General features: G+C 49.6%; 66 protein-coding genes (2 of these 66 cut by a window edge). 57 read left to right on the forward strand and 9 right to left on the reverse strand.

Going from position 1 to position 56,292, the window contains the following annotated elements; genetic code table 11:
• Positions 1-531: the 3' portion of a hypothetical protein gene (locus CXIVA_RS08935; protein ID WP_013977696.1), read on the forward strand. The gene continues 2,049 nt to the left of window position 1, outside the view; the window shows 531 of its 2,580 coding nt (coding positions 2,050-2,580); the start codon falls outside the window, past its left edge; the stop codon is at positions 529-531.
• 16 nt (positions 532-547) lie between these two features.
• On the opposite strand, the gene CXIVA_RS13485 is transcribed toward CXIVA_RS08935, so the two are convergent.
• Positions 548-1,624, reverse strand: a complete 1,077-nt coding sequence (locus CXIVA_RS13485) for an alpha/beta hydrolase-fold protein (RefSeq protein WP_013977697.1) — start codon at positions 1,622-1,624, stop codon at positions 548-550.
• Between the two features lie 204 nt (positions 1,625-1,828).
• Between CXIVA_RS13485 and CXIVA_RS08945 the strand changes: the two genes are divergently transcribed.
• Positions 1,829-2,212, forward strand: a complete 384-nt coding sequence (locus CXIVA_RS08945) for a hypothetical protein (RefSeq protein WP_013977698.1) — start codon at positions 1,829-1,831, stop codon at positions 2,210-2,212.
• Between the two features lie 4 nt (positions 2,213-2,216).
• Positions 2,217-2,648, forward strand: coding sequence for an Rrf2 family transcriptional regulator (locus CXIVA_RS08950; RefSeq protein WP_013977699.1), 432 nt, complete (start codon positions 2,217-2,219; stop codon positions 2,646-2,648).
• A 179-nt stretch (positions 2,649-2,827) separates the two neighbouring features.
• Here CXIVA_RS08950 and CXIVA_RS08955 read toward each other — a convergent pair whose 3' ends face one another.
• Positions 2,828-3,424: a cytidylate kinase-like family protein gene (locus tag CXIVA_RS08955; RefSeq protein WP_013977700.1), complete on the reverse strand. Its 597-nt coding sequence runs from the start codon at positions 3,422-3,424 to the stop codon at positions 2,828-2,830.
• A 384-nt stretch (positions 3,425-3,808) separates the two neighbouring features.
• On the opposite strand from CXIVA_RS08955, the gene CXIVA_RS08960 reads away from it, so the two are divergent.
• The 15 genes from CXIVA_RS08960 to CXIVA_RS09035 all read left to right on the forward strand — a co-directional run bounded on the left by CXIVA_RS08960 (position 3,809) and on the right by CXIVA_RS09035 (position 22,990).
• Positions 3,809-4,555 carry a DeoR/GlpR family DNA-binding transcription regulator gene (locus CXIVA_RS08960; protein ID WP_013977701.1) on the forward strand — a complete coding sequence of 249 codons (747 nt, stop codon included), beginning with the start codon at positions 3,809-3,811 and terminating at the stop codon, positions 4,553-4,555.
• Between the two features lie 3 nt (positions 4,556-4,558).
• On the forward strand, positions 4,559-5,470 hold the full coding sequence (pfkB, locus tag CXIVA_RS08965; protein WP_013977702.1) for a 1-phosphofructokinase: 912 nt from the start codon (positions 4,559-4,561) through the stop codon (positions 5,468-5,470).
• 55 nt (positions 5,471-5,525) lie between these two features.
• Entirely contained in the window at positions 5,526-7,505 is a 1,980-nt protein-coding gene (locus CXIVA_RS08970; RefSeq protein WP_013977703.1) for a fructose-specific PTS transporter subunit EIIC, read from the forward strand.
• Between the two features lie 132 nt (positions 7,506-7,637).
• Positions 7,638-7,904 (forward strand): HPr family phosphocarrier protein, encoded by a 267-nt coding sequence (locus CXIVA_RS08975; RefSeq protein WP_013977704.1) that lies wholly within the window; start codon positions 7,638-7,640, stop codon positions 7,902-7,904.
• A gap of 14 nt (positions 7,905-7,918) precedes the next feature.
• Positions 7,919-9,619, forward strand: a complete 1,701-nt coding sequence (ptsP, locus tag CXIVA_RS08980; RefSeq protein WP_013977705.1) for a phosphoenolpyruvate--protein phosphotransferase — start codon at positions 7,919-7,921, stop codon at positions 9,617-9,619.
• 185 nt (positions 9,620-9,804) lie between these two features.
• A complete protein-coding gene (locus tag CXIVA_RS08985; protein ID WP_013977706.1) occupies positions 9,805-10,737 on the forward strand; it encodes a magnesium transporter CorA family protein in 933 nt (310 codons plus the stop codon).
• A gap of 251 nt (positions 10,738-10,988) precedes the next feature.
• Complete coding sequence (locus tag CXIVA_RS08990; RefSeq protein WP_013977707.1) at positions 10,989-12,044, forward strand: zinc-binding alcohol dehydrogenase; 1,056 nt, start codon at positions 10,989-10,991, stop codon at positions 12,042-12,044.
• Between the two features lie 336 nt (positions 12,045-12,380).
• The gene (locus tag CXIVA_RS08995; protein ID WP_013977708.1) at positions 12,381-13,718 is read left to right on the forward strand and encodes an MFS transporter; all 1,338 of its coding nucleotides are present in this window, start codon (positions 12,381-12,383) and stop codon (positions 13,716-13,718) included.
• Between the two features lie 221 nt (positions 13,719-13,939).
• Positions 13,940-15,346, forward strand: a complete 1,407-nt coding sequence (locus CXIVA_RS09000; RefSeq protein WP_013977709.1) for a hypothetical protein — start codon at positions 13,940-13,942, stop codon at positions 15,344-15,346.
• Between the two features lie 156 nt (positions 15,347-15,502).
• A complete protein-coding gene (locus CXIVA_RS09005) occupies positions 15,503-15,913 on the forward strand; it encodes a VOC family protein (RefSeq protein ID WP_013977710.1) in 411 nt (136 codons plus the stop codon).
• 385 nt (positions 15,914-16,298) lie between these two features.
• Positions 16,299-17,033: a hypothetical protein gene (locus CXIVA_RS09010; RefSeq protein WP_013977711.1), complete on the forward strand. Its 735-nt coding sequence runs from the start codon at positions 16,299-16,301 to the stop codon at positions 17,031-17,033.
• A gap of 106 nt (positions 17,034-17,139) precedes the next feature.
• Positions 17,140-17,679 (forward strand): VanZ family protein, encoded by a 540-nt coding sequence (locus CXIVA_RS13490; RefSeq protein WP_148267809.1) that lies wholly within the window; start codon positions 17,140-17,142, stop codon positions 17,677-17,679.
• 372 nt (positions 17,680-18,051) lie between these two features.
• A complete protein-coding gene (locus CXIVA_RS09025) occupies positions 18,052-19,389 on the forward strand; it encodes an extracellular solute-binding protein (RefSeq protein WP_013977713.1) in 1,338 nt (445 codons plus the stop codon).
• Positions 19,390-19,393: 4 nt separating this feature from the next.
• A complete protein-coding gene (locus CXIVA_RS13495; protein ID WP_013977714.1) occupies positions 19,394-21,256 on the forward strand; it encodes a sensor histidine kinase in 1,863 nt (620 codons plus the stop codon).
• 129 nt (positions 21,257-21,385) lie between these two features.
• Positions 21,386-22,990 carry a response regulator gene (locus tag CXIVA_RS09035; protein ID WP_013977715.1) on the forward strand — a complete coding sequence of 535 codons (1,605 nt, stop codon included), beginning with the start codon at positions 21,386-21,388 and terminating at the stop codon, positions 22,988-22,990.
• A gap of 219 nt (positions 22,991-23,209) precedes the next feature.
• Here the strand turns inward: CXIVA_RS09035 and CXIVA_RS09040 are convergent, their stop codons facing one another.
• The gene (locus tag CXIVA_RS09040; RefSeq protein ID WP_013977716.1) at positions 23,210-24,097 is read right to left on the reverse strand and encodes a class I SAM-dependent methyltransferase; all 888 of its coding nucleotides are present in this window, start codon (positions 24,095-24,097) and stop codon (positions 23,210-23,212) included.
• 425 nt (positions 24,098-24,522) lie between these two features.
• On the opposite strand from CXIVA_RS09040, the gene rpsJ reads away from it, so the two are divergent.
• From rpsJ to CXIVA_RS09230, 39 genes are all read left to right on the forward strand, one after another.
• Positions 24,523-24,834, forward strand: coding sequence for a 30S ribosomal protein S10 (gene rpsJ, locus CXIVA_RS09045; RefSeq protein ID WP_013977717.1), 312 nt, complete (start codon positions 24,523-24,525; stop codon positions 24,832-24,834).
• Between the two features lie 169 nt (positions 24,835-25,003).
• Entirely contained in the window at positions 25,004-25,684 is a 681-nt protein-coding gene (gene rplC / locus CXIVA_RS09050) for a 50S ribosomal protein L3 (RefSeq protein ID WP_013977718.1), read from the forward strand.
• Positions 25,685-25,708: 24 nt separating this feature from the next.
• Positions 25,709-26,329: a 50S ribosomal protein L4 gene (gene rplD / locus CXIVA_RS09055; protein WP_013977719.1), complete on the forward strand. Its 621-nt coding sequence runs from the start codon at positions 25,709-25,711 to the stop codon at positions 26,327-26,329.
• The gene (gene rplW / locus CXIVA_RS09060) at positions 26,329-26,640 is read left to right on the forward strand and encodes a 50S ribosomal protein L23 (protein WP_013977720.1); all 312 of its coding nucleotides are present in this window, start codon (positions 26,329-26,331) and stop codon (positions 26,638-26,640) included. The genes rplD and rplW overlap by 1 nt, the downstream gene beginning before the upstream one ends.
• A gap of 68 nt (positions 26,641-26,708) precedes the next feature.
• Positions 26,709-27,554: a 50S ribosomal protein L2 gene (gene rplB / locus CXIVA_RS09065; RefSeq protein ID WP_013977721.1), complete on the forward strand. Its 846-nt coding sequence runs from the start codon at positions 26,709-26,711 to the stop codon at positions 27,552-27,554.
• An 11-nt stretch (positions 27,555-27,565) separates the two neighbouring features.
• Positions 27,566-27,847, forward strand: a complete 282-nt coding sequence (gene rpsS, locus CXIVA_RS09070) for a 30S ribosomal protein S19 (RefSeq protein WP_013977722.1) — start codon at positions 27,566-27,568, stop codon at positions 27,845-27,847.
• Between the two features lie 22 nt (positions 27,848-27,869).
• The gene (gene rplV, locus CXIVA_RS09075) at positions 27,870-28,256 is read left to right on the forward strand and encodes a 50S ribosomal protein L22 (protein ID WP_013977723.1); all 387 of its coding nucleotides are present in this window, start codon (positions 27,870-27,872) and stop codon (positions 28,254-28,256) included.
• A gap of 9 nt (positions 28,257-28,265) precedes the next feature.
• Positions 28,266-28,919, forward strand: a complete 654-nt coding sequence (gene rpsC, locus CXIVA_RS09080; RefSeq protein ID WP_013977724.1) for a 30S ribosomal protein S3 — start codon at positions 28,266-28,268, stop codon at positions 28,917-28,919.
• Positions 28,919-29,344 carry a 50S ribosomal protein L16 gene (gene rplP / locus CXIVA_RS09085; protein WP_013977725.1) on the forward strand — a complete coding sequence of 142 codons (426 nt, stop codon included), beginning with the start codon at positions 28,919-28,921 and terminating at the stop codon, positions 29,342-29,344. Before rpsC ends, rplP begins: the two co-directional genes overlap by 1 nt.
• Positions 29,345-29,346: 2 nt before the next feature.
• A complete protein-coding gene (rpmC, locus tag CXIVA_RS09090) occupies positions 29,347-29,547 on the forward strand; it encodes a 50S ribosomal protein L29 (protein ID WP_013977726.1) in 201 nt (66 codons plus the stop codon).
• A 30-nt stretch (positions 29,548-29,577) separates the two neighbouring features.
• On the forward strand, positions 29,578-29,835 hold the full coding sequence (gene rpsQ, locus CXIVA_RS09095; protein ID WP_013977727.1) for a 30S ribosomal protein S17: 258 nt from the start codon (positions 29,578-29,580) through the stop codon (positions 29,833-29,835).
• Positions 29,836-29,848: 13 nt separating this feature from the next.
• On the forward strand, positions 29,849-30,217 hold the full coding sequence (gene rplN, locus CXIVA_RS09100; protein ID WP_013977728.1) for a 50S ribosomal protein L14: 369 nt from the start codon (positions 29,849-29,851) through the stop codon (positions 30,215-30,217).
• Positions 30,218-30,227: 10 nt separating this feature from the next.
• The gene (gene rplX / locus CXIVA_RS09105) at positions 30,228-30,533 is read left to right on the forward strand and encodes a 50S ribosomal protein L24 (RefSeq protein WP_013977729.1); all 306 of its coding nucleotides are present in this window, start codon (positions 30,228-30,230) and stop codon (positions 30,531-30,533) included.
• Positions 30,534-30,555: 22 nt separating this feature from the next.
• Positions 30,556-31,095 (forward strand): 50S ribosomal protein L5, encoded by a 540-nt coding sequence (rplE, locus tag CXIVA_RS09110; RefSeq protein ID WP_013977730.1) that lies wholly within the window; start codon positions 30,556-30,558, stop codon positions 31,093-31,095.
• 15 nt (positions 31,096-31,110) lie between these two features.
• Positions 31,111-31,296, forward strand: coding sequence for a type Z 30S ribosomal protein S14 (locus tag CXIVA_RS09115; protein ID WP_013977731.1), 186 nt, complete (start codon positions 31,111-31,113; stop codon positions 31,294-31,296).
• 36 nt (positions 31,297-31,332) lie between these two features.
• Complete coding sequence (gene rpsH, locus CXIVA_RS09120; protein ID WP_013977732.1) at positions 31,333-31,734, forward strand: 30S ribosomal protein S8; 402 nt, start codon at positions 31,333-31,335, stop codon at positions 31,732-31,734.
• A gap of 19 nt (positions 31,735-31,753) precedes the next feature.
• Positions 31,754-32,290, forward strand: coding sequence for a 50S ribosomal protein L6 (gene rplF / locus CXIVA_RS09125; protein ID WP_013977733.1), 537 nt, complete (start codon positions 31,754-31,756; stop codon positions 32,288-32,290).
• Between the two features lie 19 nt (positions 32,291-32,309).
• Positions 32,310-32,678 (forward strand): 50S ribosomal protein L18, encoded by a 369-nt coding sequence (rplR, locus tag CXIVA_RS09130; RefSeq protein ID WP_013977734.1) that lies wholly within the window; start codon positions 32,310-32,312, stop codon positions 32,676-32,678.
• 17 nt (positions 32,679-32,695) lie between these two features.
• Entirely contained in the window at positions 32,696-33,205 is a 510-nt protein-coding gene (rpsE, locus tag CXIVA_RS09135; RefSeq protein WP_013977735.1) for a 30S ribosomal protein S5, read from the forward strand.
• Positions 33,206-33,219: 14 nt separating this feature from the next.
• Positions 33,220-33,402, forward strand: coding sequence for a 50S ribosomal protein L30 (rpmD, locus tag CXIVA_RS09140; RefSeq protein ID WP_013977736.1), 183 nt, complete (start codon positions 33,220-33,222; stop codon positions 33,400-33,402).
• Between the two features lie 18 nt (positions 33,403-33,420).
• Entirely contained in the window at positions 33,421-33,864 is a 444-nt protein-coding gene (gene rplO, locus CXIVA_RS09145) for a 50S ribosomal protein L15 (RefSeq protein WP_013977737.1), read from the forward strand.
• The gene (secY, locus tag CXIVA_RS09150) at positions 33,864-35,180 is read left to right on the forward strand and encodes a preprotein translocase subunit SecY (RefSeq protein ID WP_013977738.1); all 1,317 of its coding nucleotides are present in this window, start codon (positions 33,864-33,866) and stop codon (positions 35,178-35,180) included. Before rplO ends, secY begins: the two co-directional genes overlap by 1 nt.
• Before the next feature lie 57 nt (positions 35,181-35,237).
• On the forward strand, positions 35,238-35,882 hold the full coding sequence (locus CXIVA_RS09155; RefSeq protein WP_013977739.1) for an adenylate kinase: 645 nt from the start codon (positions 35,238-35,240) through the stop codon (positions 35,880-35,882).
• Between the two features lie 16 nt (positions 35,883-35,898).
• Positions 35,899-36,687: a type I methionyl aminopeptidase gene (gene map / locus CXIVA_RS09160; protein ID WP_013977740.1), complete on the forward strand. Its 789-nt coding sequence runs from the start codon at positions 35,899-35,901 to the stop codon at positions 36,685-36,687.
• Entirely contained in the window at positions 36,684-36,953 is a 270-nt protein-coding gene (locus tag CXIVA_RS09165) for a KOW domain-containing RNA-binding protein (RefSeq protein WP_013977741.1), read from the forward strand. Before map ends, CXIVA_RS09165 begins: the two co-directional genes overlap by 4 nt.
• Positions 36,954-36,977: 24 nt before the next feature.
• A complete protein-coding gene (infA, locus tag CXIVA_RS09170) occupies positions 36,978-37,196 on the forward strand; it encodes a translation initiation factor IF-1 (protein ID WP_013977742.1) in 219 nt (72 codons plus the stop codon).
• Positions 37,197-37,321: 125 nt separating this feature from the next.
• Positions 37,322-37,435 carry a 50S ribosomal protein L36 gene (rpmJ, locus tag CXIVA_RS13900; protein WP_083835008.1) on the forward strand — a complete coding sequence of 38 codons (114 nt, stop codon included), beginning with the start codon at positions 37,322-37,324 and terminating at the stop codon, positions 37,433-37,435.
• A gap of 261 nt (positions 37,436-37,696) precedes the next feature.
• Positions 37,697-38,065, forward strand: coding sequence for a 30S ribosomal protein S13 (gene rpsM / locus CXIVA_RS09175; protein ID WP_013977743.1), 369 nt, complete (start codon positions 37,697-37,699; stop codon positions 38,063-38,065).
• 44 nt (positions 38,066-38,109) lie between these two features.
• A complete protein-coding gene (rpsK, locus tag CXIVA_RS09180) occupies positions 38,110-38,505 on the forward strand; it encodes a 30S ribosomal protein S11 (RefSeq protein ID WP_013977744.1) in 396 nt (131 codons plus the stop codon).
• An 18-nt stretch (positions 38,506-38,523) separates the two neighbouring features.
• The gene (gene rpsD, locus CXIVA_RS09185) at positions 38,524-39,117 is read left to right on the forward strand and encodes a 30S ribosomal protein S4 (protein WP_013977745.1); all 594 of its coding nucleotides are present in this window, start codon (positions 38,524-38,526) and stop codon (positions 39,115-39,117) included.
• 39 nt (positions 39,118-39,156) lie between these two features.
• The gene (locus tag CXIVA_RS09190) at positions 39,157-40,119 is read left to right on the forward strand and encodes a DNA-directed RNA polymerase subunit alpha (protein WP_013977746.1); all 963 of its coding nucleotides are present in this window, start codon (positions 39,157-39,159) and stop codon (positions 40,117-40,119) included.
• Between the two features lie 214 nt (positions 40,120-40,333).
• Positions 40,334-40,858 carry a L17 family ribosomal protein gene (locus CXIVA_RS09195; RefSeq protein WP_013977747.1) on the forward strand — a complete coding sequence of 175 codons (525 nt, stop codon included), beginning with the start codon at positions 40,334-40,336 and terminating at the stop codon, positions 40,856-40,858.
• A gap of 144 nt (positions 40,859-41,002) precedes the next feature.
• Positions 41,003-43,381 carry an endonuclease MutS2 gene (locus CXIVA_RS09200; protein ID WP_013977748.1) on the forward strand — a complete coding sequence of 793 codons (2,379 nt, stop codon included), beginning with the start codon at positions 41,003-41,005 and terminating at the stop codon, positions 43,379-43,381.
• Between the two features lie 98 nt (positions 43,382-43,479).
• Positions 43,480-44,181 (forward strand): response regulator transcription factor, encoded by a 702-nt coding sequence (locus CXIVA_RS09205; RefSeq protein WP_013977749.1) that lies wholly within the window; start codon positions 43,480-43,482, stop codon positions 44,179-44,181.
• A 9-nt stretch (positions 44,182-44,190) separates the two neighbouring features.
• Positions 44,191-45,213 (forward strand): HAMP domain-containing sensor histidine kinase, encoded by a 1,023-nt coding sequence (locus tag CXIVA_RS09210; RefSeq protein ID WP_013977750.1) that lies wholly within the window; start codon positions 44,191-44,193, stop codon positions 45,211-45,213.
• Between the two features lie 40 nt (positions 45,214-45,253).
• Positions 45,254-46,750 carry a phosphoglucomutase gene (locus tag CXIVA_RS09215; protein ID WP_013977751.1) on the forward strand — a complete coding sequence of 499 codons (1,497 nt, stop codon included), beginning with the start codon at positions 45,254-45,256 and terminating at the stop codon, positions 46,748-46,750.
• 51 nt (positions 46,751-46,801) lie between these two features.
• Positions 46,802-47,746: an HD domain-containing protein gene (locus CXIVA_RS09220; protein WP_013977752.1), complete on the forward strand. Its 945-nt coding sequence runs from the start codon at positions 46,802-46,804 to the stop codon at positions 47,744-47,746.
• 9 nt (positions 47,747-47,755) lie between these two features.
• Positions 47,756-49,144 (forward strand): 23S rRNA (uracil(1939)-C(5))-methyltransferase RlmD, encoded by a 1,389-nt coding sequence (gene rlmD, locus CXIVA_RS09225; protein WP_013977753.1) that lies wholly within the window; start codon positions 47,756-47,758, stop codon positions 49,142-49,144.
• Between the two features lie 300 nt (positions 49,145-49,444).
• Positions 49,445-49,696: a hypothetical protein gene (locus tag CXIVA_RS09230; RefSeq protein ID WP_005330582.1), complete on the forward strand. Its 252-nt coding sequence runs from the start codon at positions 49,445-49,447 to the stop codon at positions 49,694-49,696.
• Between the two features lie 584 nt (positions 49,697-50,280).
• On the opposite strand, the gene CXIVA_RS09235 is transcribed toward CXIVA_RS09230, so the two are convergent.
• The 6 genes from CXIVA_RS09235 to CXIVA_RS09260 all read right to left on the reverse strand — a co-directional run.
• A complete protein-coding gene (locus CXIVA_RS09235) occupies positions 50,281-51,525 on the reverse strand; it encodes an IS256 family transposase (protein ID WP_013977754.1) in 1,245 nt (414 codons plus the stop codon).
• 117 nt (positions 51,526-51,642) lie between these two features.
• Positions 51,643-53,028, reverse strand: a complete 1,386-nt coding sequence (locus CXIVA_RS09240) for an IS3 family transposase (protein ID WP_347475625.1) — start codon at positions 53,026-53,028, stop codon at positions 51,643-51,645.
• Positions 53,029-53,132: 104 nt separating this feature from the next.
• Complete coding sequence (locus CXIVA_RS09245; RefSeq protein ID WP_013977757.1) at positions 53,133-54,173, reverse strand: hypothetical protein; 1,041 nt, start codon at positions 54,171-54,173, stop codon at positions 53,133-53,135.
• Between the two features lie 12 nt (positions 54,174-54,185).
• On the reverse strand, positions 54,186-55,367 hold the full coding sequence (locus tag CXIVA_RS09250; protein WP_013977758.1) for a hypothetical protein: 1,182 nt from the start codon (positions 55,365-55,367) through the stop codon (positions 54,186-54,188).
• Positions 55,351-55,812, reverse strand: coding sequence for a serpin family protein (locus tag CXIVA_RS09255; protein WP_013977759.1), 462 nt, complete (start codon positions 55,810-55,812; stop codon positions 55,351-55,353). The genes CXIVA_RS09250 and CXIVA_RS09255 overlap by 17 nt, the downstream gene beginning before the upstream one ends.
• A gap of 1 nt (position 55,813) precedes the next feature.
• A protein-coding gene (locus CXIVA_RS09260) for a hypothetical protein (RefSeq protein ID WP_013977760.1) crosses the window boundary here: on the reverse strand, positions 55,814-56,292 show its 3' end. The gene runs 1,048 nt beyond the window's last position; only the last 479 of its 1,527 coding nucleotides appear in the window; its start codon lies beyond the right edge, outside the window; its stop codon occupies positions 55,814-55,816.

A 56,292-nucleotide genomic window follows, 5' to 3' on the forward strand; every position in this document is an offset into this window, starting at 1 on the left:
TTTATCTTTAAGCCCGAGGCAGAACTGGCAGTTATCCCGAAACCGGACACCCCGTCAGACCAGCCGTCGGAACCTGAGCATAACACACCGGACACCCCGTCAGATCAGCCGTCGCAGCCTGGAAATAACACGCCGGACACCCCGTCGGATCAGCCATCGAAGCCTGAGAATAACACGCCGGGAACCCCGTCGGATCAGCCGTCGAAGCCTGAAAATAACACGCCGGGAACCCCGTCAGACAAACCGACAGTTCCGGATCACCCCACAGACTCGGAAACACCAAAGACTTCAGATTCCGGAAACGGGACCGGTGGGAAAACAACTGCCGGGACTCCGGTTCACCATTCCAGGGAGTCCCAAAAAGGAAACCGTGCTTCCGCAGCCCGGACAGCAACAGCCGTGAAGATCAGAAAAAGTGTGCAGACCGGCGACAGCAGCCACAGCGTATACTATGGGGCGCTGGAACTGATCAGCGTAGGACTGGCAGGAGCAGGAGCCGCCCTGCTGCTGCGGAGAAGAAAGCGCTCATAAGCATACGGACGGGAGCTCAGGGGCTGCCGGAAGTTTTTTCAGCCGGAAAGAACCGGATCAGTCCATTGTACAGATAGGGATAACTCTGGGAAAACCGGTGGTAATGTCCTTTCCATACATGAAACATCAGATTGCCCTTCCCGAAGCCCCGGTCTGTGTATCGAAACTGCTTTGTTTCCTGTTTCAGATACCGGACCTGGCTTTGGGTCGCCCGGTACATAAAGTCTTCCGAACCGGTGGCGGCAAAAATATAATAATCTTTCCTGGAATATTCCAGCCGTTCTGCAGCCTGTGCCATATGCCGGGCTGCAGTTTGGTACTGGGAAAGATCCGCGGCGGCGCTTGGGTAGGCAGGCATGCTCATGGGCAGAAAGTATTTAAAGTAGTTCAGATGGGCTTCAAACGCCTGCCAGGTTTCGAGGCCGCCCATGGAAAAGCCGGCCATTCCCCGGTGTTCGCGGGAAGCAGTCAGATCCTTCTTTTTCACAGACGCGGCATAGGTGGAATACTTACTTTCCGCGGCAGGGATCAGCTCGGTGCCGATCTCATGCTGCAGGCCTTCGATCGCATGGAAATAGTCTTTGTATTCCTCTGTAATATTCATGGCCACGACGATCAGCGGACGGATTTCCTTTTCTTTGATCATATGGTCTAACATGTATTTAAACGGCCGGGGAGACATGGGAGACCCCAGAAATGTCCGGTAACTGGCGCCGCGGCCATGGGCCAGGTAAAGAATATCGTAGCGTTTTTGGCTGGAGTAGCCTGCCGGCAGATATACCATGGCATGTTTGGTGACGGTGCGCTTTCCTTCGGAAATCATCCGGCTGCGGTAAGTCAGGACTTCCAGACGGCCGCCGTCTTTTACCGCTTGTTCATAGCCTTCCGGAACCGTGCGGATACCCGTCAGGGCGGAGGGTGAGGTATGCATGGAATCCCCGCTGTTTTCCTCCGGGCCGCTTGGCTTTGCTGCCGCGGAGGGGGCAGAAGAGACGGCTTTGGAAGAGGTACGGGCAGGTTCCCGGGTTGTGCCGCAGGCGCAGAGCATCAGTCCCAGAAGCGCGGCAGCCAGACAGGAAAAGATTCGTTTCATAAAAATAAAAAACTCCTTTTTGTAATGCTTTTTCGTATTTTAACATGTGTTTTTTGCACATGTAAGTCTTTTTTTGGTGACCATACGGAATTTTTTCCGCCTGATTTTCCGGTTTTTCCAATGAGAGCGGTGGGGACGGTTGAAAAAAAGTGGATGCATGATGTATAATTTCATTGACGAATCAGTAAACGAGGAGGGATCTGTATGGAAATTACAAAAACAGTGCAGGGAATTTCCATTACCTGCCAGGCAGTATTTGCGGGAGATGATCTGAATCTGACGATTTACGGGGGAGAGCGTCCCCATATTGGCTGTGTGGTTCTGAGCATCCCGCGGCCGAGCCTGACCGGAACAGGCACCGGCGTAACATCATCTGTGCTGAACCTCCCGGGACATAAAGAGGAGTCTGTGGCTCGGATGTTTGCCGAATATGCCGCGAAGAAATACGGACGGACGACTTGCTGCACCTGTGGAATTCACATGGATCAGGCAACGAAGGGACAGCTTAAGACCATTGAAGTGATCTGCGGAGATATCCTGAAAGAATTTGATCAGTGGCTTAAGGACAGCAAAGGAAAAGGAGTATAGAACATTGCTGATCACCAGAGAGACAGATTACGCGCTTCGTGTACTGCGCGTGCTAACAGACGGAGAGAGACATACGATGAAAGCGCTGTGCGAAACGGAGGAAATTCCTCAGCAGTTTGCCTACAAGATCATTCGGAAACTGGCAGACGCGGATATGATTTCCTGCACCAGAGGAGTCAACGGCGGCTGTCAGCTGAAAAATGACCTGGCAGAGTATACACTCTATGATCTGATCACAACGATTAACCCGGACCGCTACGTCAATGCGTGCATGGACCCCCATTACAGCTGCGACTGGCGGCAGAAGCATGACGGACACTGCGGACTGCACAACCGCCAGAAGGAAGTGCAGAATGAGATGGAGCATCTGCTTCGGGGGTACCGCCTGAGCGACATGATGCAGGAAGATATCCATGCCAGAGAATCCGGAAAATAATGCAGAAAGACCCGCGGCGGCGGTTTCGGCAGATGGTTCTGCCGAAACCGCTGCCCGCGGGTCCTTTTTTTGTACTCTGAAATATTCTTAGGAGGAAATCCCCGTCCGGTGGGGCAAGTCGTCCCTCCTGGCTTTTCATCCGCCTGGAAGAAATCCCCGGCCGGTGCGGGGTGCGTTCCTTATTCGGAGTCGCGTACAATCTGCTCAATCAGCCGCGCGGTTTCGTCGATGCCGAATTCCCCGCTGTTGATGGAAATATGATAATTTTCCGCGCGTCCCCATTTCTGTCCGGTGTAATAGCGATAGTGGGCGGCCCGTTTGCCGTCCTTTTCTTTAATGCGCCGGGCCGGTTTTTCCCTGGTTTCGCCAAAGCGCGCAACGATCCGTTTGCAGCGGTAGTCCAGATCCGCATGGATAAAAACTTTCAGGACATCCTCCCTGTCTTTCAGCAGGAAGTCTGCGCAGCGGCCGATGATCACACAGGGCCCCTGATCGGCGATTTCCCGTATGACTCGGCATTCCGCGGCCCAGAGGCGGTCCGGAATGGAAAGTCCCTGGGGATCCCGTCCCACAAAGTTATATACAAAACGGGAGCGGAGAGGCGCCTCTTCGTCTTCGTCATTTACGATTTCATAGGCGTAGCCGGATTCCTCGGAAATTTTTTCTACCAGTTCCTGGTCATAATACGGAATGCCCAGATCTTCCGCCACTTTCATACCGATGGTGTGGCCGCCGCTGCCGAACTGTCTGCTGATGGTAATAATATTTTTTTTCATAGAACGCTCCTCCTTCTGTTATGACATGATGTAAAACAGTGTGTTCTGTTTGTCTTTATTATATCTGAAAATTAAGCGAAAATATCTGGAAAAGTATTGGAAATTATATGCAAATCAGGAATAAGTGCATCTTTTTGGCGAACCGATGGTATTCCATAAGGGGTCACGGGTTACCAAATGGTAATAATGCACAAAAACCAAGCAGGTTTTTGTGTAATCATACAAAAAGCCGGCTGATTGCGCAAATTTGATTAAAAATGATTGAAAACCCTGGGTAATGCTGATATATTATGACTGAAATTGAAAGAATACGGGAATAAATGAAAAAGCGCTCGGATCACCCGATGACGGATGACAGGACTGGGCAGAAGGGAGCGATGAATTTTGCTGGCAGAAGAACGAATGAACGCGATCTGTGAGATTGTGAACCGGCAGGGAGCAGCGACTGTGACCGAGCTGGCGGAAGAACTTGACATTTCCGAATCCACCATCCGCAGAGACCTGATTGCGCTGGACGGCAGCAGCCGCCTGCGGAAAGTCAGGGGCGGCGCCACTTCCCTGCGGGATGAATTCATTGGTTTTGAAAAGGATATCGCCACCAAGTCGGAACAGAATATGCCGGAGAAGCGCCGGATCGGTGCTTACGCGGCAAGCCTGGTGTATAACGATGACTTTGTGTTTCTCGATGCGGGAACGACGACCCTGTGTATGGCAGAGGAACTGAGAGATTCCAAAGCCACATTTGTCACCAACGGCCTGCTGCAGGCGGAAGCGCTGAGCAGATTCGGATGCCGGGTGTATCTGCTGGGCGGGGAGCTGAAGGCCACGACAGGAGCCATAGTGGGGATGCAGGCAGTCCGGAGCCTGCAGCAGTATAACTTCACCAAATGCTTTCTGGGTGTGAACGGAATTACACGGAAGCAGGGGGTGACCACTGCGGACCCGGAAGAGGCCATGTTAAAGCGCACCGTATCGGAACAGTCCTTTGTCAGCTACGCGCTGGCAGACAGCACCAAGTTCAATACTGTATACGCGGTACAGATTGTACCGCTGAACAGAGTCTGCATCCTGACGGACCGCCTGACGGAGCCGTCACTCGCGGAACACACTATAATCAAGGAGGTACCGTAATCTATGATTTATACTGTAACACTGAATCCGGCGCTGGATTATGTGATCAGCCTGGAGGGAGCGCTGACACCGGGCAGCATTAACCGGACAGACACGGAAGCGATTGTCTTGGGCGGAAAGGGCATCAATGTTTCCACGATTCTCCATAATCTGGGGGAAGATACGAAAGCCCTCGGATTTGTGGCAGGGTTTACCGGGGACGCGCTGGAAAGCGGACTGGCTGCCAAGGGCATTTCCAGTGATTTTATACACCTGGAGCAGGGCATGACCAGGATCAATGTAAAGGTTAAGGCAGACCGGGAAACAGAGATCAACGGCAAGGGGCCTGAGATTCCGGAAGAGGCCCGGGCACAGCTGTTTGAAAAGTTAGAGAAACTGACCTCAGCGGACGTGCTGGTGCTGTCCGGCAGCATTCCGAAATCCATGCCTTCGGATATTTATGAACAGATTCTGGCGCATATCCGGGAGAATCAGGTGATGACAGTGGTGGACACTACCGGCGAGATGCTGATGAAGATCCTGAAATATCATCCGTTTCTGATCAAACCGAATCATATCGAGCTGGGGGAACTGTTCGGCGTGACCCTGAAGAGTGAAGAGGAAATCATTGCGTATGCAGGCAGACTGCAGCAGCTGGGCGCCCGGAATGTCCTGGTATCCATGGCGGGAGACGGCGCGATCCTGGTGGATGAGAACGGCGGTCACTGCCGGCAGGCGCCGTGCAGCGGTACCGTGCGCAATTCTGTGGGCGCCGGAGATTCCATGGTGGCCGGTTTCCTGAGCGGATATCTCAGAACCGGGGACTACCGCTATGCGCTGCAGCTGGGCACAGCAGCCGGCGGCGCCACCGCTTTTTCCGTGGGAATCGCGGAACAGGCGGATATTATGAAACTGCTGAAACAGATTCAGAACTGATTCACACACCGGTTTTGCCGGAGATGGATTACTGATAGAAAAGGAGGAGTTGTCGATGAAAATCAGAGACATCCTGAAGCCGGAGAGTATCCTGCTTCATACATCTGTCCGGGATAAGGCAGATGCGATTGATACGCTGGTGGATCTGCAGGAAAAAGGCGGACATCTGACCGATAAAGACAAATACCGGGAAGCGATTCTTGCCAGGGAAGCGCAGACCAGTACGGCGATTGAAATGGGAATTGCGGTTCCCCACGCCAAGACATCCGCGGTTACAAGCCCCGGACTGGCGGCCATGACACTGGATGAGGGGATTGATTACGAGTCCATGGACGGTCAGCCCTCGGATCTGTTCTTTATGATTGCCGCGCCGGAAGGCGGGGAAGAGCATCTGCAGATCCTGTCCCATATGATGGTCATGCTGATGGATCCTGACTTCTGTGGTAAATTAAGGGCTGCTCAGACCCCGGAAGAGTTCCTTTCCGTCATCAATGCCTTTGAAGCGGAAAAATACCCGGATGAGCCGGAAGAAGAGACAGGGGCTGACACGGCGGATGCTGCAGGAGAAGAGGAACGGATCCGGGTGCTGGCGGTAACCGCATGTCCCACCGGAATTGCCCATACCTATATGGCAGCGGAAGCCCTGGAAAAATCCGCGGAAGCCAAAGGAATTAAGATAAAAGTGGAAACCAACGGCAGCGACGGCGTCAAACACCAGCTGACCCCGGAGGAAATCGAAGCCTGTGACGGAATTATCGTGGCGGCAGACAAGAAGGTAAATACCGCCCGGTTTGACGGGAAGAAATGCATCATCACAAAGGTGGCAGACGGTATCCACAAACCGGACGAAATGATTGACCGGATTTTGGCCGGAGATGCGCCGGTGCACCACGAAGCCGGCGGCGCTTCAGCCGCAGAGCAGACGGAGGAAAAAGAAAGCGCGGGACGTCAGTTCTACAAGCATCTGATGAACGGTGTCTCCCATATGCTTCCTTTCGTTGTCGGCGGCGGTATCCTGATCGCGCTGTCCTTCCTTCTGGACAACCGTGCCATTGATCCGTCTCATTTCGGATCCAACCTGCCGATTGCCCATATGTTCAATGTTATCGGAAACGCGGCCTTCGGCCTGATGCTTCCGGTTCTGGCCGGATTCATCGCCATGTCCATCGCGGACCGTCCGGGTCTTGCCGTGGGTTTTGTGGGCGGTATGCTGGCAAAAGTGGGCAACAGTTTCTGGGATTTTGACGGAAAGGCAGGAATCAGCGCAGGATTTCTCGGCGCGATGGTAGCAGGTTTCTTGGCCGGTTATATTGTGCTTTTACTGAAGCGCTCCACCGCGAAAATGCCCCAGTCGATGCAGGGCCTGCGGCCGATTCTAATCTATCCCCTGGCCGGTATATTCATCATGGGTGTGGTGATGCTCCTGATCAATCCGGTGATGGGAGCGATCAATACAGGAATTTCCAACCTGTTAAATTCCATGAGCGGCGTATCCATTGTCCTTCTGGGCGCGGTGTGCGCGGCTATGATGGCCGTGGATATGGGCGGCCCGATCAACAAGGCGGCGTATCTGTTCGGTACGGGTATGCTGGCCAGCGGCAATTATAAAGTAATGGCAGCGGTAATGATCGGCGGTATGGTGCCTCCGATTGCAATTGCCCTGTGCGCAACCTTCTTCCCGAAGAAATTCACAAAAGGGGAGCGGCAGAGCGGAATTATCAATTATGTCATGGGACTTTGCTTTATTACAGAAGGCGCGATCCCGTTCGCGGCAGCAGATCCGGCCAGAGTGATTCCGGCCAGTGTGGCAGGCGCGGCGGTATCCGGCGGACTGGCTATGAAGTTCGGATGTACGCTGCAGGCTCCCCACGGCGGAATCTTCGTATTCCCGGTAGTGGGTAATGTAGGCGGTTATCTGATCGCGCTGGCAGTCGGCTCCATCGTGGGCATGTTTGTACTGGCGGTTCTGAAGAAAAACAAGACAGCGGAAGAAATGGAAGCCGCCGGTACGGCAGCAGGACTGAAACTGGAGTAGTCCGCGGCACTTTTTATAAATTGCAGTAGACGTGGTTTTCCGTGTGATGATAAAATAAAAGCAGGACAGCCGGCGGAGGGATCCGTATCCATCCGCCGGACTGCATACAGAGAATGAAATGGAGGAATCATTATGGTATCACAGAAAGTTACATTAACAAACAGTCAGGGTCTTCATATGCGTCCGGCAAAGGAATTTTCCGCCGCAATGAGCAAATTTGCCAGCGATGTGACCATTGATTTTAACGGGAAAAACATCAATGCCAAAAGCATTATGAATCTGATGGCTGCCTGCATCAAAGTCGGCAGCGAGATCGAAATCAAGTGTGACGGCGCGGATGAAGCCGAAGCGCTGGCCAAGGCTGTTGAACTGGTGGAAAGCGGATTCGGCGAAGAGTAAGACGGAGAAAGACTATGATTCTGAAGGGAACAGCAGCATCTGCCGGTATCGGTATCGGCAAGGTGTATATCGTATCGAATGATCTGCCGGATTATTCCGGCGTGCAGGCCGGTTCGCCGGAAGAAGAGAAACAGCGGCTTACAGATGCCATCGCGCAGTTTCGCAGCATGACGGAAGAGATGGCGGAAAAAACCAGAATCCATGTGGGCGAGAAGGAAGCAGGCATTCTGGAAGGCCAGCTGGAGATGATCGCGGATCCGATGATGGAAGAGCAGATGCAGGATGCGATTGCCGGCGGCAGCAGCGCGGAAGCGGCAGCAGCGCAGGTACTGGAATTCTTTGCGTCGATGATGCGGGATACCGGGGACGAGATGATGATGCAGCGGGCCAGCGACATCGGCGATATGGAGAACCGGATCTTAAAGATCCTGATGGGCATCGAGCAGATTTCCCTGTCGGATCTGACAGAGCCTACGGTATTGGTGGCGAAGGATTTCACCCCTTCCATGACCGTCGGCATAAACAAAGACATGGTTGCCGGGATTCTGACGGAAACCGGCGGATTTACCAGCCATACCGCGATTCTTGCCCGGCAGATGGGACTTCCGGCAATTCTGGGAATTCCGGGAGTGACAGAGGCTATGGCGGATGCGCAGACTGCGGCGGTGGACGGCCGCAGCGGAAAAGTGGAAACGGATCCGGCAGGAGAAGCGCTGGCGGAATGGGAAGAAAAGCTTTCTGCCTGGAAAGAAGAACTGGAGCTTCTGGCCCAGTACAAAGAGAAAGACACGGTTGACGCGGACGGCAGAACCTATGCCCTGTATGCCAATATCGGAAGCCCGGAAGAGGCCCGGATGGCAGCAACCTACTCCGCGGAAGGCATCGGACTGTTTCGAAGCGAATTCCTGTTTATGGACCGGACGGAACTGCCCACCGAAGAAGAGCAGTACGAAGCATACAAGAAAGCTTCCGATGCCATGCGCGGCAGGGAAGTGATTATCCGTACCCTGGATGTGGGCGGGGACAAGGAAATCTCCTACCTGAATCTTCCGAAGGAAGAAAATCCCTTCCTGGGATATCGGGCGATTCGTTTTTGCTTAGACCGGGAGGAAATGTACCGCACCCAGCTGCGCGCGCTGCTGCGGGCAGGAGCAGAAAATAAAAACATCAAGATTATGGTGCCGCTGGTGACCTGTGTGGAGGAAATCCGCAGAGTGAAGGAACTGACGGAAGCCTGCAAGGCAGAGCTGGAAGCCGAAGGCCTTGCCTACGACAAAGACATTGCGGTAGGCATTATGACAGAAACGGCAGCTTCCGCGCAGATTGCGGATCTGCTGGCCAAAGAGGCGGACTTTTTCAGTATCGGCACCAATGACCTGATTCAGTACATCATGGCCTGCGACCGGGGAAATACGCAGATCGCGTCCCTGTACTCTCCGTTCCAGCCGGCAGTGCTCCGGGCGATTCGCAGGATTATTCAGAGCGCGAAGGAAGCCGGGATTCCGGTCGGCATGTGCGGAGAAGCAGCAGCAGATCCCCATATGATTCCGCTGCTTATGACCTGGGGACTGGATGAATTTTCCGTTGGCGTGGGATCGGTGCTTTCTGTCCGGGCCCGGATCGCGGGCATCCATTCCGCGGAAGCGAAGGAGCTGACGGACCGCGTGATGCAGGCGGCTACCCTTGCGGAAGTCCGGGACATCCTGGGCATCTGACAGAACAGAAAATCCGCCGAAACAGAGGATCTGCGGATACAGACGCAACGAAGAAGCTGTCACTGTGGTGGCAGCTTCTCCTTTTTACCCGATTTTTAAATTCACTCTGTTAAAACCCGCGGTTTGTTGCTATAATTAAATCTGATTTTGGGCAAAACCGCCCCGGAAAGGCAGGTGCATGGCATATGATGAATATTTACATGACAGATGACCGGATACTGCATGAACTGGAAGAGTCCCAGCCGGGCGCGTGGATTATGCTGACGAATCCCACCGTGGAGGAACTGCAGACTGTCGCCATGAATTACGGGATCGATATTGCCGATGTGCGTGCCGCCCTGGATGACGAGGAGAGTTCCCGTATCGATCTGGAGGACGGATATACCCTGATCCTGGTGGATATTCCCACTGCGGAGATCCGCCACGAATCCCGCAGTTATACCACCATTCCTCTGGGCATCCTTCTGACCGGCAACAATATCATCACGGTATGCACCGAGGAGACCCCGATTCTGCAGCATTTTATCGAGCGGAGAGTCCGGGAATTTTCCACCAAGAAAAAGATGCGCTTTGTCTATCAGATCCTGTTCCGGACAGCAGCCTCCTACCAGAGCGCGCTGCGGATCATTGATAAGAAACGCACGGAGATCGAGGAAGACGTGGGACAGAAGACAGATGACAAGGATCTGATCGAACTGCACGAACTGGAGTCCACCCTGGTATACTTTGCCACATCCCTGCGGGCCAACGGTGTGGTGCTGGACCGCCTTTCCCGCTACAAGCGTCTGGAGCAGTTTCCGGAAGACATGGAACTGCTGGAAGATGTCATTGTGGAAAACAGGCAGGCGGTGGAGATGACCAGTATCTACCGGGATATTCTGAACGGAACCCGGGAACTGATGTCCTCCCTGATGGACAACCGGCTGAATAATGTCATGAAATATCTGACTTCCCTGACGATTGTGCTGGCCATCCCGACGATTATCTCCGGACTCTTCGGAATGAATGTGCCGATTCCCATGGAAAAGTCCGTATTCGGATTCCTGGCGATCTGTGTGGGAACCTTCGTGATCTGTATTGTGGTCATGGGTGTTCTGCGCAGAAAGCGGATGCTGTAGGGACGCTTCGGATCCGCTGCCCTGCGGAGCAGACGGCCGGCGGCAGGGACGATTACTCTCAATTCCCGGTGACAATAAGGGGATTCATGAAAAACCGCACTTAATTCACAAAAAATGACATTTTACAGAGAAACTGTTTGTGGAATAATATCTTACAGAAAGATACGATCACAGACGGTTTCTTTTTTGCTTTCCCGGATTCCGCCCGTGACAGGTTGCAGGTATTCCATCAGTGAAAAGGAGGGTTTTTCATGAAAACAATTTTCGCGGAAGCACAGGCAGACGGAACCGTCGCATTAAAAGAAAAAGAACTTCCGGATCCCGACAGAGGAGAGGTTTTATTAAAGGCAAAATACAGCGCAATGAGCCCGGGAACGGAATGCGGGCTGCTGCATAACGCGATTGTGCCTCTTCCCACCAGCATCGGCTATGCCATGGCGGCAGAAGTCATTGCGGTGGGAGAAGGCGTGGAAGAGCTGAAAGTCGGCGATCACGTGGTATCCACGGTAGAACACGCGCAGTATGTGATCACATCGGAATTAAACTGCACGCTCTGTCCGGAAGGCGTGGACCTGAAACAGGCCGCTTTCTGGAACCTGGGACACACAGGCATGTACGCGCTGCGCCGTTCCGGTCTGGAGATGGGCGAACCGGCAGTTGTGCTCGGACAGGGCTTCGTGGGAGCCATCACAGCCCAGTGTGCCCGCCTGGCAGGCGCATGCCCGGTAATTGTCACCGATCTGGATGATACCCGCCTGGCTGCGGCAAAGACCATGGGCGTGGATGTTGCCATCAATTCCAAAGAAGATCCGGATGGACTGGAAAAGGCAGTGGAAGCTTTGAACCGCGGCGGTGCACCGGTGATTTTTGAAGCCACCGGCGCGAGAGGACCGCTGATGCAGGCAGCAGAGCTGGTTTCCGAACGGGGCCGGATTGTCATGATCTCCCAGGTACACGGACAGGCGATGCCGCCCATTGATGATCCCATTATGCAGAAGGGCGCCAGCCTCATCGGAACTTATGTCAATTCCAAACCATACAAATTAAAACGGGCAGATCTGCTGATTGAGGGCGCATGGCCGCCGGTCATGGGCAAAAAGCTGAACCGCTATGTCAACGCGGACTGCTGGACTTCCGATGAAGATATTAAGGTATTTCTCAATATGATCAAATACGGCAAACTGGATATTACGCCGCTGATCAGCCATACCTTCAAGTATACAGAAATACCGGAAGCATATGCTAATCATGTATTCCCTGAGGTTGACCCGTCGGTAACCGGCGGACTGATCGACTGGGAAGATTAGAAGATACAATTCAGTAAGCAGCAGAACATACCCTTAACCTCTTGCTGCCATACCTCTTGAAAGGCGGAACTGCGTCCCTGTGCAGACAGCGGGCGCAGTCCCGCTTTTTTCGCTTTCTTGTGTCGGCCCACGGGTGGGGGGACCGCTGAAGCCATTGAAAACACTGGCTTTCGACAAAATATAAACAAAGTATGAAATTACGAAACAAACCATAAAAAACCATACTTTTTTCTAAAAAAGTTGCGTTGTATGGGCCTTTGCATTCTGCCATAATTCAAGTATCAAAACACAGAACGAACCGCACCGGATGCGGGGAGTATGAAAGGAGAGAGTGTTATGGCACAAGAAAATACACACAGCGGCAAATTCCTTGCCCGGGCGATCCTGATCTGTATTTTAGGCATTTTGTTTATGTTCTTTTATTCAGGGTTGCAGAATGATCAGATCAACATCATTCAGACCTTCAGCGGATGGACAAATGTCCAGACGCAGCTGCCGATGACGGTAGGCAACTTTGTCTGCATCATCCTCACATTTGTTTACGGTACGTTATTCATTAAGTTCGGCTTAAGAAAGACCATGATCCCGATTATGATTATCTGCGCGGTAGGATGCGTGGGAATCGCGGCAGCCAACGGCATTGCCCGGGGCTCCATGATCGGCAGCGGCCAGAATGTAAACGGCAACTACGGCCTGTTCTTTGTGGCACTGTTTGTTGTACGGTGCGCATGTATGATCCTCCAGATGGGTGGATTCATGCTGGTGGCAAACTGGTTCATCCGGTACCGCGGACAGATCATGGGTGTCATTACCATGGGATCTCCCCTGTTCTCCATCATCGGAACCGGCGTAATGACCACAGCGATCTCCAAACATTTTAACGGAGATTACCGGATGTTCTACGTGATCATCGCGATCCTGATCTGCATCATCGCCCTGATCCTGGGCGTAGGCCTGAAAGATACTCCTGAGGAATGCGGCCTCCATCCGGACGGCGCGGATCACGCACCGAAGTCCGAGGCGGAAGAGGAAACCAAACTGACCGTCAGAGACGTATTATCCTCCAAAATCGGCTGGCAGCTGATCATTTCCTTTGGCGCGTTCCAGTTTATCATCAATGCCTGCATGGGATCCATGGCAGCCCGCTACATGTCCCTGGGCGCCAGCGCCGGTGATCCTTCTGTATGGCTGACAGCGGTAAAATTCCTGTCCATCGGCGCGGCTCTTGGTATCCCGATGTCCTATGTATTCGGAATTCTGGATGACAAGATCGGTTCCATCAAAGCTTCCATCATCCTGGGCCTGACCGAACTGATTCCGGTCATCGGCCTGATGCTTCAGCCCCAGGGCGGCAACGTTCCGCTGATGCTGGTATGGGGAATCGGCGTAGCCTGCATGACCGGCGGTGTACCGACCATGCATCCCTGCATCACCGCATACTGCTACGGCCGTCGTGAATATCAGTCCGCCAACAGAATTATCATGGCGATCCAGCTGATTCCTTCAGCAGTAGCCGCTATGATGATGACCATGTTCATCCAGGCGGGCAAAGCGCAGATCGGTTATATCGTTCTCATCGTTATCATCATCATCGGCATCGTTACCATGATTACCATGAGAAATGTAAAAGACGCAAACGCTGCAGACCGTATGTACGCGAAAGAACAGAAATAACAGAAACAACAGAAACAATAGAACGCATGACTGCCGGGACTCCGGCGTCAGCAAGCAAGGAATGACTTCTGCCCAGGCAGGAGTCATTCTTAGATTAAAGGAAAACCTAGAATGTTTCTAGGGAATAGACTGCAGAGCTGCGGCCCGGAAAAGAGACGGGCCGTGGAAGTGCCCGGCTGCCGAAAACAGCGGCAGCCAGGGCGGAAAAAGGAGGTTTTACTATGGAATTACAGAAAATCAAGGGTGTGGCAAAAGAGCATCCGGCACGCAGAATCTGCAAGAATCTGGCAACAATGGCAGAGATTATCACCAATGTCAATGCGATTCTCAACCCTGACGGACCGACCATCAACTGGTTTGCGCCGGCAGAAGACGCGGTGGCGGCTGTGCATATCAAGGACGGGGTCTATGAGGAGTCCAGTTCCAATCCGGAAGTGGTGTATGGCGGGGAAGTCTCCGACCATCTGGTGAAAGACCTGAAAGTTGTGGCCTATGAAGGCACCCAGGGCGCGGTCTACGCAGAAGGCGCAGGCACAGATGTCACAGTAGATACCGCATATATCAGCCTGCAGGGAGACGGGGAAGGCATCGGCGGTCCCGCCAGCGGCGCCGCGGCAAAATACAACGCGAAGCTGACCATCCGCAACGCGGTGATTGATACCATGGGACGGACCCGCTACGCGACGGCTGCGGAAGAAGGATCCGTGCTGAAAGTCTATGATTCCGTGATCTGGTCCCATGGAATCCCCTATGGGGAAGGGATCGAACGCCCCACCGCGCTGATGTCCGCACCGCCGGCAGCCCTGGAGATGGACGGAAATACGAGAACACACTGTACCATGTCCAATTCCTCCAGTTATTTTTATAACACCAAGATTATCTGCGACGGCTGGGCCGCTCTCTCCACCGAGTCGTCGGAAGGCTATGTGTATCTGGAGGCCAATGACTGCGATATTATCTGTACGAAAAACGGATACGGCGCGTATGCGGACCCTGGCTGCCATGATTATTTCAACAACTGCCACTTTGACATGGCCCGCATGGCTGCGATCCTGGCAGGAAACAGTGATATGACTTTCACCGACTGTGACAGCGACTGCGGCACTTACTTCTGCCTGAGCCACTGCGTCAACGGCTGGCCGGAAGAAACGGCGGATCTGACCGTTACCGGCGGAACGATTCACACAAAGAAAGAGGCCGTGCTGGTAAAACAGCACAATATCGTCATTGACCTGGCAGACGTGGAGATGGAGTCCGACTGCGGAATCCTGGTGCATTCCATCTTAAATGACGATCCCTGCGCCACAAAGGCAGATGAACTCAGCTACGGAGTCAATGTGATTATGACAGACATGGATGTCAAAGGGGATCTGATCCATGACGATACCACCCGCCAGATGTGGATATCCCTGACCTCCACCCAGTTAGAAGGCGCCATACGGAATGCCAATCTGGTCATGGATGCCGGAAGCAAATGGACCGCTTCGGCAGATTCCAGTGTCACGATTATCGGCACACTGGATCCGGCCCAGATCGACGCGAAAGAAGGGGTAACCATTACAGCAGCGGGCGGAGAAACCGGAACCTATGAGCTGGCAAGCGGCGGAAAACTGATCGTTCAGGCATAAGGTGAAAGTATTTTAGAAAAAAAGGACATAATCTTCGGTTCTGCGCCGATGCGTTGAATTTGAAAAAATCGGAAGATATAATGAATACAGCATCGGATATCTGCCGGCGCGCCGGGTGTCCGGTACACCGGCAGAAAAGAAAGAGAGGATACAGATATGACTTCTAATATAACCAAAGTTCTGCACACGGGCATCAGTGTCCGGGATATGGATGAATCGGTTGCATGGTATGAGAAAAACCTGGGCTTTTCCCCTGTCAGTGATGATTACGCGCCGCCGCTGAGCGCGAGAATTGTGTTTCTCCGGCGGGATGACCTGGATTACGAGCTGGAATTATTCCAGTATGATGATCCGAAACCGATTCCCTCGGAGCGCCTGATTCCGAATTCGGATCTGCAGACGATCGGAACGAAACATGTGGCATTTCTGGTGGACAATATGGAAGAGTTGAAGAAGGGCTTCCTGGAAAACGGCGTGGAAATTGTCCATGAAGTACATATGGGGACAGACTCTGTCATGTTTATCCATGACTGCAACGGGGTCCTGATTGAGTTTATTCAGAAATAATATCCTGAAAGTCAGGAGAATGCGGCAGGCTGCCGGTTCGCAGGGGCGGACTGGCAGTCTGCTGTTTTTTATAGTAGAATAAAAGCGATTCCTTTTTCACTGAGTACCATCGTTCGGATGATTTTAGAAACAGAAATTATAAAGCATGAAAAACTATCTGAAAAAATATTTGCCGCTTTTTGGAATTATCCTGTCAGCTGGTTTCATTATTCTGGGAATCAGCTTTTATCGTGAAATAAAAACATACCAGACGGAATATGCGGAGTATTACAAAAAGAAGGCTGGAACTTTTCGGCTTTCTGACGATTACGATAGTAAGACCTCTTCTTTTTCAGAATTTTTAAATTCAGATCATGCACTCGAAACAGAAGAGGATGCCTACCGTATGATAAAAGATGGCACCATTGATTATTATGAAATTTATTCCAATCCACTTTATTTTGTCGGAAACTATTCGTCTGCTGTAAAGGATGACGTAGATCATCTCATGCTGAATGAGGAAAATTCCGGAGAAAAACTGACGGATTTTACAGGAATCGCATTAGATCAGAAATCGTATGCACAGTATGGCTTCGCACATCAGATTCGATCGGGCAAAGGGTTTGACGCGAACGATTTTGCGGTGACATCGAAGGCACGTATACCGGTGCTTCTTGGAAGCCAGCTGAAAGACAGTTTTCAGATCGGGCAGTCTTTTGCAGGAAAATTTGTTCTTGACAGGAATCTTACATTTTATGTGGCGGGATTTTTAAACAAGGGACGGGAAGTGATGGTAGATGACAGGAAAGTCTCATTGGACGATAAGATACTCCTGCCTTCCGTAAAGCCGGATGCGGGCGATACAGATGCGGAAAAAATCATTTTATATTCTATGAAACTGGAGGGAAATGTTGCGTACAGCACGAATGAAAACTATGTAGAAAGCGCGGGGTATATCCGTAAGATCCGCAAAAAGACAGGATATCGATACAGTAAAATAAAAACAGTTCAGGATATAGAAAAACCGCGGTTTTCATCGAAAAGGATTCCCGGCCTGTTCCTTGCGGCCGGTATTCCCATGTTGGTGCTTACATGGATCGGTTCTGTGCATTCGTTAAGAAAAGAAGAGGATCGTAGTTAAGGGAAACGTCTGAAGGGCGCAGAGGAAGAAGAACGTGTTAGAATTTTTTACCCGGGGAGCAGCATATCTGGGACGGGCAGCAATTGTCGGAACGATTGCCTTCCTGTTGATCTGGGGGCTGTTCTGGAGAAAAGAAAAATTAACCATCGGCTGGAATATGATTCGCTGGCTGTTTTGCATTTATTTTACAGCGATCCTGCTGATTACACGTGTAATCAGCAACTATGGATGGCATTTTTCGTTTGTAGTTTTCAATATTCGGCCGTTTCCGGACGGCTTTTCCGGTCAGGTACTTATGAATCTGCTGTTATTTCTTCCATTTGGAGCACTGCTTCCGTTTGTTTTTCGAAAAATGGCTTGGAATTATGGACGCGTGCTGTTTTCCGGATTTGCGGTTTCTGCAGCCATCGAGCTTATCCAGTTCTTTTTTGTCGGAAGATATGCGGATATTACGGATGTGATGATGAATACGGCTGGCACAGCAGCGGGGGCACTCGTTTATCGCTGGATATCCATACGGTTTTCTGCAGAAGAGCTTAAAAAAAAGAAAAAGCAGGTGCCTGCGCGTCTTTTTTTTGCATGGAATTCATCATCCTGCTGCTTGCCGTCCCCTATAAAGCGTTTCGCCTGTGTATGGGAGATGTGATGTTTGCCAGTGTTTTCGGGAGCAGTATGACCTGGTCAGGGAATTTTGGCGGTGCGCTTGATTACAGCGGCATACACATAACACTGATCCTTCTGATCTTTGCGCTGCTGTTTTGGGCAAAACTCTGCGAGAATACCTGGAAGAAATACATGAAACGATCCATTTTTCTTCCTGCAGGGGGTGGAGTCGGAATTTTAGGATGTATGCTGGTATTGCAGGCAATTCTGTGAGTTAAAGTGTTTAATTTTTTACTGGATAACTATGACTTACGATCATATAGAGATTTTGGTTGAGTGTGTTCAGAGCTAGAAAATTTGCTATTTAGAAATTCAGAAAAGTATGAAGCAGAAATTTCCAAAATGGAATCATCGATTGTTTAAAAGAAAATATCTGACCCTGGTGATCCTGGTGGCTTTCCTGGTGATCGCAGCCATCTTGGTCAGCATGGTAATTGACGGGATCAATGCGGTAAATGACAACCAGGTGCTGGCGGAGCACAACGGCGAAAAGACAGAGCTGCAGCTGAACTACGCCTATCAGAATCCCCAGTGGAATGCAGAAATCGAGGCAGTGATCGAAGCATTTGAAAAGAAATATCCGGATATCGAGATTTCTTATGAAATGAATTATGAGCATAAGACGTACGATGCGCTGCTGGCAAAGAAAATCGCGAGAAATGAGCTGGGCGATATTCTGCAGCTGAAAAATCCGCAGCCCTTTGCGGACAGCGGCCTGATTGCCGAACTGCCGGACGAACTGTCGAATCTCGTTACCTACAGCTATCAGAAAGAGGGAAAGACCTATGCCCTGGGCATGGTGGAAGCGACCTCCGGAATCGTGTATAACAAGGCGGTATTTCGGAAATACGGCCTGGAAGAGCCAAAGAATTATCAGGATTTTCTGAAGATCTGCAAGACGCTGAAAGCAAAAGGCATCACGCCGCTGGGAGTGGCCGGCGGAGATTTGTGGCATATGGAATACTGGGTGAATCATTTTTTCCGTACGGACATTCTGGCGGGAGACCGGAACTGGCTGAAAAAAGCGGAACAGGGGAAAAAATCCTGGAAAGATCCGGAAGTAACCGTCATGCTGAAGCATTTAAAACAGCTGTTTGCGGAGGGATATGTGAATAAAGACTGGCGGAGTACCCGGGATGTTTCGGTGAGTTATATGCTGATTCACCAGGATGTGGCCATGATTTACACCGGCCCCTGGACCATCGGCAGCATTCATGCCATTGACAAAGAGACGGAACTGGGGTGGTTTCAGGTACCGGCTAATAACGGGCAGGTATTTGCCGGGGACAATCGGGACACCTATCTGGCTGTAACGGATCAATGCGCGAAAAACAGCGAAAAATACGATGCCGCGATGAAATTTATCCGCTTTTTCTATCAGAAAGCCAATTATGCCAGACTCTGCCGGAATGTCAATGTTTTCCCGGTTACTGCCGATGGGGCAGCGGAGAAATCGAAGACAGCTGCGGATACCGGCAGCCTGCGGCAGCGGGTAAAGGACAGTTTTGACCAGGCGGATGCCAGAATAAGCGCTTATATCGGCGATGAACATACCCCGCAGAACTTTGAGGGCAGCTGTCTGGAGTCCATACAGGCCTATCTGCAGGGAAAACAGGACACGGAAGAGACCCAGAAGCAGCTGCAGCAGATCTGGAAGAAAGCGGTGCAGGCCGACAGTTCCAATGGGAGGTGAGCGTATGGCAGAGCGGAATCTTCCCTATCGAAACAGTTCCTTTATGAAGATGACCCGGGCCTTTGTGTTCATGGGCATGGTTCCGGTGCTTCTGGTGAGTATGCTGTATTTTGCCACATACAACAATCGGATCCGTACGCTGATGACCGGAAACTATCAGGAAATCAACCGGTATTTCGCGAAAAACGTGGACAGCATCTTTACGTCTGCAGATACTGCCCTGGCGGAACTGTATGACTATGAAACAGACAGCGGGATGTCTCTGGTGGAATGTCTGAAACAGACGGACCTGACAACCTATGAACAGACCATGATCGTTACGGACGCGCTGGAGAGCAGTATGGAACAGTGCCGGTATATTTCTTCCGAACGGCTGGCGGACAGTAAGGGACGCCGGTTCAGCCTGTATTATGACCAGACAAAAACCCTGCGGCAGGACAACCACTTCTTTACCAGGTCGCCTTTTGGCAGGAACGGCGGATACCGGGACCTGTATATTCTGCAGACTTCGCCGGAGAGCCAGATGACCGTGAATACGGATGACTTCGTCTTCGTACTGGTGCGGAACATTATGGATACCACACAGGTAAAGAAGGCGAAAGGTAAGGTGCTGGCCACGGTCTACGCGGATATCAATGTGAACGAGATCGAGTCGCTGATTGACAATATGGATATTGATACCACCACCGGCAGTTTTTATGTGGTGGATCCCGCCAGACAGACCTATCTGTACAGTTCGGAACAAGAGGATTATCACAACGCCAACAGCCTGTCCGGGGTCATGCATCAGTTCACCGGCGCGAAAGGAAATTTTGTCAGCCGCAGCTTTGTTTATTTTTATCAGAAGATCGGCGATACGGAAGAATATGCAGTAATGAAGATACCGAAAAAGACGGTGTTCGGGGATATCAGCAGAAACCGATCCATGATTATCCTCCTGATCTCTTTTACCTCCTTTATCCTTCTGATTCTGTATATGCGGTTCTCCAACCGGCAGACAGCGCCCATTGTCCGCCTGAAAGAAGCCATGGAAAAAGTGCAGAAAGGGGATCTGGATGTTCGGGTCGAGGCAAAGACCAGTGACGAGATGGAGTACATTACCAATGGATTCAACCGGATGGTGGAAGATCTCCAGACTTACATCAACCGGGTCTACAAAGAGCAGATCAACCGGAAAGACGCGGAGCTGAATGCCTTGAAGATGCAGATTCAGCCCCATTACCTGTACAATACGCTGGATGTGATCCGAATGACTGCCCTGGAGCATCAGGATCCTGTGACGGCGGAACTCCTGGAAAGCCTGGGGCATCAGCTGCGGTTTGTCATGGGAGAGCAGCAGGAACGGATTACCCTGCGGAAGGAGCTGGATATGCTGCGGGAGTACTTCACACTGATGAAAGTACGCTATCAGGGACGGATCGCCCTGCATATCCATATCAATAAAAAAGATGAGCAGCTTCTGATTCCCAAGATGATCCTGCAGCCGGTAGTGGAAAATGCGGTGAAACATGGAATGAAAGAGGATGTGAAACAGGAAGTTGTGGATGTCAATGTTGCACGGCGGGGAGAATCTGTTATTATAATTGTAATGGACAACGGTACCGGTATGACACAGGAGCAGGTGGACGAGATGATGGATCTCCTGCAGCACCCGGAAAAGAGGAAAGCCAGGGAGGCGGGCCATATCGGTATCGGTATGCAGAATGTATACGACCGGATTAAATTCAGCTGCGGCGAGTCCTATGGATTTACCATCAGCAGCGTGAAAGGTATCGGTACGTCAGTGACCTTTGTGCTTCCCGCAGAAGAACAGACGGAAGCGGAAGAAGTGACAGAACACACGGAGACAGACGATACCAAACGGTAAGATATAATCAGAAATCATACAAATCATACGCTGACATGCAGAAAGCAGCGTACAGAGCAGTCAAGGTGCACCGTTGAAGCGGGCAGAAGAAGATTACAGAAGAGCAGAGTATGCGGGGGCGACTGGACTATGATGAGAGTATTGCTTGCAGATGACGAATCTGTCATCGTAGAAGGGTTAAAACGACTGATTCACTGGGAAGATCTGGATGCGGAGATTATTGATACCGCCCATGACGGTGAAGAGCTGGAAGAGAAGATCCTGGCACGGAAGCCGGACCTTGTGGTAACGGATGTAAAGATGCCGAAGCGCAGCGGTCTGGATGTGATCCGGCAGGTACAGGGGAAGAGTGCCGCCAAATTTATCTTTATCAGCGGCTATCAGGAATTCAGCTACGCGCAGACCGCGCTGAAGTACGGAGCGGTGGACTACCTGCTGAAGCCGGTGCGCGCCAGAGAACTGGAGCAGGCAGTACGTAAAACCATCACCCAGATCGAAGATCAGAACACCGTGGAGATCTTCCGGGGCAGCAAGGATGAGATTCAGGAGCTGTTCCGCAATATGAACAGCGAGAACCGCTACGAAGGGGAGGAGCTGTATGAAGTATTTGCTTCTTCCGGCATTGATTTCACGGATAAGATAATCGTGGGGCTCTGCATCGGTCCGCAGCCGGATGTGGCGGCAGAGCGGATCCGGGATTCCTTCGAACATTACAATCTGCTGCGCTTCGCTATTTTCAACCGGTTAAGCGAGTATTTTTCGGAGCACCGCAACGGGTTTGTCGTAAAGCGGGATGACTATGCGCTGCATGTGCTGGGAGTATTTCCCAGAGAAGAGCAGGCTTGCTATTTTGATCAGTACATCCGCCCGGAGCTGGAAACGCTGGAAACAGAGTATCAGCTTCCGCTGACAGCGGGAATCGGCATCGAGTTCCAGGATCTGAGCCAGATGAAAAATTCCTACAAAACAGCCCAGTACTGTTTTGAACTGTTCTTCTTCCTGGAGCAGAAAGTCATCGATTTCCAGCATGTGAACAAAGTGTTTGTGGATTCGGAAAAAATTTATGACGACGCAGTGGCACAGCTGTTTCCCGCCATTGTGGCCAGGGACGGTTCCCTGGAGGAAAAAGTGGAAAAAGTCATGGATGTCATCGAAGACATGCATTTCGGCCATATGATGGCGGCCAAAAGCCGGGTTATGCTTTACACCGGGGATATCAGCTCCAAACTTACCGACCTTCATATGATCAACAACGACTTCTACGCGATGCAGGACGCACTGCAGAATCGTGTGGCAGAAGCATCTACCTTCCGGCAGCTGCGGGAGATTATGAAGGACTATTTCCGGAATCTGATGGAAGAAGTGGAAAAGAGCGGAAGAAACAGAGACAGTATCCTTATCGAAGATGTCAAAGAATACATTTCACTTCATTATATGGAAGACCTTTCCATCCGAAAACTGGCGGAAGTGGCCTGCGTCAGTCAGAATTACTTCAGCGCCATGTTTAAAAAGGAAACAGGGGAAAACTACAAAAGCTATCTGACCGGTGTCCGTATGGACGCAGCCATGAAGCTGCTGCAGGAAACCGACTGCAAGACCTATGAGATCAGCGAGCAGATCGGCTATAACAATGTGCGCCGGTTTGTGGATGCCTTTAAGCAGATCTATAAGGTCAGTCCGGCAGAATACCGCAAATTGTTAAAAACCGGACAGCCGGTTCCGGAGCACAGATAGCAGGAACTGTGACAGCCCCTGAAAATACAGCCGCTCTACGCGGCTGCTGACGCATTCGGCCCCCGTGCCCGACGTTCCACACGCCGGCACGGGGGCCGTAAGAAGTTCCGTATGTTCGGATTTCACGGATGCCGGCCGGAAATTCCGATGCCGGTATCTGTGGATGACCGGTGACGGGATCGGACAGAAATAACCGTCCGGGCAGGGATTTCGCTGCCGTCAGGCTTCCCAGCGTCCGGAGGCGCCGCAGGGCAGAACCAGGCCGCTGGCAGTGACCGGCAGACCGATCTCCCGGGCTGTCACATGTCCGCCCAGATCCTTCAGCTCGGTGGCGATCATGTAGGTCAGCACCGCCGGCTGCAGACCGGTGGTATAGGAATTGACCAGGAAGAAAAGGGGCGCATCGCTGAGGATCTTCCGGCACAGTTTGATCAGCGGGTGAATTTTTTCCTCGATTTTCCAGATCTCCCCTTTGGGACCCCGTCCGTAAGAAGGCGGATCCATGATGATGGCGTCATACTGTCTGCCCCGGCGGATTTCCCGTTCGACGAATTTGACACAGTCATCCACCAGCCAACGGATGGGCGCGTCCTTCAGGCCGGAAGAGGCCGCGTTTTCCTTTGCCCAGTTCACCATGCCCTTGGAAGCGTCCACATGGGTAACCGCGGCGCCTGCGGCAGCCGCCGCGATGGTGGCGCCTCCGGTATAGGCGAACAGGTTCAGGACACGAATCGGACGGTCCGGGCGGGCAGTGCGGGCATCCCGGATTTTTTGGCTGAACCAGTCCCAGTTGACGGCCTGTTCCGGAAACAGTCCCGTATGTTTAAAACTGAAGGGCTTTAAATGAAAGGTCAGATCACTGCCTGCCGCGGTATGGTATCCGATGGTCCATTCCTGCGGCAGGTCGGCGAATTCCCATTCGCCGCCGCCTTTTTTGCTGCGGTGGTAGTGTCCGTTCCACCGGGTCCATCCCCGGGCTTTCTTCGGGGTGTCCCAGATGACCTGGGGATCCGGCCGCACCAGGGTGTAGCTGCCCCAGCGTTCCAGTTTTTCTCCCTGGGAACAGTCAAGGACCTCATAGTCTTTCCAGTTGTCTGCAATCCACATATCAAATATCCTCCTGCGCTGGATTTGAATTCGTCAGTATCATAGCATTTTTTATCCGGGAAAGAAAGTGGAGGGGTGTGATTTCCGGCAGATCGGAGGCTGCCGGAACGAATTTAATGTTGTATGAAATAAAAAACATAAGAATCTAAAAACTACTTGCATTACATAAGAAAAACAAGTATACTGTGAATTGCTGTGGCATGATAGCTATGAAGCGCGAGGTTGCTGCCCGATTTGTGGCAGGTTTTCCGTGGAGCGAATGTCAAGTTAGGAAACTGACGACAAGTCACTGTACTGCAATTGATCTGCCGGAAGGCAGAGGCTTGTGTGTGCAAACGGGTTTGCGTCCGCAGGACACACACGGGATAGTGTACAGTCACCGCTTGTCGTACTACAAAAAGTGCGAAAAGGAGGCGACTTTTTTTATGGCAACTCAGAAAATGAGAATCATCCTCAAGGCGTATGATCACAACATGGTAGATGCATCCGCTAAGAAGATCATCGAAACTGTAAAGAAAAACGGAGCACAGGTGAAGGGACCGGTACCTCTTCCGACTAAGAAAGAGGTTGTAACCATTCTGCGTGCGGTTCACAAATACAAAGACTCCAGAGAGCAGTTCGAGCAGAGAACACACAAGAGACTGATCGACATTGTAGCACCTACACAGAAAACAGTAGATGCACTGTCCAGACTTGAGATGCCGGCAGGCGTAAACATCGACATCAAGATGAAATAATCGCCTGACAGATGAATTTGTTAATCCTGACGGTTTATATATAGAAGCAACACATTCTTTTGGAATCAACATATTCTATACGAGTTCATAGTGTTCCACTTATATATCCACTGTTCTAGGATGAATGCCGCAAGGTATTCCGCTGTAGAGAAAACAGGAGGTAAAAAGAATGAAGAAAGCTATTTTAGCAACAAAAGTCGGAATGACTCAAATCTTCAACGAAGACGGAACTTTAGTTCCGGTTACCGTACTGCAGGCAGGCCCTTGTGTCGTAACTCAGATCAAAACCGCTGAGAACGACGGCTACGAAGCAGTACAGGTTGGCTTTGCTGACAAGAAGGAAAAAGCTGTCAGCGTAGACGCAACAGGAAAGAAAGAAATCAGACACAGACATGGTGTGAACAAAGCGCAGAAAGGTCACTTTGACAAGGCAGGCGTTTCCGGCAAGAGATTTGTCCGCGAATTCAAATTCGAGAACGCAGCAGACTACAGCCTGGCAGACGAGATCAAAGCAGACATTTTCGAGGCCGGCGACAAAGTTGACGCAACTGCAGTCTCAAAAGGAAAAGGATTCCAGGGCGCCATCAAGAAAAACGGCCAGCACAGAGGTCCTATGGCTCACGGCTCCAAATTCCACCGTCATCAGGGTTCCAATGGTGCCTGCTCCAGCCCGAGCAAGGTATTCAAAGGAAAAGGAATGCCTGGACATATGGGATGCAAGAAAATCACAGTTCAGAACCTGGAAGTTGTACGCGTAGATGCAGACAACAACCTGCTGCTGATCAAAGGTTCTGTACCGGGACCGAAGAAATCTCTGGTAACCATCAGAGAAACTGTAAAAGCACAGTAATCTGAAGAGAAGGAGGACACACAGATGGCTAACGTATCTGTTTACAATATGGCCGGCGAAGAAGTTGGAACGCTGGACCTGAATGATGCCGTGTTCGGTGTAGAGCCGAATGAGCATTTAGTACACGCAGCTGTGACTGCACAGCTGGCAAACAAACGCCAGGGTACTCAGAAGGCAAAGACACGTTCTGAAGTACGCGGAGGCGGAAGAAAGCCCTGGAGACAGAAGGGAACCGGTCACGCAAGACAGGGTTCAACCAGATCCCCGCAGTGGACAGGCGGCGGAGTTGTATTCGCTCCGGTACCGAGAAGCTACGATCTGAAAGTAAACAAAAAAGAGAAGAGAGCTGCATTAAAATCAGTTCTTTCATCCAAGGTCGCTGATTCCAAGTTCATCGTTCTGGACGACCTGAAACTGGACGCAATCAAGACAAAGGATTTCGTAAATGTATTAAACAACCTGAAAGTTTCGGACGCATTAGTAATCCTGAACGGCATGGATGAAAATGTAATCCGTTCCGCAGCAAATGTAGCAGATGTTCAGACTACTCAGATCAACAACATGAACGTATTCGACGTTCTGAAACATGACACAGTAGTTACTACAAAAGCTGCTGTAGCATCTATCGAGGAGGTATACGCATAATGGCAAACGTACAGTACTATGATGTAATCCTCAAACCGGTTGTTACCGAGAAAAGCATGAACCTGATGGGAGAGAAGAAATACACTTTCCTGGTTCATCCGGAAGCAAACAAAACCATGATCAAAGAAGCTGTTGAGAAAATGTTCGACGGAGTGAAAGTCGCAGAAGTCAGAACCATGAACCAGCTCGGCAAGAGCAAGAGACGCAACACCAGCAGAGGCGTTGTATCCGGCAAGACGGCTGCCACCAAGAAAGCAATCGTCACACTTACCGAGGACAGCAAGGACATCGAGATTTTCGCAGGCCTGTAAGCCGAAAATCCACCGATTATGTGCAGAGAAGCACGAGAGCAAACTCACGCAATTGAAAGGAGACTATTATGGGAATCAAAACATATAACCCATATACACCTTCCAGAAGAAATATGACAGGCTCTGATTTCTCAGAGATCACCAAAAAGACTCCGGAGAAATCCCTGTTAACATCTGTTAAGAAAAACGCTGGAAGAAACAACCAGGGAAAAATCACCGTTCGTCACAGAGGCGGCGGCGTCAAGAGAAAATACAGAATCATCGATTTCAAACGTAACAGCAAGGATGGCATTCCCGCAAAAGTAATCGGAATCGAATACGATCCGAACCGTACCGCAAATATCGCCCTGATCTGCTACACGGACGGTGTGAAAGCTTACATCCTCGCTCCTGCAGGCCTGAAAGACGGCATGGAAGTTATGAGCGGCCCGGAAGCTGAAGTACGTGTAGGCAACTGCCTGCCGTTAGCAAACATTCCGGTTGGTACACAGGTACACAACATTGAGCTTCACGCAGGCAAAGGCGGTCAGATGGTTCGTTCCGCAGGCATGGCAGCTCAGCTGATGGCAAAAGAAGGCAAATACGCAACACTGCGTCTTCCGTCCGGCGAGATGAGAATGGTGCCGATCAACTGCCGCGCAACCGTAGGTGTTGTGGGCAACGGCGATCACAGCCTGGTAAACATCGGTAAAGCCGGCCGCAAACGTCACATGGGAATCCGCCCGACAGTCCGCGGTTCTGTTATGAACCCGAATGACCATCCGCATGGCGGCGGCGAAGGAAAGACCGGTATCGGCCGTCCGGGTCCGTGCACACCATGGGGTAAACCTGCTCTTGGTCTGAAGACAAGACCTAAGAAGAAAGCATCTAACAAACTGATTGTAAGAAGAAGAGATGGTAGAGCTATCAAATAGGAGGTAAGACAATGGGTCGTTCATTAAAAAAAGGACCATTCGCGGACGAGAGCTTATTAAAGAAGATCAACGCGATGAACGAAGCTGGTGACAAACAGGTAATCAAGACCTGGTCCCGCCGTTCCATGATCTTCCCGTCAATGGTTGGACATACAATTGCCGTACATGACGGAAGAAAACATGTACCGGTATACGTAACAGAAGATATGGTTGGCCATAAACTCGGCGAGTTCGTAGCAACCAGAACTTATCGGGGCCACGGCAAAGACGAAAAGAAGAGTGGCGTAAGATAACAGCCTAAAGGAGGTTATGATCATGGCAAAGGGACATAGATCTCAGGTCAAAAGAGAGAGAAATTCAAATAAAGACACCAGACCTTCAGCTAAATTATCTTATGCTAGAATGTCTGTTCAGAAAGCATGCTTCGTATTAGACGCGATTCGCGGCAAAGATGTCAATACAGCACTGGCAATCGTTACCTACAATCCAAGATATGCTTCCAGCATTATCAAGAAGCTGTTGGAATCTGCAATCGCTAACGCAGAAAACAACAACGGTTTAAACAGAGACGACCTCTACGTGGAAGAGTGCTTTGCAAACAAAGGACCTACAATGAAGAGAATTCGTCCGAGAGCACAGGGTAGAGCTTACAGAATCGAAAAGAGAATGAGCCACATCACTGTTGTGCTGAACGAAAGATAGGAGGAAAGCATGGGACAGAAAGTAAATCCACACGGATTAAGGGTCGGAGTTATCAAAGACTGGAGTTCCAGATGGTACGCAGAGGATAACTTCGCAGATAACCTGGTTGAAGATTACAACATCAGAAAATTCCTGAAAAAGAAATTATATACCGCTGGTATTTCTACAATCGATATTGAGCGTACGGCTGACCGTGTCAAAGTTACCGTATACACCGCAAAACCCGGTGTAGTGATCGGCAAGGGCGGCGCTGAGATCGAGAAAGTCAAGAAAGAGCTTCAGAAATATACATCCAAGAAGCTGATCGTTGACATCAAAGAAGTAAAAAGACCGGAGAAAGACGCACAGCTTGTTGCAGAAAACATTGCAACCCAGCTTGAGAATCGTGTATCTTTCCGCCGCGCAATGAAATCCTGCATGGGCCGCTGCATGAAGGCAGGCGCTCTTGGCATCAAGACTTCCGTTTCCGGACGTCTGGGCGGAGCAGATATGGCTCGTACAGAGTTCTACAACGAAGGAACAATTCCACTTCAGACCTTAAGAGCTGATATTGACTATGGTTTCGCTGAGGCAGACACTACTTACGGCAAAGTCGGAGTAAAGGTGTGGATCTACAAGGGCGAAGTCCTTCCTAAGAAATCAGCAGAAGGGAGCGCGAAATAATGTTAATGCCAAAGAGAGTAAAACATCGTAAACAGTTCCGTGGTTCTATGTCTGGTAAACCGACCAGAGGAACAAAGATCACTTATGGTGAATATGGTATCATCGCAACAGAGCCTTGCTGGATCCGTTCCAATCAGATCGAGGCAGCCCGTATCGCCATGACCCGTTACGTAAAACGTGGCGGTCAGGTATGGATTAAGATTTTCCCGGACAAACCGGTTACAGCAAAACCTGCCGAGACTCGAATGGGTTCCGGAAAAGGTGCTCTGGAGTACTGGGTAGCTGTTGTTAAACCTGGCCGTGTAATGTTTGAAATTGCCGGCGTGCCGGAAGATGTAGCCAAAGAAGCGCTTCGTCTTGCAGCTCATAAGCTGCCATGCAAATGCAAGATCGTTTCACGTGCAGACTTAGAAGGCGGTGAATAAATATGAAATCCACTAAATATTTAGAAGAATTAAGAAACTACGACGCGGCTCAGCTGAAAGAGCAGCTCGTTGCAGCGAAAAAAGAACTGTTTAATCTGAGATTCCAGAACGCAACTAACCAGCTTGAGAACACAGGCCGAATCAAAGAGGTAAGAAAAAACATTGCCCGTATTCAGACCGTAATCACAGAAAAAGCAGAGTAATACTGATTCTCAGGAAAGGAGAAACGTATCGTGGAAGAGAGAAATCTTAGAAAAACACGTGTAGGCCGTGTTGTCAGCGATAAGATGGATAAGACAATTGTTGTTGCAATCGAAGACAGCGTAAGACATCCGCTCTACAATAAAATCATCAAAAGAACATACAAATTAAAAGCTCATGACGAGAACAATGAATGCGGCATTGGCGACAGAGTCAGAGTTATGGAGACAAGACCCTTATCCAAAGATAAGAGATGGAGACTTGTCGAAATCGTAGAGAAAGCAAGATAAGGAGGCTGCCAGTATGATTCAGCAGGAAAGCAGACTGAAAGTAGCCGATAATACAGGAGCTAAGGAAATTTTATGCATCCGTGTTATGGGCGGTTCTACAAGAAGATATGCACATATCGGTGATATTATTACTGCTACGGTCAAAGATGCAACACCAGGCGGCGTTGTTAAAAAAGGCGACATCGTAAAAGCAGTAGTTGTTCGTACAAAGAGAAGCACACGCCGGAAAGACGGATCCTATATCTCTTTTGACGAGAATGCAGCAGTTATCATCCGTGATGACAAGACTCCAAGAGGAACTCGTATTTTTGGGCCAGTTGCAAGAGAGCTTCGTGAGAAACAGTTCATGAAAATTGTTTCTCTGGCTCCGGAAGTATTATAGGAGGAACGGCATGCAGAAGATTAAGACAGGCGATACTGTAAAGGTAATCGCTGGTAAAGATAAAGGCAAAGAGGGCAAGGTAATTGCTGTCAATGCAAAGAAAAACACCGTCACAGTGGAAGGCGTAAACACCCTGACCAAGCATGTAAAGCCCAGCGCTTCCAATGCTGCAGGCGGGATCATCACCGAAGAAGGCCCGATCCATGTATCGAACGTAATGTACCTTCACAACGGCAAAGCCACCAGAGTCGGATTCAAGATGGATGGTGACAAGAAGGTTCGCTACGCAAAGAGCACAGGCGAAGTCATCGACTGATTAAGAGAGGAGGGCTAAGAGCGTGAGTAGACTGAAAGAACAGTATCAGAACGAGATCGTAGATACACTGACGAAGAAATTTGGCTACAAGAACATCATGGAGGTTCCGAAGCTGGACAAAATCGTCATCAACATGGGCGTTGGCGAAGCAAAAGAAAACGCCAAAGTTCTGGAAACAGCCATGAGAGACATGGAGATCATTTCCGGACAGAAACCGGTTGCGACCAAAGCAAAGAAAGCCATCGCAAACTTCAAGATCAGAGAAGAAATGCCGATCGGATGCAAAGTTACCCTGCGCGGCGAGAGAATGTACGAATTCCTGGATCGTCTGGTAAACCTTGCACTTCCTCGTGTACGCGACTTCCGCGGAATCAACCCCAATTCCTTCGACGGACGCGGCAACTATGCGCTTGGTATTAAAGAGCAGCTGATCTTCCCTGAAATCGAGTATGATCAGATCGATAAGGTAAGAGGCATGGATGTTATTTTTGTTACCACAGCAAAAACAGACGAAGAAGCGCGCGGACTTCTTGCAGAGTTTGGCATGCCATTTGCGAAATAACAGGAGGAGATACTAATGGCTAAGAAATCAATGAAAGTAAAACAGCAGCGCAAACAGAAATTCTCCACCAGAGAATACAATCGCTGCAGAATCTGCGGACGTCCTCACAGCTACCTTAGAAAATACGGTATCTGCCGAGTATGTTTCCGTGAATTAGCATACAAAGGTGAGATCCCGGGCGTTAAGAAAGCAAGCTGGTAAGATAGAATCTGCCAGATAATATCAGGAGGAAAAAACATGGCAATGAGCGATCCGATTGCAGATATGCTTACAAGAATCCGTAACGCGAATACTGCAAAGCATGATACAGTAGATGTTCCTTCATCCAAAATGAAAAAAGCAATTGCTGATATTCTTGTAAATGAAGGTTATATCAAAAAATACGATATCGTAAATGATGGAAAATTCGACACTCTCCACATCACATTAAAATACGGTGTGGACAAAAACGAAAAGATCATCACCGGCATCAAGAGAATCTCCAAACCGGGTCTGCGTGTTTACGCAGGCAAGAACGAGATCCCGAAGGTTCTCGGCGGTCTTGGCATTGCGATTCTGTCCACCAATCAGGGTGTGATCACTGACAAAGAAGCTAGAAAATTACAGGTCGGCGGAGAAGTGCTGGCTTTCGTATGGTAAGTATTACAGGAGGTATGGCATGTCACGAGTAGGAAGAATGCCGATCGCGGTTCCAGCGGGTGTTACCGTAACAATCGCAGAAAATAATCATGTGACGGTCAAGGGTCCGAAAGGCACTCTTGAAAGAACTCTCCCGGCAGAGATGACAATTAAGCAGGAAGGCGAGGAGATCGTTGTATCCCGCCCGAATGACTTAAAGAAAAATAAAGCTTTACATGGTCTTACAAGATCACTTCTTAACAACATGATCACAGGTGTCGTTGAGGGATACAAGAAAGAGCTGGAAGTAAACGGCGTAGGTTTCCGTGCGCAGAAATCCGGCAAAAAGCTTACCCTGAACCTGGGCTTCTCCCATCCGGTTGAAATGGAAGATCCGGAAGGCGTGGAAGTTGCTGTAGACGGCAACAAGATCATCGTCAGCGGAATCGACAAAGAGAAAGTCGGCCAGTATGCCGCAGAGATCAGAGACAAGAAGAGACCGGAACCTTACAAAGGCAAAGGTATCAAGTATGCTGATGAGCATATCAGACGCAAGGTCGGCAAGACCGGTAAATAAATAAAGGAGTGACGTAAGCATGGTTAATAAAAAATCAAGAAGCGAAGTACGCGTAAAGAAACACATGCGTGTTCGCAATCATCTGTCCGGTACAGCCGAAAGACCTCGTCTGGCTGTATTCAGAAGCAACAATCATATGTACGCTCAGATTATTGACGATACTGCCGGCAATACACTTGTCGCAGCGTCCACACTGGAAAAGGACATCAAAGCTGCATGCGAGAAAACAAACAATGTAGAAGCTGCTGCTAAAGTCGGTGAAGCAATCGCAAAGAAAGCGCTGGCAAAAGGCATCGATACCGTTGTCTTTGACAGAGGCGGTTTCATTTACCACGGTAAGGTTCAGGCACTGGCTGATGCTGCGCGTGAAGCCGGATTAAACTTTTAACAGGAGGAAATAATCACATGAAACGTACAATCATTGATGCAAGCCAGTTAGAACTGGAAGAAAAAGTTGTATCGATCAAACGTGTAACCAAGGTTGTTAAAGGTGGTCGTAACATGCGCTTCACAGCACTGGTAGTTGTCGGTGACGGCAATGGCCATGTAGGTGCAGGTCTGGGCAAGGCAGCTGAAATTCCGGAAGCGATCCGCAAAGGAAAAGAAGACGCCATCAAGAACCTCATCGAAGTGAAACTGGATGACAACAACTCAATTACACATGATACAATTGGCAAACATACCGGCGCAAACGTATTGTTAAAGAGATCTCCGGAAGGTACCGGTGTCATCGCAGGCGGTCCTGCACGTAATGTGTGCGAGCTTGCCGGCATCCGCAACATCCGTACCAAATCTCTCGGATCCAATAACAAACAGAATGTAGTCCTTGCTACAATCGATGCACTGAGCCAGTTAAAATCACCGGAAGAAGTAGCCAGACTTCGCGGCAAATCCGTAGAAGAGATTCTTGGTTAAGGAGGGTGTAGACAATGGCAGACAAATTAAAAATCACACTTGTTAAATCAACCATTGGTGCAAAACCGAAACATAAGAAGACAGTTGAAGCACTTGGTTTAAGAAAGCTGAACAAGACAGTCGAATTACCTGACAACGCATCCACACGCGGTATGGTTCAGCAGGTAAGACATTTAGTAAAGGTCGAAGAGATCTAATCAGCAAGGAGGTCAGAGATGGATTTATCCAACTTAAAACCTGCAGAAGGTGCAAAGCACAGCAATAACTTCAGAAGAGGCCGCGGTCACGGATCAGGCAACGGCAAGACAGCAGGTAAAGGACAGAAAGGTCAGAAAGCCCGTTCCGGCGGCGGCACCAGACTTGGTTTCGAAGGCGGACAGATGCCTTTATACAGACGAATCCCCAAACGAGGATTCACCAACAGAAACGCAAAAGATATTGTTGGTATCAACGTTTCCAGACTGGAAGTATTTGACAATGACGCAGTTGTTACAGTTGAGACATTAATTGAGTCCGGCATTGTAAAGAATCCCCGCGACGGCGTGAAGATTCTGGGCAATGGCGAACTGACCAAAAAACTGAATGTAAAAGCAAACGCATTCAGTGCAGCTGCTAAAGAAAAGATCGAAGCAGCAGGTGGAAGTGTTGAGGTGATCTAATGCTGGAAAAAGTCCGTAACGCATTTAAACTGAAAGAGATCAGACAGCGTATTATCTTCACATTGCTCGTCCTTGTGGTAGTACGGATCGGGAGTCAGATCCCGATGCCTGGTGTCGATGGAGATTTTTTCTCCAACTGGTTGAAGCAAAATGTAGGACAGTCCTTCGGCTTTTTCGATGCGATTACCGGTGGCTCGTTTGAGAATATGTCGGTATTCGCATTGAATATCACCCCCTATATCACTTCTTCCATTATCATCCAGCTGCTTACAATTGCGATTCCAAAACTGGAAGAACTGCAGCGGGATGGTGAAGAGGGGCGGAAGAAGATTACTCAGATCACCCGTGTGCTGACGGTTATCCTGGCGCTTGGCGAATCACTGGCCATGGCCATCGGTTTCGGCCGTCAGGGCTATCTGACTGAGTTTAATGCATTAAATATTATCCTTGCTGTTGCCACGCTGACCGCAGGATCCACGATCCTGATGTGGCTGGGAGAACGGATTACCGAGCGGGGTGTGGGAAATGGTATTTCCATCGTCCTGACGATCAATATCATCTCCAGAATCCCCAGCGATATGGGTTCTCTGTGGGAACAGTTTGTAAAAGGAAAAGAGATTCAGTACATGGTCCTCTACGGAGCGATCATTGTTGCGATTATTCTCGCGGTTACGATCCTGGTCGTAGTGCTCCAGGGCGCGGAGAGACATATTCCTGTACAGTATTCCCGAAAAGTATTCGGCAGAAAACAGGTAGGCGGTTCCTCCACACATATTCCGCTGAAGGTAAACACAGCCGGGGTCATCCCGATCATCTTCGCACAGTCGATAATGATGTTCCCGGTAGTGATCGCGCAGCTGGCAGGCAAGTCCGGCGCCACCGGTGTTCCGGGATTTATCTTAAAGCTGCTGTCGCAGTCCAACTGGTGTGATCCTTCCAAACCGATTTATTCCATCGGCCTTGCGGTATATATTCTTTTAGTAATCGCATTTGCGTATTTCTATACGACCATTACATTCAATCCGCTGGAAATTGCGGACAATATGAAGAAATCCGGTGGTTTTATCCCGGGCATCCGACCGGGCAAGCCCACCAGCGATTATCTGCAGAATATGCTGAGCTATATTGTTTTTATCGGTGCGATCGGCCTGTCCATTGTCGCAGTCATCCCCATTTTCTTTGAGGGTGTTTTCAACGCGAACGTGTCCTTTGGCGGCACCTCACTGATCATTATTGTCGGTGTTATTATCGAGACTTTAAAGCAGATCGATTCGCAGATGCTGGTACGCAATTACACCGGTTTTCTGGATAACTAATACAATGGAGATACTCAGATTCTGGGTATCTCCACATGTGCTATTGGAGGCAATATCATGAAAATCATTATGTTGGGCGCGCCTGGCGCAGGCAAAGGCACACAGGCAAAGCAGCTGGCAGACAAATATGGAATTCCCCACATTTCCACAGGAGATATCTTCCGGGCCAATATTAAAGAAGGCACCGAACTGGGCAAAAAGGCAAAGGAATATATGGATGCCGGCGGCCTGGTTCCGGATGAGCTGGTATGTGATCTTGTAGTGGACCGGATCCGTAAGGATGACTGCGGCAAAGGGTTCATCCTGGATGGTTTTCCCCGCACGATTCCGCAGGCAGAGGCGCTTACAGCCGCTCTTGCGAAGTACGATGACAGCATGGACTATGCCATCGACATTGATGTGCCGGATGAGCAGATCATCAGCCGTATGGGCGGCCGCCGGGCGTGCTTAAACTGCGGAGCAACCTACCACATTGTCAACATTCCCCCGAAAAAAGAGGGGATCTGCGATCGGTGCGGATCTGAGATCGTGCTTCGTGATGATGATAAGCCGGAAACAGTGAAAAAAAGACTTGACGTATACCATGAGCAGACACAGCCGCTCATTGACTACTATCAGAAACAGGGCATCCTGAAAGAAGTGGATGGCACACAGCCAATGGACACGGTATTTGCAGAGATCGTCAAGCTGGTAGAAGCTTAAAGCTTGGGAGTCAGGAATGTCAGTATATATTAAATCACCCAGAGAAGTGGAACTGATCCGTGAATCCTGCCATATTCTGGCAGAAGTCTACGAACAGGTATCCAATATGCTGGAGCCGGGCATGTCCACCTGGGAAGTGGACCAGATCGCGGAACGTCTGATCCGTGAGCGGGACTGTGTCCCCAACTTCAAGAATTATGAAGGATTTCCCGGTACCGTATGCACATCCATCAACGAAGAAGTCGTACACGGAATTCCAAATAAAAACCGTGTCTTAAAAGAAGGGGATATCATCAGCCTGGATATGGGATGCATCTACAAAGGATATCATTCCGACGCGGCCCGTACCATCGGCATCGGCGAGATCTCCGAAGAAGCACAGCTTCTGATCAAACGGACTCGTCAGAGCTTTTTTGAAGGCATCCGTTTTGCCCAGGCCGGACATCATCTGCATGAGATCTCCAACGCCATCGGCGATTACTGTGAGAGTTTCGGATACGGGGTTGTCAGAGACCTGGTGGGACACGGCGTGGGAATCGCGCTTCACGAAGATCCGCAGATCCCGAATTTCCGCCAGAAGAGCAGAGGCATCCGGCTGCGTCCGGGTATGGTGCTTGCCGTGGAACCGATGGTCAATGCAGGCACCGGCGATGTAGAGTGGGCGAAGGATAACTGGACTGTCATTTCTGCGGACCATTCACTTTCCGCTCATTATGAAAACACGATTCTGATTACAGAAGAAGGCGGTCCGGAGATCCTGACGCTGACCCGGAGCGAAAAAGAACATGAGGGACAGCCGTCATGACAGGGATGCTGGCCAGGTCCAAAAGCGGACACGATAAAGGAAGGATTTATGCAGTGATCCGGGAAGAGGGATCCTTTGTATATCTTTCTGACGGAAAGCTGCGGCCGGTAAACCGTCCCAAAAAGAAAAATATCTGTCACATACAGCCGATTATCCGTCTGCCGGAGGAAGTCCGGGAACTGCTGAAAGATATTCCGGCAGTCACAGACGAACAGGTAAAACGGGCGATCAAGTGTTACCGGCAGGCGTCGGAACAGCAGCTGTGAAAAAGAAATCATGGAGGAAAATGAATGTCAAAAGCAGATGTCATTGAAGTAGAAGGTGTAGTAATCGAAAAACTTCCCAATGCGATGTTTCAGGTAGAACTGGAAAATGGTCACCAGATTCTCGCGCATATCAGCGGAAAGCTGCGTATGAATTTCATCCGGATCCTTCCGGGGGATAAAGTTACCGTGGAAATGTCACCCTATGATCTGTCCAAAGGACGCATCATCTGGCGTGCAAAATAAATCAGAGATTTTAAAAATACATCTTGCAATCTCAAATTGCGGATGATATAATACTTACCGACGCTTTTAAAGACATGGGGATAGTATGCGTATTTTCATGTCATTTGATGAAAGGAGGATTTGCTGTGAAAGTAAGATCATCAGTTAAGCCGATGTGTGAGAAATGTAAAGTAATCAAACGCAAAGGACGCGTCAGAATTATCTGCGAGAACCCGAAGCACAAACAGAGACAGGGCTGATCGCACAGCGATTCACATGCATGGGGCTGTTGCGCTCATGCGACACATTTATGAAGCGGCTGCAGCAGGCGAATCTGGCTTGCTGTTTTCATACAGACAGTGACAGCGTCACTGTTCTTTCTGTGTTTTGATACCGAGGACACGGAAAGCGTGGCATCCAGCGGGTGTATGCACACATTTCAGGCCGGGCGACCGGAGCTGCATGGGTTTGCTGGGATGTTGTAACTAATATCTGAAAACAATTATGGAGGTTTCACACACATGGCTCGTATTGCAGGTGTCGATTTACCAAGAGAAAAACGTGTAGAGATCGGTCTGACCTATATCTATGGGATTGGTTTATCCAGCTCCCGCAGAATCCTTGCAGAGGCTCAGGTTGATCCGAACACCCGCTGCAAAGATCTGACCGATGAAGAAGTAAAGAAGATCAGCGGCGTGATTGACGAAACCCAGGTCGTAGAAGGTGACCTGCGCCGTGAAGTCGCTATGAATATCAAGCGTCTTCAGGAGATCGGATGCTATCGCGGCATTCGTCACAGAAAGGGTCTGCCGGTTCGCGGTCAGAAGACCAAGACCAATGCCAGAACAAGAAAAGGCCCGAAGAGAACAGTAGCTAATAAGAAGAAATAAATATATTGTCTGAATATATTTGGAGAAAGTAGGTTAGTTTAGACATGGCGAAAAAAGTTGCAAAAAAAACAACAACTAGACGCGTAAAGAAAAACGTTGAACATGGACAGGCACATATTCAGTCCTCCTTTAACAACACAATCGTTACACTGACAGACGCGCAGGGTAACGCACTGTCTTGGGCAAGCGCAGGCGGTCTTGGGTTCAGAGGTTCAAGGAAATCTACTCCATACGCAGCACAGATGGCTGCAGAGACTGCTACCAAAGCAGCTCTTATCCATGGTTTAAAGACCGTAGACGTATTCGTAAAAGGACCGGGTTCAGGAAGAGAAGCAGCGATTCGTTCCCTTTCCGCAAATGGTCTGCAGGTGCTGAGCATCACTGATGTGACACCGGTACCGCATAACGGATGTCGTCCGCCGAAACGTAGAAGAGTTTAATCAGGAGGTGTAGCCACAATGGCAGTTAATAGAGTACCTGTTCTTAAAAGATGCAGATCACTTGGTCTGGAGCCGGCATATTTAGGATATGACAAGAAATCCAACCGTCAGCCGAGAAATACCCGTCGCAAGATTTCCGAGTATGGTCTTCAGCTGAGAGAGAAACAGAAAGCAAAATTTATCTATGGTGTTCTGGAAAAACCGTTCCACAACTACTATGAGAAAGCAGACCGCATGAAAGGCATGACCGGTGAAAACCTGATGACCATGCTGGAGTGCAGACTGGACAACGTAATCTTCCGTCTTGGTCTTGCCAGAACAAGAAAAGAAGCCAGACAGATTGTAGGACACAAGCATGTACTGGTAAACGGCAAATGCGTACAGATCCCGTCCTATCAGGTAAAAGCAGGGGATGTGATCACTCTGAAAGAGAAATGCGCATCCATGCAGAGATACAAAGATATCGCAGAAGTTACTGCAGGCCGTCTGGTTCCAGAATGGCTGGAGCAGAATCTGGAAGGACTTTCCGGAACAGTCAAGGATCTTCCGAAACGTGAGCAGATCGATGTACCGGTAGATGAAATGCTGATCGTCGAGTTATATTCGAAGTAAATAACAATCTCACTTTTATACAATCAAGGAGGGTTTGCATTGTTCGATTTTGAAAAACCGAAAATTGAAATTGCCGAAATTTCTGAAGACAATAAGTATGGAAGATTTGTCGTAGAACCACTCGAACGAGGTTATGGAACAACCCTCGGAAATTCCCTGAGAAGAATCATGCTCTCCTCACTTCCGGGCACTGCGGTCAGCCAGGTCAAAATCGACGGTGTACTGCATGAGTTCAGCTCAATCCCCGGTGTGAAGGAAGACGTTACCGAGATTATCCTTAACATTAAGAATCTTGCGCTGAAGAACACCAGCCCGACGGATGAGCCGAAGGTAGCATATATTGAATTTGACGGCGAAGGCGTGGTTACTGCAGCAGATATCCAGGCAGACCCGGATATTCAGGTGATCAACCCCGACCTGGTCATCGCCCACCTCAACGGCGGCGCAGATTCCAGACTTTACATGGAACTGACCATCACCAAGGGACGCGGATATGTCAGCGCTGACAAGAACAAGACAGATGACACTCCGATTGGTGTGATTGCTGTGGATTCGATCTACACACCGGTAGAGCGCGTGAACCTGCGCGTGGAAAATACCCGTGTAGGCAATGTTACAGACTTCGATAAACTCACTCTGGAAGTATATACCAACGGAACCTTACAGCCGGATGACGCAGTCAGCCTGGCAGCCAAGGTTCTGAGTGAACATCTGAATTTATTTGTAGATTTATCAGAAAAAGGAATCGAAGCAGAAGTTATGGTGGAAAACAATGAGGCATCTAAGGAGAAAGTCCTTGAGATGAACATTGACGAACTGGAACTTTCTGTCCGTTCCTATAACTGCCTGAAACGGGCGGGCATCAACACAGTGGAAGAACTGACCAACAAGAGCCAGGAAGACATGATGAAAGTGCGCAACCTGGGCCGTAAATCGCTGGAAGAAGTTCTCGCCAAGCTGAATGAACTGGGCCTGTCCCTGAATCAGGGCGAAGAAGCATAAACCGTGCGTCTGAACTGACCAAATCGAATCAATCGCACCGGCAGACTGTCCGTTTGAAATGCAGACAGGATATGTTTCAGCAAAAACTGTTATCGGCAGGAGGAGTAAGACCGCAGGGCATCCGAATGTCAGCCAATAGTGTGGCGTACGTCACGACTGGTGTCAATAAGACCAAAGGGCGTGGCCCGGCCGTACCACATGTAAGGAGAATATCATGGCAAAATATCGTAAATTAGGAAAAACTTCCGACCAGAGAAAAGCTCTTCTGAGAAACCAGGTAACCGCTCTGCTGTATAAAGGCAAAATCGTTACCACAGAAGCCAGAGCAAAAGAAGTAAAGAAAATTGCAGAAGGCATCATTGCCAAGGCAGTGAAAGAAAAAGACAACTTTGAAGAAGTTACCGTAAAGGCTAAAGTTGCCAAGAAGACTGCTGACGGCAAGAGAGTCAAAGAAGTCGTAGACGGCAAGAAAAAAACAGTATATGAAGAAGTGGATAAGACCATCAAAAAAGATCTTCCTTCCCGTCTTCATGCCAGAAGAGAGATCCTCAAGGTGCTGTATCCGGTTGTAGAAAACAACGGCAAAAAATCAGAAACCAAAAAAGTGGATCTCATCGATAAGCTTTTCACTGAAATTGCTCCGAAATACGCAGACCGCCAGGGTGGTTATACACGGATCATCAAGGTAGGCCCTCGTAAAGGTGACGGCGCAATGGAAGTTGTTCTTGAGCTTGTTTAATCTTTTCGATTGTTTTACAGATTTTAGAAAAAGAGTCGTTTCTCTGTTATCAGACAGAGAAACGACTCTTTTTTCGCACCTGTCAAAAACGGGGGTTCTGTGTTACAATAATCGGGGCTTTATGCATACCCCATGGAGGAAAGAATGAATCACAAAGTTTATCATACATTGGAATACGACAAGATTATCCAGCGCCTGACGGAATACGCCACATCCGATGGGGGACGGGAGATGTGCCAGCGGCTGAAACCGATGACCGATCTGGGACGGATCCGCAGAGGCCAGACAGAGACGGCCGATGCCTTTGCCCGTCTGTTAAAAAGCGGAAAACTGACGTTTTCCGGATTGAAAAATCCGAAGGCATCCATGAAGCGTCTGGAAATCGGCGGCGTGCTGAATACCGCCGAGCTGCTGGCAGTCAGCCGTCTGCTGCGGATCGCAGCGAAGGCAAAAGCTTACGGGAAGCCGGAGCGGGAGGATCTGCCCACGGATTCGCTTCAGGAGCTGTTTGACCGGCTGGAGCCGGTGCCGGGGCTGGCGGAGGAGATTGACCGCTGTATTCTGGCCGAGGATGAGATCAGTGATGATGCCAGCCCGAAACTGCGTCAGATCCGCCGGACCATCAACGGAATGAGCGAACGGATCCACAGCGCCCTGAACCGTATCGTCAATTCATCCGCCGGACGGATCTATCTGCAGGACCCGATTGTAACCATGCGTTCCGGGCGCTACTGTCTGCCGGTGAAGGCAGAGTACAAAGCGCAGATTCCCGGTATGGTCCATGATCAGTCTTCCAGCGGCAATACCCTGTTTATCGAACCGGTTTCCGTCGTCAAACTGAATAATGAGCTGCGGGAGACCTATCTGAAGGAAGCAGAGGAGATCGATGTCATTCTGGCCCGGCTCAGCAGTGACACAGCAGAATATTCCGCCCAGATTCAGGAAGATTTCATCACCTGCCGTCTGCTGGACTTTATTTTTGCCAAAGGCAGATATGCCCAGGCCATTAACGGTATGGCACCGGTGTTTAATACGGAGGGAATCATCCGGATCCGCAGGGGCAGACATCCGCTGCTGGATCCGAAAAAAGTGGTTCCCATCGATGTGTCCCTGGGAGAGGACTACCATGTGCTGGTGGTTACCGGACCGAACACCGGCGGAAAAACAGTTTCCCTAAAGACCGTCGGCCTTCTGACCCTGATGGGACAGGCAGGCATGCACATCCCGGCGGCAGACCGGTCCCAGCTGGCGGTGTTTGATGAGGTTTTCGCGGATATCGGGGATGAGCAGAGCATCGAACAGAGTCTCAGTACCTTTTCGTCCCATATTACCAACATGGTATCCATTTTCCGGCAGATGAATCCCAATTCCCTGGTGCTTTTTGACGAACTGTGCGCCGGTACGGATCCGAATGAGGGAGCCGCTCTGGCTATTTCCATTCTGGATGATCTGCGCAGCCGCGGAATTCGGACAATGGCTACGACCCATTACAGCGAAATGAAAATTTATGCTCTTTCCACCGAAGGGGTGGAAAATGCCAGCTGCGAATTTGATGTGGAGACGTTAAGCCCCACTTACCGTCTGGTTACCGGCGTGCCGGGCAAAAGCAACGCCTTTGCCATTTCCCAGCGCCTGGGGCTTCCGGAAAGCCTGATCGACGGCGCCAGACAGCGGCTGTCCCAGGAAGCGGAAAGTTTTGAAGATGTTATCGCAGACCTGGAACAGAGCAGACATACCATTGAGCAGGAGCAGCAGCAGATCGCACGGTATAAGACAGAAATCGAAACGATGAAGGAAGAACTGGCGGAAAGCAGGAACAAGCTGGAAGCCCGTCGGGACAAACTCATCGCGGAAGCCAATGAGGAAGCGGCGCAGATTCTTCGGGAAGCGAAGGAAGTGGCGGACGATACCATCCGCAAATTCCGAAAATACGGCAAAAACGGACTGGACGCCGCAGCCATGGAGAAAGACCGGGAGAAGGTACGGAAGCAGCTGGACAAGGCAAACCGCAATGCCGTGCAGAAGAAAAAACAGAAAATAGAGAACCATCAGGTACCGAAAAAACTGATGATCGGAGACTCTGTCAAAGTGCTGTCCATGAATCTGAAGGGAACCGTCCATACCCTCCCGAATGAAAAGGGGGATCTGATGGTACAGATGGGGATCCTGCGCTATAAGGTCAATATCCGGGATCTGGTGCTGATCAATGAAGATGCGCCGTCCAAAGCGCAGAGCCGGGGCACCACCATGGGCAGAATGAAGATGTCCAAGTCCTCCCAGGTACGGCCGGAGATCAACCTCATCGGAAAGAAGGTAGACGAGGCGCTGTCTCTTTTGGATAAATATCTGGATGACGCGTATCTGGCCAATATGCACAATGTGCGTGTGGTACACGGCAAGGGAACCGGCGCGCTTCGCAAGGCGGTGCATCAGTACTTAAAGACCCAGAAACATGTGAAATCCTACCATCTGGGCGAGTATGGAGAAGGGGACACCGGTGTCACCATCGTAGAGTTTAAATAAGGGAGCCCGGAGTTTGAGCAAGAGAGCCCGTAGTTTGAGTTAAAGGGCCCGGAGTTTGAGTAACAGAACCTGAAATTTGAGGAAAAGAGGGGGTAACTATGGCAGGCAAGCAGAAAATATTAATCGTGGACGATGACGCGAATATCGCCGATCTGATTTCCTTATATCTGGTCAAAGAGTGCTATGATACGAAAATCGTCGGCGACGGAGACGCGGCCCTGCAGGCATTTCGCACCTATCAGCCGGATCTGATCCTGCTGGATCTGATGCTGCCGGGCAAGGACGGCTACCAGGTCTGCAAGGAAATCCGCGCCCAGTCATCTACGCCGATTATTATGCTTTCCGCGAAAGGGGAAGTTTTCGACAAAGTCCTGGGCCTGGAGCTGGGGGCCGATGACTACATGATCAAGCCTTTTGACGCCAAAGAACTGGTGGCCCGGGTAAAGGCGGTGCTGCGGCGGACACAGACCCAGAAGACAGAAGCGCCGGCGGCCGGGATCAAGTGTGTGGAATACCCGGATCTGGTGATCAATCTCACAAACTACTCGGTACTGTACCGGAATGAAGTCATGGAAATGCCGCCGAAGGAACTGGAACTGCTGTATTTTCTCGCGGCTTCGCCGAATCAGGTATTTACCAGGGAACAGCTGCTGGATAATATATGGGGCTATGAATATCTGGGCGATACACGCACCGTGGACGTCCATGTCAAACGTCTGCGGGAGAAGCTGAAAGACAACGTACACTGGAAGATTGCCACGGTGTGGGGCATCGGCTACAAATTCGAGACGCTGCAGTAAGGAGCGGTTATGTGGAAAAATGTATATCAGCCGCTGATCGGAGCCTATCTGATTCTCGCCGCGGGCATGGTGGTGGCGGAGACCATATTTGTCAAACTGCAGGGCGGCCGGATCAGTGAAGAAATGATCATGGATATTACCGGCCTGCTGCTTTGCGTCTATATTCTGTCCTTTGTGGTGCTGATTGTGCTGACGACCACAATCTACCGGGCCATTCACCGGATGACAGCCGCAGCCGAGCGGTATGCCCGGGGAGAGTTCGGGGAAACCATTGATATCCGGCGCAAGGACGAAATCGGCCGACTGGCGGACACCATGAATTATATGGCCCATGAACTGGACACCCGGCAGGATGATCAGCGCAAATTCATATCCAATGTATCCCATGACTTCCGTTCTCCGCTGACCTCTATCAAAGGCTATGCGGAAGCGATTCTGGACGGCACGATCCCGCCGGAGATGCAGGACCGGTATCTGGGGATTATTATTTCAGAAGCAGAGCGTCTGCAGGGACTGACGGAAAATCTGCTGGACCTGAACAAATACGGCGCCAGGGGATTTTACCTGGAAATCAGCACGTTTGATATTAACGAGCTGATCCGCAGAGACCTGGAGGTCTTTGAAAGCAGATGCCGGGAGAAAAATATCCGTATTGTGCAGAAACTGACGCCGGGAGCAGCCGTGGTCAAAGCAGATTTCAAGCGGATCCAGCAGGTGATCCACAATCTGGTGGACAATGCATTGAAGTTCAGCGATACAGATTCGGAAATCATCGTGGAGACCGCGGTCCGCAGCGGAAAAGTTTTCGTGTCGGTGAAGGATTTCGGGGTGGGAATCCCAAAAGACAGTATCCGAAAAATCTGGGACCGGTTCTACAAGACGGATCCCTCCAGGGGAAAAGACAAGACCGGTACCGGCCTGGGACTGGCGATTGTCCGGGAAATCATCCAGGCGCACAAGGAAAATATCAATGTCATCAGCACGGAAGGCGCCGGATCGGAATTTATTTTCAGCCTGCCTTATGTGGGATGAAAGAATCAAATATATACATATCATACGAGGAGAGCAAATCATGAGTGAGAAGTATCTGGAACTTCAGAACGGAAGCGATATCCGGGGAGTGGCCTGCGGAGGCGTCCGGGAGGACAGGATCAATTTAACCGCGGACATATGCACTGACATCGGCTATGCCTTTGCCCTGTGGCTGACGGAAAAAACAGGGAAAAAACCGGAGGATACGGTGATCGCAGTGGGCCGGGATTCCCGTATTACCGGCCGGGAGCTGATCAAAGGTGTCATGAAGGGGATTTTGTGCAGCGGCGCCCGGGTGGTAGACTGTGGGCTGGCTTCCACACCGGCCATGTTTATGTCTCTGGTTTATCCGGAAACCGGCTACGACGGCAGCTGCATGATTACCGCCAGCCATCTGCCTTTTAACCGGAACGGGCTGAAGTTCTTTGACCGGGACGGCGGACTGGAAAAAGCAGACATCACAAAGATTCTGCAGATGGCAGGAGAGATCGACCGAAAGGGGAAAAATCCAGACATGGATGTGCTGCCGGAACTGGATCTTTTAAGCCTGTATTCGAAAAAGCTGTGTGAAGCCATCAAAGCGGGCGTGCAGGCAGAGGATTATGACCATCCGCTGGCAGGACTGAAAATTGCAGTGGATGCAGGCAACGGATCCGGCGGATTCTTTGCGGATGATGTGCTGAAAGTGCTGGGAGCAGACACCGACGGCAGCAGATATCTGACACCGGACGGCAGATTTCCCAACCATATCCCGAATCCGGAGAATAAAGAAGCCATGCAGTCCATTGTGGAGGCGACCCTGGCAAGCCACGCGGATCTGGGACTGATCTTCGACACGGATGTGGACCGGATGTCTGCCGTACTCTCCGATGGCACCCCGTTAAACCGGGACGCCATCATTGCCATGATGGCAGCGATTCTGGCACCGGAGAATCCCGGCAGCACGATTATCACGGACTCCGTGACATCGGACCGTCTGACGGACTTTCTGGAGGGCACGTTAGGATTAAAGCATCTGTGCTATATGCGGGGGTACAAAAATGTCATTAACAAATGCAAAGAGCTGAACGCCTCCGGAATCAATTCCCCGCTGGCCATGGAGACCTCCGGCCACGGATGCCTGAAGGAAAATTACTATCTGGACGACGGGGCGTATCTGGCGGTAAAACTGCTGATTGCCCTGGCACGCGCGAAAAAAGAAGGAAAAGAACTGTCCCATCTGATCGACGGGCTGTCCATGAAATTCACGGACCGAGAGGTACGTTACCGGATCACAGCAGAGGATTACCGCGCTTACGGCGCGCAGGTCCTGGAAACCTTCCGTCAGCGGGCGGAAGCAGCAGGCTATGAACTGCCTGAATCCTACGAAGGAGTGCGGGTGCGTTTCCGGGGAGAACCCACCGGCTGGATGCTTCTGCGGGCGTCCCTGCATGACCCGCAGCTGGTGCTGAACCTGGAAGGAACAGATGAGAAGAACTTTGAACAGATCCGGAATATCGCGGAAGAACTGCTGCAGGGCTTTGAAGGACTGGACTAAGGGTCAGCTACCGGAATCTGGCGGACGGAATATATAGAAAGAGTAATTATTATGAAATATATTGAAACACTGCGGGAAGGCGAACACATTGGAGAAGTCTACCTGTGCAAAAAGAAACAGAGCATGGTAACCAAGAATGGAAAACCCTATGACAACCTGACCCTTCAGGATAAGACCGGTCTGCTGAACGGAAAAATCTGGGATGTGAATTCCGGAGGAATCGGAGATTTTGATTCCATGGACTATATTTATGTCGTAGGGGACATCACGATTTTCCAGGGAGCGCCGCAGCTGAATATCCGGCGGGTCAGAAAAGTCAGCGAAGGGGAATACGATCCGGCGGATTATCTGCCCGTCAGTGAAAAGGACATTCCAACCATGTACAGGGAACTGACAGAGTACATTCAGAAACTGAAAAACCCGCATCTGAAGGCGCTGGCAGAAGTGTTTTTCGGAAATGAGGCCTTTGCCCGAAAGTTCCAGCAGCATTCAGCCGCCAAAAGCGTGCATCACGGCTATGTCGGCGGTCTGCTGGAGCATACCCTGTCCGTTACGAAAAACTGCGACTTTTTCAGCAAACAGTACCCGATTCTGAATCGGGATCTGCTGCTGACGGCAGCCATGCTGCATGACATCGGCAAACTGTGGGAACTGTCTTCGTTCCCGCAGAATGATTACACCGATGAGGGGCAGCTGCTGGGGCACATCATGATCGGCGCTTCAAAAATCGACAAACAGATCGACCGGCTCCCTGATTTCCCGAAGGTTTTAAAATCTGAGTTGCTGCACTGCATCCTGGCGCACCACGGGGAGCTGGAGTACGGTTCCCCGAAGAAACCGGCGCTGGCGGAAGCACTGGCGCTGAGCATGGCAGACAATCTGGACGCAAAGATGGAGACCTGGAAAGAAGCCACCGCTTCCCTGCAGGAGGGCAATCTGGAATGGCAGGGCTTTAACCGCCTGCTGGACTCCAATATCCGTCAGACCAGCCGATAAGGGGAAGGCATGAAGAAGAATGATGAATTAACCGTCCGAATCGAAGATATCAGCGTTAGCGGAGAAGGCATCGGCCGCGCGGAAGGCTTGGTGCTGTTTGTCAAAGATACGGTTCCGGGGGACCTGGCACGGGTCCGGATCATGAAAATGAAAAAAACCTATGGCTACGCCCGTCTGATGGAACTGCTGGAAGCCTCGCAGGACCGTGTGGAGCCGCGCTGTCCCAGCGCCCGGTCCTGCGGCGGCTGTCAGCTCCAGCACATGTCCTATGCCCGTCAGCTGCAGTTTAAAACAGAAAAAGTCCGAAATAACCTGATGCGGATCGGAGGATTTGACGAAGCGCTGCTGCAGCAGATCATGGAGCCCATTATCGGAATGGAAGATCCCTGGCGCTACCGCAACAAGGCACAGTTTCCGGTGGGAAAGGACAGAAACGGGCATATTGTCACCGGATTCTATGCAGGAAGAACTCACCGGATCATTCCAACCCGGGATTGCATGCTTGGGATAGAAGAAAACCAGGAGATCCTGGATCTGATCATAGTCCATATGGAGCGATATCATATCGAACCCTATGACGAAAGCACCGGAAAGGGACTGGTGCGCCATGTGCTGATCCGCAGCGGATATTCTACCGGCGAACTCCTGGCCTGCCTGATCATAAACGGAACGGAACTACCTTATGCAGAGGAACTGGCCGACCGTCTGTTTACTGTTCCGGGGATGACCTCCCTGTCACTGAACGTCAATCGTTCCAGGGGAAACCGAATCCTTGGAGAAGAAGTCATTCTCCTGCGCGGTCATGCAGCAATTACGGATACGATCGGCGCCGTGCGCTATCAGATTTCTCCGAAATCCTTCTTCCAGGTCAATCCGGTCCAGACGGAAAAACTGTACGCCACTGCGCTGGAATACGCCGGTCTGACCGGCGGCGAGACCGTCTGGGATCTGTACTGCGGCATCGGAACGATCTCTCTGTTCCTGGCACAGAAGGCGGCCAGAGTATACGGCGTGGAGATTGTTCCGGAAGCGGTCAGAGATGCGGAAAGCAATGCAGAGCTTAATGGCTTTGAAAACACCCGGTTTTTTGCGGGAAAAGCCGAAGAGATTCTGCCGGAATTTTACGAAAACGAACGGTATCAGGGCAGAAAACCTTATGCAGACGTGATGGTAGTGGATCCGCCTCGCAAGGGCTGTGACGCGGCGTTGCTGGAAACGATGCTGAAGATGCGGCCGGAGCGTATCGTATACGTCAGCTGCGATTCGGCGACGCTGGCCAGGGATCTGAAGATCCTGGCGGCCGGGGGATATGTGCTGCGGCGGGTGCGGGCGGCGGATATGTTTCCACAGGGGGTACACGTGGAGACGGTAGTCTTGATGTCAAAAAAAGATAAATAAGAGCCAGAAAGTGGCATATTTCCGGGCTCTTTCGGAAGTTTGGATTTGAAGCCAGACTTCTGAAAAAGCTCGGTTTTCTTATATTGAAACATATCTACTGCAAAAAGTGTGTCAGGATGTAACCTCGGATTAGATGTCACAATTTGAGACAGTGGATTAGATGCCAGGCATTTTGGGATGATTTTTGGAAAATGAAAAAGGGTGACAACCAATCCGGCAACTCGACCATTTTTGCGGTTTGCAGGCAGTGGATTAGATGTTAAGAGAGGTTATACAAATCGGAATTTGGAGGATAATAAGATGTTAGAATTTAAATATGATACTCAACTTTTAATAGAAGGCGAAAATCTTGACGAAGATAAAATTAGCGAATATTTCACAAACAATTTTAACGGAGATTGTTTGTTAGCAGTTGGAGATGAAGAACTTATAAAAATTCATTTTCATACAAATGAACCATGGAAAGTATTAGAATATTGTTCACAGCTTGGAGAAATTTACGACATTGTTATTGAAGATATGGACAGGCAAGCGAAAGGTTTAAAAGGCTAAATTCCAGTTTAATGTGTTTTCTATTGCGATGTTGCTGATGTGATTAAAGGTAATGGAGTAGCACCGTATTTTGGATCAGTTCCCGAACAGCATGTTTTTACCTTGACCAATTCCCAGACAGCAAGAACCTACGTGATTATGTTTCTCACTGTCTCGGGGCATGTGGAGACCGTAGTTCTGCTGTCACGAGTTAAGTAATATATAGGCCAGAAAAGGCTTAAAATCAAGGGATTCCTGAGATATGGCCAGTATATGGTGATATCCCCGGGATCCCTTTTTTAGTGCTTTGACAATAGTTCTGACCACTGGAAATTGCGAGGGCGAGGCTGAATAACTACTTTTTGGAGGGGGGAGACTATAGGATTATTGTCAGAAGAATCAAGATAAATACACTGTTTTTATTTCTGTTCGGGCGTGTGAATAATTCTCTGTAAATAAGATTTTCTATGATAATTATTGAGGGCTGGACGGCAGAACCTGCTGTTCAGCCCTTGGTTACTATCTAACAGAAATCCACAGGCATGTCAAGGGTACCCGACTCCGTCAGGCGTGCATTTCAACATTTACCTGCCAACGGATTTTTGTTATTCAGGCATCCGTTCCGGATACATGATCGATAATTCTCCGCGGACTCTGCCCCAGTTCCGGATCGGCATAGTCCATTTTTTGCATATTTCGAAGGATGATAAATATAAAGCTTTTAGCAAGGCTTGGGAACTCGGGAAAACGCTGCGCTGCCGGTTCAGTCGGCGGAACGACGAATTTAAGGATTCGATCGCATTTGTCGTATAGAAAGCCGTCCGCACGTCTTTCGAAAATTTGAAAATGGGCGAAATCGCATCCCAGTTTTCATGCCAGCGGTTCATGGCATGGGGATACTGACCGGACCATTTTTCTGTTACGCGGTCAACCTGCTCCAGCGCGGCCTTTTCATCCGCAGCTGTATCAATCGTCTTTAGGTCCTTGGCAAATGCTTTCATGTCCTTGTTCGCGACATATTTCAACGTATTACGCACCATATGGACAATACAGCGCTGCTGTTCTGTTTTAGGGAAGGCAGTGCTGATGGCATCCCTAATTCCCGTCAGACCATCGGAACAAAGGATCAAGATATCCTGTATCCCACGGTTTTTTAAGCTATTTAATACACTCAGCCAGTATTTGCTGCTTTCATTTTCGCCAATCACAATCGTTAGGATTTCTTTTTTGCCTTCATCATTGATTCCCAAGACAACATAAGCAGCAAGTTTTCGTATCACGCCGTCATCACGAACAGAAAAATGAACCGCATCAATAAAAACGATCGGATATACTGCGGAGAGCGGCCGGTTCTGCCATTCTTCAATTTTTGGCAGCAACTTGTCGGTAATATCAGAGACCATGCCTTCACTCACCTCGAAGCCATAAATGTCTTCGATCGTATCCGAAATCTGACGTGTGGACATTCCCTTTGCGTACATGGATATGATTTTTTCATCGATTGACGAAATATCTTTTTTACGTTTCGGAAGGACTTTAGGGGAAAAGGTGCTTTGCCGGTCCTGTGGGACATCTACCTCAAACTCACCATATTTACTGCGGACGCCTTTGGACTTTGTTCCGTTTCGATCATTTGGTTCGGAAGAACGCTCATACTTTTCGTAGCCAAGGTGGTTGTCCATTTCAGCTTCCAGCATTTCCTGGATCGTTCCGGACAGCAGATCTTTCAGGGCGTCCTGAATATCATCCGCTGTTTCGATATCGTACTCTTCAAACAGTCCCTGGATGATATTTCTTTTGTTTTCTGTCATGGGTTTCGGTTTGTAGACATTTCGCTTTTTGTTTGCCATAATCAAAGGCCTCCTATAAATTTGATTTTATCATAGAAGACCTTGATGATACGATTAAGTATTCATTTTTACAGAGATTATTTCATAGGCGGGGGTGCGGACGTTTTCTTGGACAGCCTAGGCAACCAATCCAAGAGATCGCCTGTACTCCACAGGGCTCAAATACCCTAACGATTTCTTGATTCTTTTTTCATTGTACCAATGAAGGTACAGATCTAACTCACGTGAGAATTCCTCCACGGTCACACCCGTCCAGTCCTGATTGTAGAAGAACTCATTTTTTATTCGTCCAAATAAACCTTCACAAGCAGCATTATCTGGAGAGCACCCTTTCTGTGACATGGATCTGGTATACCCGTTTATCTTCATTCTCTCGATCCAACCTGGCCAGCGATAGTGGCATCCTCGATCCGTATGAATGATTGGTTTGGAGTTTGCGCCTATGTTCGCAATCACATCGTCGAGCATGCCGTTGACGAGATCGGCATTTGGATGTTCGCTTATTCTCCACGTGACCAGCATTCCATCGAAGCAGTCTACTGCCGGAGACAGATATACCTTGCCGGCCGGAATAGCAAACTCGCTGATATCCGACAAAAGAAGTTCGTCTGGTTTCTCGCTATGAAAATCTCTCTGTACTTCGTTTGGAACAGCAGGACTGATTTCCCCCTTATACGAACTGTATTTCCTCGTTTTTCGGATTTTTACTTCAAGACCCTCTTCCTTCATCACTCTGCGAACGACCTTCTCCGAGACCTTTATCCCTGTCTTTTTTAGTTCTGCATGGATCCTGCGATATCCATACCGAGCTTTGTTTTCAAGGAATATACGAACAACTTCATGGCGCAGATACTCATATTTATCTTCTGCTGCAAAAGCCTTTATCTGATAGTAGTAACTACTCCTTGACAGTTTCATTCTTCGAAGCAGGATCGGTAGCGGGTACTTCTCCTTCATGGCGTCGATTACCGCTACTTTCTCCCTGTTCTTCAGGTCCTTCCAGTCGACGCCGGGGTCTTTTTTTAATACGTTAATTGTCTCCTTTAAGATATCTACTTCCAATTGGAGCTCGTACATCTGCTTTCTGAGCGATTCGACTTCTTCTGAAGATATCTTTTCATCCATATCCGGTAATTTTCCCGGCCTGATATTTTTCGTGTTCATCAGAGAAGCTGCACCTCCTTGAAGATATCGCTTTCGCCACATATATATGCTGGCTCGGCTGTATTCGATCTCCTCTGATACTGATTTTACACTCTCTCCATTCTCAAAGCAACGACGAAGCACTTGCAGCTTAAACTCCGCCGGAGGATTTCTGGGGTGCTCGGTGGTGTTTTTAAGATTAAGTTTTTTTCGCTTTTCTTTTGTTTTTCCCTCGTTACGAATCCAGGTATACAGTTGCTTTCTGCTGGGATAACCAAGTTGACGTACCACATCTGTAACAGATCCTGTCTGATGGAAAACATGCAGTGCCTTTGTTCTCTGTTCTTCTGAATACATCATTGACTCCTTTCAGAGCCCTATATGTGTCCAGGTTTTTGTCCGCACCCCCGGCTCTGGTAAGCTGCCTTAACTCAGACATTATTCAAACCTCCTGGTCGCCGAAATTAGTCCTCAGCGTTTTGCGGCAAGCTCTCCAGCATTTTACCGATTTCCTCATTATCTGTAAGATCATAGGCAATGGATAAGAAATATCTTGCAGCATCCGGAGCATTCTGCTCAAGGAAATGTCTGCCATAACTGACCGAAAGCCCGAGAATATCGTCGTCTGCTCCCATAGGGAATCCATATGTTTCAGCATATTCTTTAGCCTGCTCAATGGAAGGCTCTGGAATCTTTCCGTCGTTGGAAGAGTTGATATAGTACAGCTCAGACTGCGCCTGCTTGGATTCATGGTCAAACTGCAGACTGAGGAGGTAGCTGGCAATCGCCTCTGACCATAATTTCTTTTCTACAAAATAGAATCCGAGGTTACGGTAGCAGCGTGCCACATCAACCGAGCGGAACGCAATTTTGAAGGCCTCTTTTGTCAGGTTGAAGAACTGCTCCAGTTCGCCGGTCATCTTATATGTTTCAATATATTCAGACGTGATTCTGAAGCTGACCGGGTTCCAACGAAGACCTTTCCGAAGAGCTTCTTGAGCCTCCGGAATTCTTTTTAATTCCACAAGCAAGCTTCCGTAGAGCATGTAAATCTCTGTATAAGGAATCTGTGCTCTGCGGATGTCCTTATCTGGTTTGGCCCGATACTGGTACAAAATCTCCTCGAAAAACTCATCAAAAACATGGTATTCGCTCACCTGATCATCCTGGAATGCGTTCAGTTCTTCCACCTTCGTTACTAAAGCTTCCATGATGCGGAGGGCTTTATCGAAGTCCTTTTTATAGATATTAAAACGGACTTCTTCGAGTGCGGCTTCTGTGCCGGATGCATCGTTGTTAATAGCCTTAGCCAGTTCTTCTTTTTTATCATCAGGAATCAGCTCATAAATCAAACGACCGCAGGCGCGGATGATCTCTTTACTCAGCTCGTGTTCCTTGTAATTCTGCATTTGCTCTTCAAGATAGGCCATATCTTTCTGAAGATCACCGGATAGACCACCGGTGATTTCACGCATGATAGAATCAAAATCTTTGTTGCCAGCCATAGGAATACCTCCTTAATCACGTTGAGGGGAGACACAGATAATACTGCCGTCATCCTTCTTGTATGGAACAATCTGAATTGCATCCCCTATGTGTACGCCAAAGTCAGCATTGGGTTCATTTAATAACTCTCCGCGGATCTCATGTTCGCTCAGAAAATCACCGCGAACCCAGACTTGTTCAGGCTGGAGATCTCCATGTAGAAGGAGGACAGCTAGGTCATCCGGATATTCCGGATGGCGGCAGGCATCAAGAAATGCCATGGACCGGAGCTGCTCTTTGTCCGAGTTTGAGGTATCATAGCTGTCTCTGATCAATTTTTCAAAACCTTCAAATTGATTTACATTCAGATCTGTTTGTGCAAGATCAAGATATTTTGCATCCTTTAGGCTGCCAAATCGCATGATCAACATTGCATTTTCTATAGAATCACGAATCGAAAGATGATTATCCTTAAGTGATGCAAGCTTGGCTATCTGGAAAGACAGGCCTGCCTGTTCGTCAATGTATCCATAAGCAATAGCGCCGGTATCATCATCAATCAGAAAATCCTTCATCAACTTTTCCAGAATATCACGACATTCGATATACACGAAGCGGTGATAGAAGTTCCGGAAGCTGGAATCCGTAACGCTATGCATCTCGCTCTGAAGAAGGGGTTCCAGGTCGAAAAAGACTCCAGAATCCGTCATGCCAAGAGGGGAGGAGCAACGAGCAAGCCATTCTTTGGTGATGAGCTCTGGGACAGGATCCTGAACCGACTTGTTCTCAAACCGTTCTCGGGAATCTTTGATAAGTTGATCCTCGATGCTGAGTTTTACATTTTCAAAGAGCTTCCAACGTCTATCATCCGGAAGATGAAGCAGCAGTATCTGAGTTCTGCCCTGGTACTCATATTTATCAAGGACTTTGAAATGTGCATTGTTTCTGGCAACAAACAGCCCCCAGTTTGTACCGTGCTCAAATTCACCGAAGTCAGCCATGTGGTTAGACAGAATAGCATATCTGTGAGTGGTCACCATTCCCATGACACGGCTGCTGGCATCCGTAAAACCGCGTTCCATGATGATTGTCTGTGGCTCGTATTTTTTTGCGCAGACAGGGGGAAGATTCACATCACGGACATACATTGTAAGGCCTGGCAAGATCTCATTTATTAAATCCTCAAACAGTTTAATATCAATATCGGGAGTCATAGGAACCTCCTTTCTGCTGATTAGAGCTTATTGACAATACCGGTGAAGTCAGGTCGTCATCGAAGGAGTATTTGAATTCTGGAAGGGACACGACAACACGTTCCTGAGTTCGTGTTTCATAAAGCTCTGTAAAATCAAGTTTTTTGAGCGCTATGTTCAGGAAAGCTACAGATTTCTTCTTTGGTAGCAGAGGCATGAACGCGTAATCAATATTTTTATAGGGCTTTACAAAACCAGTGAAAGAACCATTCTCAACATATTCGCGCTCCGAGTCTTCGATCATGGCAATTTCTTTAGTCGTACCGTCAGAGCTTGAAAACTCTTTATACTCGATATCGTTTCGGATGTAATGCTTTGTCCATTTTCCTTCAAATGCTGTGGCGTTTATCAAGCAGGCCAACATATCTTTCATCTGAGCTGTTGAAAGAATGATCTGATCTGCCATATCATTCATCCTCGCTTTCTTCGTCGTTATTGATAAATATGGTTTGACCTTCGAGAAGCGGAACAATCATTTCCATTGCTCCATCGTTTACTTCCTTTTCACGAAGCTGTCCTACGAGCGTATAAAGTTCAGGGGACAGTTCAGAGAGTGGCATCTGTCTTTCCTGAACCCAGATCTTTAAGTTCGCAAGTACACGATTGCGATTGGAAATGACAGGGCTCTTTAAACCTGCAATCATGAATTCCATTCCCATAAGAGGATAGGAGCCAAGCTCCTGCAGTATGAATTGAAGCTGATTGTATGAGCGATACTCTTCACCAAGTCCAAGATTATCTTCCGGCTCGCCTTCCATATCTGAAAGAGGCAGGTTTTTGCGGAAAAGCTGAAGCGTTGGTTCGACGTAATCAGGGCTGTCCATTAGATAGCCGCAGCTGGAATAATTATGATCGAAATCCTTTTCCAGGCATTTTAACAGGTCAT

Origin of the sequence: Clostridium sp. SY8519 (genome assembly GCF_000270305.1) — a bacterium.
GTDB lineage: Bacteria > Bacillota > Clostridia > Lachnospirales > Lachnospiraceae > SY8519.

Excerpts from the sequence above, each read along its gene's own strand:
- CXIVA_RS13485 (WP_013977697.1), bottom strand. The coding sequence starts at position 1,624 with ATGAAACGAATCTTTTCCTGTCTGGCTGCCGCGCTTCTGGGACTGATG.
- CXIVA_RS08945 (WP_013977698.1), top strand. The coding sequence starts at position 1,829 with ATGGAAATTACAAAAACAGTGCAGGGAATTTCCATTACCTGCCAGGCA.
- CXIVA_RS08955 (WP_013977700.1), bottom strand. The coding sequence starts at position 3,424 with ATGAAAAAAAATATTATTACCATCAGCAGACAGTTCGGCAGCGGCGGC.
- pfkB (WP_013977702.1), top strand. The coding sequence starts at position 4,559 with ATGATTTATACTGTAACACTGAATCCGGCGCTGGATTATGTGATCAGC.
- CXIVA_RS08970 (WP_013977703.1), top strand. The coding sequence starts at position 5,526 with ATGAAAATCAGAGACATCCTGAAGCCGGAGAGTATCCTGCTTCATACA.
- CXIVA_RS08975 (WP_013977704.1), top strand. The coding sequence starts at position 7,638 with ATGGTATCACAGAAAGTTACATTAACAAACAGTCAGGGTCTTCATATG.
- ptsP (WP_013977705.1), top strand. The coding sequence starts at position 7,919 with ATGATTCTGAAGGGAACAGCAGCATCTGCCGGTATCGGTATCGGCAAG.
- CXIVA_RS08985 (WP_013977706.1), top strand. The coding sequence starts at position 9,805 with ATGATGAATATTTACATGACAGATGACCGGATACTGCATGAACTGGAA.
- CXIVA_RS08990 (WP_013977707.1), top strand. The coding sequence starts at position 10,989 with ATGAAAACAATTTTCGCGGAAGCACAGGCAGACGGAACCGTCGCATTA.
- CXIVA_RS08995 (WP_013977708.1), top strand. The coding sequence starts at position 12,381 with ATGGCACAAGAAAATACACACAGCGGCAAATTCCTTGCCCGGGCGATC.
- CXIVA_RS09000 (WP_013977709.1), top strand. The coding sequence starts at position 13,940 with ATGGAATTACAGAAAATCAAGGGTGTGGCAAAAGAGCATCCGGCACGC.
- CXIVA_RS09005 (WP_013977710.1), top strand. The coding sequence starts at position 15,503 with ATGACTTCTAATATAACCAAAGTTCTGCACACGGGCATCAGTGTCCGG.
- CXIVA_RS09010 (WP_013977711.1), top strand. The coding sequence starts at position 16,299 with ATGATAAAAGATGGCACCATTGATTATTATGAAATTTATTCCAATCCA.
- CXIVA_RS13495 (WP_013977714.1), top strand. The coding sequence starts at position 19,394 with ATGGCAGAGCGGAATCTTCCCTATCGAAACAGTTCCTTTATGAAGATG.
- CXIVA_RS09035 (WP_013977715.1), top strand. The coding sequence starts at position 21,386 with ATGATGAGAGTATTGCTTGCAGATGACGAATCTGTCATCGTAGAAGGG.
- CXIVA_RS09040 (WP_013977716.1), bottom strand. The coding sequence starts at position 24,097 with ATGTGGATTGCAGACAACTGGAAAGACTATGAGGTCCTTGACTGTTCC.
- rpsJ (WP_013977717.1), top strand. The coding sequence starts at position 24,523 with ATGGCAACTCAGAAAATGAGAATCATCCTCAAGGCGTATGATCACAAC.
- rplC (WP_013977718.1), top strand. The coding sequence starts at position 25,004 with ATGAAGAAAGCTATTTTAGCAACAAAAGTCGGAATGACTCAAATCTTC.
- rplD (WP_013977719.1), top strand. The coding sequence starts at position 25,709 with ATGGCTAACGTATCTGTTTACAATATGGCCGGCGAAGAAGTTGGAACG.
- rplW (WP_013977720.1), top strand. The coding sequence starts at position 26,329 with ATGGCAAACGTACAGTACTATGATGTAATCCTCAAACCGGTTGTTACC.
- rplB (WP_013977721.1), top strand. The coding sequence starts at position 26,709 with ATGGGAATCAAAACATATAACCCATATACACCTTCCAGAAGAAATATG.
- rpsS (WP_013977722.1), top strand. The coding sequence starts at position 27,566 with ATGGGTCGTTCATTAAAAAAAGGACCATTCGCGGACGAGAGCTTATTA.
- rplV (WP_013977723.1), top strand. The coding sequence starts at position 27,870 with ATGGCAAAGGGACATAGATCTCAGGTCAAAAGAGAGAGAAATTCAAAT.
- rpsC (WP_013977724.1), top strand. The coding sequence starts at position 28,266 with ATGGGACAGAAAGTAAATCCACACGGATTAAGGGTCGGAGTTATCAAA.
- rplP (WP_013977725.1), top strand. The coding sequence starts at position 28,919 with ATGTTAATGCCAAAGAGAGTAAAACATCGTAAACAGTTCCGTGGTTCT.
- rpmC (WP_013977726.1), top strand. The coding sequence starts at position 29,347 with ATGAAATCCACTAAATATTTAGAAGAATTAAGAAACTACGACGCGGCT.
- rplN (WP_013977728.1), top strand. The coding sequence starts at position 29,849 with ATGATTCAGCAGGAAAGCAGACTGAAAGTAGCCGATAATACAGGAGCT.
- rplX (WP_013977729.1), top strand. The coding sequence starts at position 30,228 with ATGCAGAAGATTAAGACAGGCGATACTGTAAAGGTAATCGCTGGTAAA.
- CXIVA_RS09115 (WP_013977731.1), top strand. The coding sequence starts at position 31,111 with ATGGCTAAGAAATCAATGAAAGTAAAACAGCAGCGCAAACAGAAATTC.
- rpsH (WP_013977732.1), top strand. The coding sequence starts at position 31,333 with ATGGCAATGAGCGATCCGATTGCAGATATGCTTACAAGAATCCGTAAC.
- rplF (WP_013977733.1), top strand. The coding sequence starts at position 31,754 with ATGTCACGAGTAGGAAGAATGCCGATCGCGGTTCCAGCGGGTGTTACC.
- rplR (WP_013977734.1), top strand. The coding sequence starts at position 32,310 with ATGGTTAATAAAAAATCAAGAAGCGAAGTACGCGTAAAGAAACACATG.
- rpsE (WP_013977735.1), top strand. The coding sequence starts at position 32,696 with ATGAAACGTACAATCATTGATGCAAGCCAGTTAGAACTGGAAGAAAAA.
- rpmD (WP_013977736.1), top strand. The coding sequence starts at position 33,220 with ATGGCAGACAAATTAAAAATCACACTTGTTAAATCAACCATTGGTGCA.
- rplO (WP_013977737.1), top strand. The coding sequence starts at position 33,421 with ATGGATTTATCCAACTTAAAACCTGCAGAAGGTGCAAAGCACAGCAAT.
- secY (WP_013977738.1), top strand. The coding sequence starts at position 33,864 with ATGCTGGAAAAAGTCCGTAACGCATTTAAACTGAAAGAGATCAGACAG.
- CXIVA_RS09155 (WP_013977739.1), top strand. The coding sequence starts at position 35,238 with ATGAAAATCATTATGTTGGGCGCGCCTGGCGCAGGCAAAGGCACACAG.
- map (WP_013977740.1), top strand. The coding sequence starts at position 35,899 with ATGTCAGTATATATTAAATCACCCAGAGAAGTGGAACTGATCCGTGAA.
- CXIVA_RS09165 (WP_013977741.1), top strand. The coding sequence starts at position 36,684 with ATGACAGGGATGCTGGCCAGGTCCAAAAGCGGACACGATAAAGGAAGG.
- infA (WP_013977742.1), top strand. The coding sequence starts at position 36,978 with ATGTCAAAAGCAGATGTCATTGAAGTAGAAGGTGTAGTAATCGAAAAA.
- rpsM (WP_013977743.1), top strand. The coding sequence starts at position 37,697 with ATGGCTCGTATTGCAGGTGTCGATTTACCAAGAGAAAAACGTGTAGAG.
- rpsK (WP_013977744.1), top strand. The coding sequence starts at position 38,110 with ATGGCGAAAAAAGTTGCAAAAAAAACAACAACTAGACGCGTAAAGAAA.
- rpsD (WP_013977745.1), top strand. The coding sequence starts at position 38,524 with ATGGCAGTTAATAGAGTACCTGTTCTTAAAAGATGCAGATCACTTGGT.
- CXIVA_RS09195 (WP_013977747.1), top strand. The coding sequence starts at position 40,334 with ATGGCAAAATATCGTAAATTAGGAAAAACTTCCGACCAGAGAAAAGCT.
- CXIVA_RS09200 (WP_013977748.1), top strand. The coding sequence starts at position 41,003 with ATGAATCACAAAGTTTATCATACATTGGAATACGACAAGATTATCCAG.
- CXIVA_RS09205 (WP_013977749.1), top strand. The coding sequence starts at position 43,480 with ATGGCAGGCAAGCAGAAAATATTAATCGTGGACGATGACGCGAATATC.
- CXIVA_RS09210 (WP_013977750.1), top strand. The coding sequence starts at position 44,191 with ATGTGGAAAAATGTATATCAGCCGCTGATCGGAGCCTATCTGATTCTC.
- CXIVA_RS09215 (WP_013977751.1), top strand. The coding sequence starts at position 45,254 with ATGAGTGAGAAGTATCTGGAACTTCAGAACGGAAGCGATATCCGGGGA.
- CXIVA_RS09220 (WP_013977752.1), top strand. The coding sequence starts at position 46,802 with ATGAAATATATTGAAACACTGCGGGAAGGCGAACACATTGGAGAAGTC.
- rlmD (WP_013977753.1), top strand. The coding sequence starts at position 47,756 with ATGAAGAAGAATGATGAATTAACCGTCCGAATCGAAGATATCAGCGTT.
- CXIVA_RS09230 (WP_005330582.1), top strand. The coding sequence starts at position 49,445 with ATGTTAGAATTTAAATATGATACTCAACTTTTAATAGAAGGCGAAAAT.
- CXIVA_RS09235 (WP_013977754.1), bottom strand. The coding sequence starts at position 51,525 with ATGGCAAACAAAAAGCGAAATGTCTACAAACCGAAACCCATGACAGAA.
- CXIVA_RS09240 (WP_347475625.1), bottom strand. The coding sequence starts at position 53,028 with ATGATGTATTCAGAAGAACAGAGAACAAAGGCACTGCATGTTTTCCAT.
- CXIVA_RS09245 (WP_013977757.1), bottom strand. The coding sequence starts at position 54,173 with ATGGCTGGCAACAAAGATTTTGATTCTATCATGCGTGAAATCACCGGT.
- CXIVA_RS09250 (WP_013977758.1), bottom strand. The coding sequence starts at position 55,367 with ATGACTCCCGATATTGATATTAAACTGTTTGAGGATTTAATAAATGAG.
- CXIVA_RS09255 (WP_013977759.1), bottom strand. The coding sequence starts at position 55,812 with ATGGCAGATCAGATCATTCTTTCAACAGCTCAGATGAAAGATATGTTG.